Source organism: Parabacteroides sp. PF5-6, from assembly GCF_029504695.1.
GTDB lineage: Bacteria > Bacteroidota > Bacteroidia > Bacteroidales > Tannerellaceae > QVMG01.
In genome coordinates this window covers 461,370-519,040 of record NZ_JAQFIN010000001.1, presented here as the reverse complement: position 1 = coordinate 519,040, position 57,671 = coordinate 461,370, and the positions used below count along the sequence as shown (strand labels likewise).

General features: G+C 49.2%; 50 protein-coding genes (2 of these 50 cut by a window edge). 24 read left to right on the top strand and 26 right to left on the bottom strand.

What is annotated here, in order from left to right:
- From M2133_RS02060 to M2133_RS02040, 5 genes are all read left to right on the top strand, one after another.
- Positions 1–703, top strand: partial view of an MFS transporter gene (locus M2133_RS02060; RefSeq protein WP_277464296.1) — the 3' portion only. The gene continues 470 nt to the left of window position 1, outside the view; 703 of the gene's 1,173 nt are visible here — the last part of the coding sequence; the start codon falls outside the window, past its left edge; it ends in the stop codon at positions 701–703.
- A 47-nt stretch (positions 704–750) separates the two neighbouring features.
- The gene (locus tag M2133_RS02055) at positions 751–954 is read left to right on the top strand and encodes a type II toxin-antitoxin system HicA family toxin (RefSeq protein WP_346843222.1); all 204 of its coding nucleotides are present in this window, start codon (positions 751–753) and stop codon (positions 952–954) included.
- Between the two features lie 36 nt (positions 955–990).
- On the top strand, positions 991–1,395 hold the full coding sequence (locus M2133_RS02050; protein ID WP_277464294.1) for a helix-turn-helix transcriptional regulator: 405 nt from the start codon (positions 991–993) through the stop codon (positions 1,393–1,395).
- Positions 1,396–1,490: 95 nt separating this feature from the next.
- The gene (locus M2133_RS02045) at positions 1,491–2,753 is read left to right on the top strand and encodes a Gfo/Idh/MocA family oxidoreductase (protein WP_277464293.1); all 1,263 of its coding nucleotides are present in this window, start codon (positions 1,491–1,493) and stop codon (positions 2,751–2,753) included.
- A 75-nt stretch (positions 2,754–2,828) separates the two neighbouring features.
- Entirely contained in the window at positions 2,829–5,036 is a 2,208-nt protein-coding gene (locus M2133_RS02040) for an ATP-binding protein (protein WP_277464292.1), read from the top strand.
- Between the two features lie 41 nt (positions 5,037–5,077).
- Here M2133_RS02040 and M2133_RS02035 read toward each other — a convergent pair whose 3' ends face one another.
- Complete coding sequence (locus tag M2133_RS02035) at positions 5,078–5,866, bottom strand: EFR1 family ferrodoxin (protein ID WP_277464291.1); 789 nt, start codon at positions 5,864–5,866, stop codon at positions 5,078–5,080.
- Positions 5,867–5,964: 98 nt separating this feature from the next.
- Here M2133_RS02035 and M2133_RS02030 point away from each other — a divergent pair, with 98 nt between their 5' ends.
- Positions 5,965–7,524 (top strand): M20/M25/M40 family metallo-hydrolase, encoded by a 1,560-nt coding sequence (locus M2133_RS02030; protein ID WP_277464290.1) that lies wholly within the window; start codon positions 5,965–5,967, stop codon positions 7,522–7,524.
- Positions 7,525–7,778: 254 nt separating this feature from the next.
- Here M2133_RS02030 and M2133_RS02025 read toward each other — a convergent pair whose 3' ends face one another.
- Positions 7,779–8,630 (bottom strand): phospholipase A, encoded by an 852-nt coding sequence (locus tag M2133_RS02025; protein WP_277464289.1) that lies wholly within the window; start codon positions 8,628–8,630, stop codon positions 7,779–7,781.
- Positions 8,631–8,840: 210 nt separating this feature from the next.
- On the opposite strand from M2133_RS02025, the gene M2133_RS02020 reads away from it, so the two are divergent.
- Positions 8,841–9,869, top strand: a complete 1,029-nt coding sequence (locus M2133_RS02020; protein ID WP_346843221.1) for a PDDEXK nuclease domain-containing protein — start codon at positions 8,841–8,843, stop codon at positions 9,867–9,869.
- Between the two features lie 20 nt (positions 9,870–9,889).
- Entirely contained in the window at positions 9,890–11,686 is a 1,797-nt protein-coding gene (locus M2133_RS02015) for a MutS family DNA mismatch repair protein (RefSeq protein WP_277464288.1), read from the top strand.
- Position 11,687: 1 nt separating this feature from the next.
- Here the strand turns inward: M2133_RS02015 and M2133_RS02010 are convergent, their stop codons facing one another.
- Complete coding sequence (locus M2133_RS02010; protein WP_277464287.1) at positions 11,688–12,479, bottom strand: M48 family metallopeptidase; 792 nt, start codon at positions 12,477–12,479, stop codon at positions 11,688–11,690.
- A gap of 92 nt (positions 12,480–12,571) precedes the next feature.
- On the opposite strand from M2133_RS02010, the gene M2133_RS02005 reads away from it, so the two are divergent.
- Positions 12,572–13,822: a mechanosensitive ion channel domain-containing protein gene (locus M2133_RS02005; RefSeq protein ID WP_277464286.1), complete on the top strand. Its 1,251-nt coding sequence runs from the start codon at positions 12,572–12,574 to the stop codon at positions 13,820–13,822.
- A 384-nt stretch (positions 13,823–14,206) separates the two neighbouring features.
- Here M2133_RS02005 and M2133_RS02000 read toward each other — a convergent pair whose 3' ends face one another.
- Positions 14,207–15,157 (bottom strand): NAD-dependent epimerase/dehydratase family protein, encoded by a 951-nt coding sequence (locus tag M2133_RS02000; RefSeq protein ID WP_277464285.1) that lies wholly within the window; start codon positions 15,155–15,157, stop codon positions 14,207–14,209.
- 111 nt (positions 15,158–15,268) lie between these two features.
- Between M2133_RS02000 and kbl the strand changes: the two genes are divergently transcribed.
- The 3 genes from kbl (at position 15,269) to udk (ending at position 18,003) form a co-directional block, all read left to right on the top strand.
- Positions 15,269–16,465 (top strand): glycine C-acetyltransferase, encoded by a 1,197-nt coding sequence (kbl, locus tag M2133_RS01995; protein WP_277464284.1) that lies wholly within the window; start codon positions 15,269–15,271, stop codon positions 16,463–16,465.
- A 5-nt stretch (positions 16,466–16,470) separates the two neighbouring features.
- Entirely contained in the window at positions 16,471–17,319 is an 849-nt protein-coding gene (locus M2133_RS01990) for a histidinol-phosphatase (protein WP_277464283.1), read from the top strand.
- A gap of 75 nt (positions 17,320–17,394) precedes the next feature.
- The gene (gene udk, locus M2133_RS01985; protein WP_277464282.1) at positions 17,395–18,003 is read left to right on the top strand and encodes a uridine kinase; all 609 of its coding nucleotides are present in this window, start codon (positions 17,395–17,397) and stop codon (positions 18,001–18,003) included.
- Positions 18,004–18,032: 29 nt separating this feature from the next.
- On the opposite strand, the gene pgl is transcribed toward udk, so the two are convergent.
- Positions 18,033–18,734 (bottom strand): 6-phosphogluconolactonase, encoded by a 702-nt coding sequence (gene pgl / locus M2133_RS01980; protein WP_277464281.1) that lies wholly within the window; start codon positions 18,732–18,734, stop codon positions 18,033–18,035.
- A gap of 165 nt (positions 18,735–18,899) precedes the next feature.
- Here pgl and M2133_RS01975 point away from each other — a divergent pair, with 165 nt between their 5' ends.
- The 5 genes from M2133_RS01975 to M2133_RS01955 all read left to right on the top strand — a co-directional run bounded on the left by M2133_RS01975 (position 18,900) and on the right by M2133_RS01955 (position 23,532).
- Positions 18,900–20,759, top strand: coding sequence for an SLC13 family permease (locus tag M2133_RS01975; protein ID WP_277464280.1), 1,860 nt, complete (start codon positions 18,900–18,902; stop codon positions 20,757–20,759).
- A gap of 75 nt (positions 20,760–20,834) precedes the next feature.
- The gene (locus M2133_RS01970; protein ID WP_277464279.1) at positions 20,835–21,800 is read left to right on the top strand and encodes a phosphatidylglycerol lysyltransferase domain-containing protein; all 966 of its coding nucleotides are present in this window, start codon (positions 20,835–20,837) and stop codon (positions 21,798–21,800) included.
- Positions 21,745–22,695, top strand: coding sequence for a GNAT family N-acetyltransferase (locus tag M2133_RS01965; protein ID WP_277464278.1), 951 nt, complete (start codon positions 21,745–21,747; stop codon positions 22,693–22,695). Before M2133_RS01970 ends, M2133_RS01965 begins: the two co-directional genes overlap by 56 nt.
- A gap of 124 nt (positions 22,696–22,819) precedes the next feature.
- Positions 22,820–23,134: a nucleotidyltransferase domain-containing protein gene (locus tag M2133_RS01960; RefSeq protein WP_277464277.1), complete on the top strand. Its 315-nt coding sequence runs from the start codon at positions 22,820–22,822 to the stop codon at positions 23,132–23,134.
- Complete coding sequence (locus M2133_RS01955; RefSeq protein WP_277464276.1) at positions 23,131–23,532, top strand: HEPN domain-containing protein; 402 nt, start codon at positions 23,131–23,133, stop codon at positions 23,530–23,532. Before M2133_RS01960 ends, M2133_RS01955 begins: the two co-directional genes overlap by 4 nt.
- Here M2133_RS01955 and M2133_RS01950 read toward each other — a convergent pair.
- From M2133_RS01950 to ileS, 5 genes are all read right to left on the bottom strand, one after another.
- Positions 23,519–23,815, bottom strand: coding sequence for a hypothetical protein (locus M2133_RS01950; RefSeq protein ID WP_277464275.1), 297 nt, complete (start codon positions 23,813–23,815; stop codon positions 23,519–23,521). The genes M2133_RS01955 and M2133_RS01950 overlap by 14 nt on opposite strands.
- On the bottom strand, positions 23,815–24,606 hold the full coding sequence (locus tag M2133_RS01945; RefSeq protein WP_277464274.1) for a DUF4296 domain-containing protein: 792 nt from the start codon (positions 24,604–24,606) through the stop codon (positions 23,815–23,817). The genes M2133_RS01950 and M2133_RS01945 overlap by 1 nt, the downstream gene beginning before the upstream one ends.
- Positions 24,596–25,240 (bottom strand): lipoprotein signal peptidase, encoded by a 645-nt coding sequence (locus M2133_RS01940; protein WP_277464318.1) that lies wholly within the window; start codon positions 25,238–25,240, stop codon positions 24,596–24,598. The genes M2133_RS01945 and M2133_RS01940 overlap by 11 nt, the downstream gene beginning before the upstream one ends.
- A gap of 120 nt (positions 25,241–25,360) precedes the next feature.
- Complete coding sequence (locus M2133_RS01935) at positions 25,361–25,741, bottom strand: TraR/DksA C4-type zinc finger protein (protein ID WP_277464273.1); 381 nt, start codon at positions 25,739–25,741, stop codon at positions 25,361–25,363.
- Positions 25,742–25,831: 90 nt separating this feature from the next.
- Complete coding sequence (ileS, locus tag M2133_RS01930; protein WP_277464272.1) at positions 25,832–29,638, bottom strand: isoleucine--tRNA ligase; 3,807 nt, start codon at positions 29,636–29,638, stop codon at positions 25,832–25,834.
- Between the two features lie 444 nt (positions 29,639–30,082).
- On the opposite strand from ileS, the gene M2133_RS01925 reads away from it, so the two are divergent.
- Complete coding sequence (locus tag M2133_RS01925; protein WP_277464317.1) at positions 30,083–31,339, top strand: DUF1080 domain-containing protein; 1,257 nt, start codon at positions 30,083–30,085, stop codon at positions 31,337–31,339.
- Positions 31,340–31,503: 164 nt separating this feature from the next.
- Here the strand turns inward: M2133_RS01925 and metH are convergent, their stop codons facing one another.
- The 16 genes from metH to M2133_RS01845 all read right to left on the bottom strand — a co-directional run bounded on the left by metH (position 31,504) and on the right by M2133_RS01845 (position 51,332).
- On the bottom strand, positions 31,504–35,196 hold the full coding sequence (gene metH, locus M2133_RS01920) for a methionine synthase (protein WP_277464271.1): 3,693 nt from the start codon (positions 35,194–35,196) through the stop codon (positions 31,504–31,506).
- 65 nt (positions 35,197–35,261) lie between these two features.
- Positions 35,262–36,215, bottom strand: coding sequence for a nucleoside recognition domain-containing protein (locus tag M2133_RS01915; RefSeq protein WP_277464270.1), 954 nt, complete (start codon positions 36,213–36,215; stop codon positions 35,262–35,264).
- Between the two features lie 38 nt (positions 36,216–36,253).
- Positions 36,254–36,715, bottom strand: coding sequence for an SsrA-binding protein SmpB (smpB, locus tag M2133_RS01910; protein WP_277464269.1), 462 nt, complete (start codon positions 36,713–36,715; stop codon positions 36,254–36,256).
- A gap of 12 nt (positions 36,716–36,727) precedes the next feature.
- Positions 36,728–37,294 (bottom strand): YIP1 family protein, encoded by a 567-nt coding sequence (locus tag M2133_RS01905; protein ID WP_277464268.1) that lies wholly within the window; start codon positions 37,292–37,294, stop codon positions 36,728–36,730.
- 48 nt (positions 37,295–37,342) lie between these two features.
- Positions 37,343–38,113, bottom strand: a complete 771-nt coding sequence (locus tag M2133_RS01900) for a hypothetical protein (RefSeq protein ID WP_277464267.1) — start codon at positions 38,111–38,113, stop codon at positions 37,343–37,345.
- Positions 38,114–38,246: 133 nt separating this feature from the next.
- A complete protein-coding gene (locus tag M2133_RS01895; RefSeq protein WP_277464266.1) occupies positions 38,247–39,017 on the bottom strand; it encodes a hypothetical protein in 771 nt (256 codons plus the stop codon).
- Between the two features lie 43 nt (positions 39,018–39,060).
- Entirely contained in the window at positions 39,061–40,299 is a 1,239-nt protein-coding gene (locus tag M2133_RS01890; RefSeq protein WP_277464265.1) for a porin family protein, read from the bottom strand.
- An 11-nt stretch (positions 40,300–40,310) separates the two neighbouring features.
- A complete protein-coding gene (locus tag M2133_RS01885; RefSeq protein WP_277464264.1) occupies positions 40,311–40,841 on the bottom strand; it encodes a sigma-70 family RNA polymerase sigma factor in 531 nt (176 codons plus the stop codon).
- A gap of 325 nt (positions 40,842–41,166) precedes the next feature.
- A complete protein-coding gene (locus M2133_RS01880) occupies positions 41,167–41,520 on the bottom strand; it encodes a heavy-metal-associated domain-containing protein (protein WP_277464263.1) in 354 nt (117 codons plus the stop codon).
- Between the two features lie 36 nt (positions 41,521–41,556).
- Positions 41,557–43,773, bottom strand: coding sequence for a TonB-dependent receptor (locus M2133_RS01875; protein WP_277464262.1), 2,217 nt, complete (start codon positions 43,771–43,773; stop codon positions 41,557–41,559).
- Positions 43,774–43,994: 221 nt separating this feature from the next.
- Positions 43,995–44,438 carry a hypothetical protein gene (locus M2133_RS01870; protein ID WP_277464261.1) on the bottom strand — a complete coding sequence of 148 codons (444 nt, stop codon included), beginning with the start codon at positions 44,436–44,438 and terminating at the stop codon, positions 43,995–43,997.
- A 363-nt stretch (positions 44,439–44,801) separates the two neighbouring features.
- Positions 44,802–45,359 (bottom strand): four helix bundle suffix domain-containing protein, encoded by a 558-nt coding sequence (locus M2133_RS01865; RefSeq protein WP_277464260.1) that lies wholly within the window; start codon positions 45,357–45,359, stop codon positions 44,802–44,804.
- A 212-nt stretch (positions 45,360–45,571) separates the two neighbouring features.
- A complete protein-coding gene (locus tag M2133_RS01860) occupies positions 45,572–47,047 on the bottom strand; it encodes a family 10 glycosylhydrolase (protein ID WP_346843225.1) in 1,476 nt (491 codons plus the stop codon).
- A gap of 167 nt (positions 47,048–47,214) precedes the next feature.
- Positions 47,215–48,180 (bottom strand): thioredoxin-disulfide reductase, encoded by a 966-nt coding sequence (trxB, locus tag M2133_RS01855; RefSeq protein ID WP_277464258.1) that lies wholly within the window; start codon positions 48,178–48,180, stop codon positions 47,215–47,217.
- Positions 48,181–48,210: 30 nt separating this feature from the next.
- Positions 48,211–48,855: a LolA-like putative outer membrane lipoprotein chaperone gene (locus M2133_RS01850; protein WP_277464257.1), complete on the bottom strand. Its 645-nt coding sequence runs from the start codon at positions 48,853–48,855 to the stop codon at positions 48,211–48,213.
- Positions 48,856–48,902: 47 nt separating this feature from the next.
- Complete coding sequence (locus M2133_RS01845; protein WP_277464256.1) at positions 48,903–51,332, bottom strand: DNA translocase FtsK; 2,430 nt, start codon at positions 51,330–51,332, stop codon at positions 48,903–48,905.
- 440 nt (positions 51,333–51,772) lie between these two features.
- Here M2133_RS01845 and M2133_RS01840 point away from each other — a divergent pair, with 440 nt between their 5' ends.
- The 6 genes from M2133_RS01840 to M2133_RS01815 form a co-directional block, all read left to right on the top strand.
- Positions 51,773–51,949: a histone H1 gene (locus tag M2133_RS01840; RefSeq protein WP_277464255.1), complete on the top strand. Its 177-nt coding sequence runs from the start codon at positions 51,773–51,775 to the stop codon at positions 51,947–51,949.
- Between the two features lie 210 nt (positions 51,950–52,159).
- Positions 52,160–52,885, top strand: coding sequence for a ferredoxin family protein (locus M2133_RS01835; protein ID WP_277464254.1), 726 nt, complete (start codon positions 52,160–52,162; stop codon positions 52,883–52,885).
- The gene (locus M2133_RS01830; RefSeq protein WP_277464253.1) at positions 52,882–54,099 is read left to right on the top strand and encodes a radical SAM/SPASM domain-containing protein; all 1,218 of its coding nucleotides are present in this window, start codon (positions 52,882–52,884) and stop codon (positions 54,097–54,099) included. The genes M2133_RS01835 and M2133_RS01830 overlap by 4 nt, the downstream gene beginning before the upstream one ends.
- On the top strand, positions 54,092–55,507 hold the full coding sequence (locus M2133_RS01825; protein WP_277464252.1) for a polyprenyl synthetase family protein: 1,416 nt from the start codon (positions 54,092–54,094) through the stop codon (positions 55,505–55,507). Before M2133_RS01830 ends, M2133_RS01825 begins: the two co-directional genes overlap by 8 nt.
- A gap of 12 nt (positions 55,508–55,519) precedes the next feature.
- On the top strand, positions 55,520–56,383 hold the full coding sequence (locus M2133_RS01820; protein ID WP_277464251.1) for a prenyltransferase/squalene oxidase repeat-containing protein: 864 nt from the start codon (positions 55,520–55,522) through the stop codon (positions 56,381–56,383).
- A 49-nt stretch (positions 56,384–56,432) separates the two neighbouring features.
- Positions 56,433–57,671, top strand: the 5' portion of a protein-coding gene (locus M2133_RS01815) for a prenyltransferase/squalene oxidase repeat-containing protein (RefSeq protein WP_277464250.1). 504 nt of this gene lie beyond the right edge of the window; only the first 1,239 of its 1,743 coding nucleotides appear in the window; its start codon is at positions 56,433–56,435; its stop codon lies off the right edge, out of view.

Here is a 57,671-nt window from a genome sequence, read left to right as displayed (position 1 = left end):
GCGTTTCCCTTTCTACGGGCAGGTATTGATTGCTTTTACCGGTATCCCTGCCGCCCTGGCACTCACCGAATACAAAGGGATAAACAAGATACAAAGCCCCGTACACGAGATCATGCGTATTGTCAAATACTCATTGGTCACCAATAAGAAGCTCTGTTACAACATCTTTTACTCCGGCATTATCGGTGCCGCCACCCTGACGATGGCCTGGTTCGTGCAGCCCTACCTGATGCAGATGGATACGCCCACCAGCTATTACGGCATCATCTGGACGGTATTGAACCTCACGGTCGGCCTGGCCGCCCTCTACTCCGACCGCGTGGAACGTTTCTTCGGCATGAACCGCATGAATCTGATCATCCTGGTGATGATCGTCGGGGGTTATATCGCTTTGGCCTACAACCTCACGCCGGTAGGACTCTTGGTACTGCTGGTCTTTTACATCTTCCGCGGATTTGCCACACCGATCCTCAAAGGCTACATCAACCAAATGACCTTCTCCGAAATGCGCGCCACCGTGCTTTCGATCCGCAACTTCGTCATCCGCCTGATCTTCGCCGCCGTCACCCCATTTATCGGCTGGCTGAATGATATGTATTCATTGAAAATCGCCCTCTTGGTTTCCGCTCTGATTATTCTTATCCCCGGAACGCTGTTCCTTGTACTTCAAACCTTCCATAAGGAAGAGAAAAATAACACCTAAACACTTGCATATTGATAGCAATATTACTATCTTTGCTTGCCTGAAACATGAACCAAAACAATATGAAATACTCCGAAGTTGAACGAAAGCTAAAAAAAGCAGGATGCTATTTCCTCTCACACGGAACAAACCATGATTGGTGGTTTAGCCCGATTACAAACCGGCGGTTTCAAATCCCACGACACAAAAGCGAAGAAGCGAAACCGAAAACACTAAAAAGCATTCAGGAGCAATCCGGAGTTGAATTTTGAAGTTGGAGATTATAGATAAAGAAAAGAGGACAAAACATGAAAGTACAAGTAATTATAGAACGTGGAATGGACGGCACTTTTGACGCAAACATGGAATTTGTGAAGCGTGTTCCCTTCGGACTTTTAGGTCAGGGGAAAACCGTATCGGAAACGATTGCCGATTTCAACCATTCGTATGCCGAAATGAAAGCGATGTATGCCGAAGAAGGTAAAGAATGCCCGCAATTGGAATTCGAATTTAAGTACGACACCGCATCGTTCCTGCAATATTACGCCTATGCTTTCACGCTGGCTGGCCTGGAACGTATAACGGGCGTCAATCAAAAACAACTGGGACACTATATCAACGGGGTGCGCAAGCCCAGTGAAAAAACAGTCCGGAAAATAGAGGATCGCATACACGCCTTCGGTCAAGAGATCTCATCGGTCAGTTTTGTTTAGAGCTCTCAACACTTTATTTTAGAGCCATTCGGGTTGTCTTTCCTTTTTAACTCGTATATTTGGCGGTGGATTAACCTGATTTATTTGAATACGATATGGAAAAGAATCAAAAGAAGCCCGTTACCGCGATTGTACTTGGCGCCAGCGGACGGGGGAAGTTGTATGGCGATTATGCGTTGGAACATCCTGAAGACCTTCAGATTATTGGTATAGCGGAGTTGGTTGAACTTCGCCGCACGTTGTATGGAGACAAATACCAGGTACCCATGGAAAACCGGGTGGCCACCTGGGAGGAATTGCTTGCCCGCCCCAAATTTGCCGATACGGTGATCATTGCTACGCCCGACCACTTGCATTACGCCCCGTGTATGAAAGCGCTGGATCTGGGATACGATATCTTACTGGAGAAACCGATCGCCCAGACCGAAGAGGAATGCCGCCGCCTGGTGGCTTATGCCGAAGAGAAGGGAAATATCGTCTGCCTGACGCACGTCTTGCGCTACTCGCCTTACTTCCTGATGCTGAAGGAGCTGGTACAGAGCGGCGCCATCGGCGATCTGATCAGCATCCAGCACTTCGAGCCGGTCGACCATGTGCACATGGCCCATTCTTACGTCCGGGGAAGCTGGCGGCAAGCCGATAAGAGCACGCCGTTGGTGTTGGCCAAATCGAGCCACGACCTGGATATCCTGCATTGGATCATCGGATCGCGCTGCAAGCGCACGGTCGCTTTCGGCAGCCTATCGCATTTCAAAAAGGAGAACGCGCCGGAAGGTGCCCCTCTGCGCTGTACCGACGGATGCCCGGCGGAGTCGACCTGCCCCTACTCTGCCCTGAAGATTTACTATCGCGACCGCACCTGGCTCTACGTGTTCGATCTGCCGGAAGAAGCGGAGAAGCAAGGCGATGTGATCCTGGAGAACCTGAAAAGCGGACTTTACGGACGCTGCGTCTACCATTGCGACAACGATCAGCCCGATCATTATATGATGTTGATGGAGTTTGAGAAAGAGGTGACCGTCAATTTCTCGATCGAAGCTTTCACGTCTTATAGCGGCCGCCGCACCCGCATCATGGGCACCCGCGGAGATATCGTAGGCGATATGGAAGAATTCACCCATACCGACTTCGTCAGCGGAAAGCAGAAAGTGTACAACGCCAATGCCATGGACGCCCTCAACTATGAAGGTGTCGGACACGGAGGAGGCGATATGGGCATGATCCGCGACTGGATTGAAGCCGTACGTACCCAGAACTCCAAAGTGATGAGCACCCCATTAAATGAGTCCCTTGAAAGTCATCTGATAGCCTTTGCCGCCGAACGCAGCAGAAAAGAGAACAAAGTCATTGAAATCTGAAAGCCTTTTCTTAATTTTGCGCGATAGAGCAAGGCGTTAGACCTATTGACAAAAGGAATAAAAAGAAGTGTGCCAGTGAAAGAAGAAACGCATATCACATCCGATAAGTGGGTGATGGAGCTATTGAGTTCCATGCCTGATACAGCCTTTATATATGATTCTTCCAAGCGGTTGATCGATATCATCAACCCGAAAGATAATCTGTTGCTTGGTGTCGACATCGAAAAAGTGAAAGGAACGAAGATCTCCGAGCTCGGAGAGATCGATCCGGCCTTCGCCGACGCCGCACGGATCATCGAAGAACATATCCACAAGACTGCCCAAACAAAGGAAGTGTACACCTTTAATTATCAAGTCACCAAAGATAAAACCTACTACGCGCAAGCACGCACTGTGCCATTCCAGAAAGACCAGGTGATCTGCTTTGCCCACGACGAAACGCCGGAGCGGGAAAAAGAAAAAGAGATCACCCGGTTGAAAGACTTCTTCCAATCCATGGTCGACCACCTGCCGGTCGGGTTATTGGTGAAAGATATCGACAATGAGTTCCGTTTCGAGTTCTTCAACCATCAGCTTTTAGACTTCTTCGGCGACTCGGTTGTGTTCAAGCTGGGACAGAACGAACTCGAACTCGGAGGACCCCGGGCAGAGATCTATTATAAAGAAGACGAAGCGGTTGTGGCTCGGGGTGAACCGGTCATGTACGAACGCGTGTCGAACGATGAAAACGGAAACCCGTTCCGTTGGGAAGTCACCACCAAGAGTTGCTTTACCAATTCGGACGGCCGACGATACCTGATGGCTGTCACGGTAGAAACGACAGAGATCCGCAAAAGAGAGTTCGAGCTCGAGAAAACAAAGAACGCGCTCGCCTTAGCCCTCGAAGCGGGGAATATCTCTGCCTGGAATTACGATATTGAAAAAGAGACCTATTTCTCGCTCTACGGCGAAACCCTTTCGGGAAACGGCATCACGCAGCAAGAACTGCAGAAGATCATTCATCCGGATGATGTGAAGAAGCACAACCAAATGATGAAAGATATCCTCTCGGGCAAGTTCAATAAACGAAAGTTCATCTTTCGTTTCAAACAAGGCGATTCTTACCAATGGCTCGAAACCTATGTGAACAGCATCAAGGAAGATGGCAAACTGATGCAGGTGGTTGGGACCGAACGCAACATCACCGATGAGGTATTGAAGCAGCAAGAGTTGATCAACGCCAAATCCAACCTGGAGCTGGCGTTCAGCTCCGCCGATATCCTGCCCTGGGAGTTTGATACCCGGGCGAATCTATTCTCCTCGTCGAACAAAGAAGCGGCCGAATCGCAGAATATGTCGCTGAATGAATACCTTGATTATCTTCATCCTGACGACCAGCAGGCATTCCGTACCAGCTATGAGAACCTGATCAACGGGAAGAAGAAATCGATGTCGGTCGAAGTCCGCCTGGCTTTTCCCGGGCAGGATCTGCGCTGGTATGAGATCAACGCGACCGCTTCCAAGCGCAACCGCGATGGGAATATCATCCGCATCATCGGGATACGTAAAGATATTACGGCCACCAAGACCAAAGACGAACTGATCGAACTGAGGGAAAAGGCCGAGAAATCGAACCGGATGAAGACCGCCTTCCTGGCCAATATGAGTCATGAGATCCGTACGCCGTTGAACGCCATCGTCGGCTTCTCCCAATTGGTGATGCAGACCGACGACAAAGACGAACAGGAGAGTTATTTCGATATCATCGAGACCAATAACGACCTTTTGCTGCAATTGATCAGTGATATCCTGGATCTTTCGAAGATCGAAGCCGGAGAGCTCGACTTTATCTATTCGGGCTTCGAAGTGGCCGGAATCTTCAACAATATGGAGAAGGTGTATGGCGCCCGAGTCAAAGCCGGGGTCGAGCTCATTTCCGAACTGCCCGATCGCCTTTGCCTGATCTATTCGGATAAGAACCGCATCACGCAGGTCGTTTCCAACTTCGTCAGCAATGCCATCAAATTCACTTCTTCAGGATCAATCCGGATGGGCTATACCTATATCGACAACGGCCTGCGCTTCTTCGTAAAGGATACCGGTAAAGGCATCGAAGAGGACAACCTGCCGACGGTCTTCGACCGCTTCTCCAAGTTCGACAGCTTTATTCAGGGGAACGGGCTGGGCTTATCCATCTCTCAATCGATCGTAGAGAACCTGGGCGGACAAATCGGCGTGGAATCCACCTTGGGTGAAGGCTCCGAGTTCTGGTTCACGCTGCCTTGTGAGCCGGTGATGCTATAAAAGATTAAGATACGCCCGGAAGGACGGTTCATCGGGTGAGTTTACTTGATCGATCGGATATCGGGATGGTGGTAACGTCCTTTCTTTTTAGAGATATTCCCGTATTCGATGGCGCGCTCCGGACAGTAATGGATACAGGCGAGGCATTGCACACAACTGTCTTTTTCCCATTTCGGCAATTTGCCTTTCTCCATCGTGATGGTGCCTGTCGGACAGCCTTTCGCGCAGAGACCACAGGAGACACAGGCATCCGTTGCATAAAAAGAATTCCGCTTCAGCGCGTAACGCACAAACAAAGGATAGATCATGCGGCTTTTGAGAAACGGCAGGCTTCCGGTATGATATAGAGGCTGCCCGGTGGTTTCCCGGATCGCCTGAACGATGGCAGCCAGACGGCTGGGCACTTCCTGCAGTTTCTTCTCTTCCACCTCCTGAGGGTCGACATCGAATCCCGGTAGCAGGATATAATTATTCGGCATCTGCAAAGAGTAGCTGCCGGTCAGTGTGATGCCTTTCTGCCGGAGCCATTTCCCGATCCGGTTCTCCGTATATCCGCATTCATCCCCACAGGTACAGATGGAATAGACCGGTTGACCGGTATACGCCTTCAGTTCCAAATGACGAATGAACTCACCGACCAATACAGCCGGCCCCCAGGAATGTACCGGATAGACAAAAAAGATCTGTTCCGTCGGTTGAAGAAAATAGACTGTCGCATTGTTCCCTGACTTTGTCACTTCCGCTATAGAAATCAATGGCTCATTGAAAGCTTTGCTCAATTCCCTTGCGACCCACAAGGAGTTTCCTGTTCCGGAAAAGTAGAAAATCATAATTACCGCTCGATTGTTTAGACCGCAAAGGTAACGATATTCATTCAGATATGCTATCTTTGTGACTAACGAGTAACACAATTATATCTATTCTAAACATGAGAAGAGCACTTTTCGTTGGTTGTGTGTGCGCCATACTAACAACCATTCCACTCAGCGCCCAGGACGCGGCGACGAAAAAAATTATCGAGATCGGTCAGACCGACAATCAAACCATGCATCAGATCGACGTATTGACCAACCGTTTCGGCGGACGCCTGGTCGGTTCGGACGCCTACGAGAACGCGGCCGAATGGATGGTGCGCCAGTACAAAAGTTGGGGCTTGGACGTAGAGTTGCAGGAAGCCGGTTCCGTGCCCGTCGGATTCAACCGTGGCCCGTGGTTCGGCCGTCTTTTGGGCGACCAGCCCATGACGTTGCACTTCGCCACGCCATCTTATACCTCCGGAACGAAAGGGCTGCAACGCGGCCATGTCGTGATGGAACCCACGACACAAGAAGAGTTCGACCGGATGAGAACCCGATTGAACGGCGCCTGGGTATTGATCTCAGGTACGAACGAAGGCTGGCCTATCGACCGCTCGCCCGAAGGGGATTCGATCCGCGTGGTCGTCAAAGAAGAGAACCGGAAGATCGGGGAAGAAAACCGGCAGATCATGCGTCGGCGCTACGAAGGAGGGGAAGCAGGTACACCCCGGGCGTACCGCGAATTCCCCGGTTTGTTCTATCACGAGATGGTCGAAGCCGGTGTTTTGGGCTTTATCCAGTCGTCTGCCGTGCCTATCCGCGCGCTCTACGACCGGAAGATGCTCAAAGAAGGGCTGATGGACTTCGATAACCTGCCCGAAGTGCCGGATATCAAATTGGACGAACATCAATTCGCCGTGATCAAGCAGCTGGTGAAAGAAAGACGGGAGTTCCTGTTGGAGTTCGATATACGGAATCATTTCAAGCTCGGACCGGTGAAGTTTCATAACGTCGTAGCTTCGATCAAAGGCAGTAAATACCCCGATGAATATGTGATTATCAGCGGACACCTGGATGCGTTCGACGTAGCTACCGGTGGGATCGACTGTGCCACCGGCATCGGCCCCATGATGGAAGCCGCCCGCATGCTTGCCCTTTCCGGCGCCAAGCCTAAACGCACGATCCTCTTTGTCGCCTTCGCCGCCGAAGAGTTTGGCTTATGGGGCGCGCAAGCTTTCGTCAAAACCCATGCCAAGAAACTGCCGAAGATCGCCAACCTGTTCAACCGCGATGGCGGCCCTACCCCACCCGTGGGCATCACCGTGCCGCAAAGCTGGTATAAAGACTTCGAGAAAATCTGCGCGCCCATCGCAAAGATACGCCCCGACTACCCCTTTGAAGTGAAAATAAACGAACAACCCCGCCGACGCCCCACCCAAACGGGAGGCACCGACGCTTCGGTCTTTGCCGTCGAAGGGGTGCCGACAATTGGCTTCACCACCCAGGACTTCAAAGGCTACGACTTCAACTACGGAGAGATCTGGCATACCGAACGCGACCTCTACACCAAGAACATTCCCGAATACCAGGAACATACCGCTACGGTCACCGCCATCGTCGCCCTGGGCATCGCCAATCTCGAGAAGCTACTGCCACGCGAAGATGTGTATCTCAAAGAAGAAGAGAAATAAATCAAACATTACGGTCGTTTTCTGCCGACATCAGCCTTGCTTTCCGGTAACGCTGAGTCGCTTTTCCGGCAACACCTACCTGTAAAAAAATTTAGAGGTACGTCATAATCCGTTTTGAGGTACGTCATAATCAGTTTTGAGGTACGTCATAATTGTTTTTGACGTACCTCATACTGTTTTTTCTCCCCGGAACGACAAAAAAAAGGCCCTTATCCCGGAAGATAAAGACCTGTATGTTGCCCGGAAAAGACGGATCAGAAGAAACTGAAGTCCTGCGGTTTGATGACAAAGCCCAGCCGGATGATGTTTTTGTACTGGTTGTATTCCAACAGATTCTCGGCATAGCCGTTATAATACTGCAAGAAAAGGTATTGGTTCTCGCGGGCATTAAACTTATAACTGAGTTCCACCTGCGTGTTGAAGCTCATCTTCGAATTGCGCTTGGTAAAGAGGACACTGGCGTTGAAGCGCCGGTTATTGCTTCGGTACGTGCTGCCCAGCTGCACGATTCCGGCATATTTCAACAGGTCGCGGTTGTTATCGCTGTCGACAATCGGTGCCCAGATGCGGAACTGTGTCTCCCAGTTCTGGTTGATCATCACCGAAGCGCAGAGCGTCACCTTATTCCAGCTCCGGGAGAAGATACTGTCTTTGCCATTCGATTCGTGTTCGACCATCAGATAGCCCTTTCCGATATAATTATCCTTATAAACAATCAGATGTCCCAAACCGATGCCCGGATTAAAATTCATATCCCGCATCGGCATAGACTTCTGAAAGACATTCCAGAACGCTTTCTGCGTATATTGCACAAACAGATACGTATCGAAAGGCAACTGGCTCTTGGTAATCCGCTGAGAGATGCTGATCTGGAACTTGACGTCCGAATTCGTAGTCGTCGGCTCTTTGCCCAAAGGCACACCGCCGACGAAGTAATTATCGCGGAAGAGCGTAAAATAAGGCCGCTTATCCAACTCCGCCCGCACGCTGTCCGCATTATAATAACGAATGGCCGACAGGTGATCACTGAGTTGCTTCTTGTAATCCTGTCCGTAGACAAAAGCGGCGCATAAGAGCCCGAATAACATAAGACTATATCTTTTCATCACATACTTGTTCTACTGCTGCAAAGGTAAATCTTTCCTTTATCCCCGACTGTGCCAAATCAAGGAAATAGTGGCTTCATACGATATAACCCGGTTTGAGGGGGTTTTGTTATCTTCGATTCCATAAATGGAATCGAAGATAGGATGCGCCTCAACAGAGTCAAGCAAGCTTGCTTCTGTGTTCGGCTTTCACTATCTTTGGGAAAAAAAATGATGAACGTAGAAAAAACCAAGAACTTGAATCCAGAATATAAGGATTTGCTCGAACGCATTTCCCGTAGCTATGTCGACGGGCAAATGCAGGCCATTCATTCTGTCAACAAATCCTTAATCGACACGAACTGGAACATCGGGAAGTACATCATTGAATATGAACAGGGAGGAAGTACGAGAGCTGGCTATGGATTGAACCTATTGGAAAATCTTTCACGCGATCTGACTCTACTCCATGGAAAAGGCTTTAGTCGTTCTAACCTCAACTATATGCGATTGATGTACCTTCGTTATCCAATTTGTGAGACAGTGTCACACAAATTATCTTGGTCGCATATTTGCGAGCTATTAAAGATTGACGATGACCTGGAACGTTCGTTTTACTACCAACAAAATATATTAGAGAACTGGAGTGTCCGAGAATTAAGACGCCAAAAAGATTCAGGATTGTTTATGCGCCTTGCTTTATCGAAAGACAAAGAAGAGGTATTGAAACTATCCCAACAGGGTCAGATTGTTGAACGCCCAGAAGACATCGTGAAAGACTTTTACGTATTGGAATTTTTAAAAATCCCTGAGCCTTATAACTATTCTGAGACAGAATTGGAGACACGCTTGATTGACAATCTTGAAAAATTCTTACTGGAACTCGGCAAAGGATTTACTTTTGTAGGAAGGCAATACCGGATTACTCTAAACAATACTCCGCATCATGTCGATTTAGTGTTTTACCATCGCATTCTTCGCAGTTTTGTCTTGATTGATCTCAAGATCAATGACGTAAAGCATAAAGATATCGGACAAATGAACATGTATATGGGTTATTTCGCCAAAGAAGAAAACTACGAAGGAGATAATTCTCCTATTGGCATTATCCTTTCGAAAGAGAAAGATGAACTCTTGGTCGAATATGCCACTTATGGTATGAATAGCCAACTTTTCGTATCTAAATACCAATTATATCTACCAGACAGAGAAGAATTACGAGAGCTTATCAGTCGTCAGTTGGAAGCGGATGAAAGATAAAACGACTATCTTTGTCCCCCATGAAAAATATATACTCCTATTATAAAGAAAAGGTAAGGCTTCATCAGGAAAAGGCGGAACAGCTACGTAAAGTAATTCATCTTATTGGAACGGTACGGTTGGCGATTGTGGCGGCGACGGTGGCGACACTGTGGGTGTGCCGCGAGGAGAATTGGCCGTGGTGGCTGGCTATTCTGGTCTTGTACTGCATTCCGTTCGCGGCGTTGATGCTTTATCATAACCGGCTTTCCAAACAGAAAAATTACGCCGAAGCGATGATCAATCTGAATGTGAACGAACTGAAAGCGTTGGACTATGATTTCTCGGCGTTCGACGGGGCGGCAGAAAAGAGCTCGGCCGAGCATTCTTTCAGCCTGGATCTTGATTTATTCGGCGAACGCTCTCTTTTTCAATCCATCAACCGTACGGTTACCGAACAGGGGAAAGACACACTGGCGGATGGGTTCCGGATGCCGCTAACTCAGAAACCGGAGATTCTCAAGCGTCAGGAAGCCATCCGGGAGCTGGCCGGTATGACGGCATTGCGTCAGCATTTCTATGTCACCGGAACAAGAAAAACAAGCAATAAGAAAGACAGTGCCGACCTGAACGCATTGACCGAAGGACAATACTATTTCCTGAGAAGTCGCTTCTGGAAAGTGATGATGGTACTTATTCCCGTATTCTGGGTCGTGATCTTGGCTGGTTTTGCCTTCGATCGGATCAGTGGCGGCATGGTGGGTTTGTTCTTCGCCGTCAGCTTTGTATTGGCGAACGTGACCGGACGACAAGTCAACCAACTCTATCAAACGGTCAATAAGATGGAGAAGATCTTCGCCACCTATGCGGATCTGATGCGGATAATCGAAACCTCTTCTTTCCAAAGCGAAGCCTTACAAACGATTACCCATCAACTGACCGGCGAGAAAGGCATCACAGCCTCGCGGGCCATCAAACAGTTGTCGGGTTATATCGGTGGCTTGGATCAGCGTTATAGCGCTGCCGGTATCCTGTTGAATATCTTCTACCTGCGGGATACCCGTCACGCTTTTTGTCTCGAGCGATGGAAGGCGCAACACAAAGAACAGATCACCGGATGGATCGATGCCTTGGCGCGTTTCGATGCCTATAGCTCATTGGGCGGCTTTGCGTTCAATCATCCCGACTATATCTATCCGACAATTGCCGATGCCTATTTTAAGATGGAAGGTAAAGCCTTGGGGCATCCCCTATTGCACCGTGATAAATGTGTATGCAACGCTATCGATATTCGGAAGAGCCCGCGTTTCCTGGTGATCACCGGAGCCAATATGGCAGGCAAGAGCACGTACCTGCGAACGGTGGGTGTAAACTATATATTGGCGTGTATCGGTGCACCGGTCTTCGCCGAGTCATTGACCATCTATCCGGCGCATCTGGTCACCAGCCTGCGTACTTCCGACTCGCTGGTAAGCAACGAATCTTATTTCTTTGCCGAACTTAAACGGCTGAAGATGATTATCGACCGATTGAAAGACGGACAAGAACTCTTTATTATCCTCGATGAGATACTGAAAGGGACCAACTCGGTAGACAAACAGAAAGGTTCACTGGCGTTGATGAAGCAGCTGGTTCACTTCAATACCTGCGGCATCATCGCCACGCACGACCTGGTCTTGGGAAGCCTCGAAGAGGAGTTTCCCCACGAGATCAAGAACTTCCGCTTCGAAGCCGACATAAAAGAGAATGAGCTATCCTTCTCGTACACATTGCGAGAAGGGATAGCTCAGAATATGAATGCCTCCTTCCTAATGAAGAAGATGGGAATCACGGTGTAATTTACTTCTTGTATTTCTCCATCTCCGGCAAATACTGCTGAATATCGGAGATACGACGGGAGTCGCTGGGGTGTGTGCTGAGGAACTCAGGCGTTCCGCCAGCATTGCCGGCAGCCATCTTCTGCCAGAAACCGACAGCGGCATTCGGGTTATAACCCGCCATCGTCATCAATACCAATCCCATATAGTCGGCTTCCGTCTCATGCTTGCGGGAGAAAGGCAAGGTCACACCGATCTCCGACCCCAAGCCGTAGACCGTGCCGGCAACGTTCTGTATCGCGGCACTCTTATTGCTTACCGCCGTACTCAATATCGCCGCGCCATACTGCGTCAACACCTGCTGGCTCATACGTTCGTTGCTGTGTTTGGCTACCGCATGGGCTACCTCATGACCCATCACTACGGCCAGTTCATCGTCGGAAGCGACGATCTTCATCAGTCCTTCATACACCACGATCTTTCCGCCGGGCATACAGAAAGCATTCACCTGCGCATCGTTTACCAGGTTGAATTCCCAGGCGAAGTTCGCGATCTCATCGGCGAAACCATTGGCTTTCAGATACTCTTCGGTAGCGGCGGCAATCTTCTTCCCTACGCGGACTACCTGCGCGGTCTGTGTGGCGTTGGTCGACTTCTGCGCCGAACTGATAAATTCACTATACTGTGTCAGACTGGCCGACAATACCTCCTGTTCCGAAACCAACATCATTTGTTTACGGCCGGTTATGGGCACACTGGAACAACCGGTTAACAATAAAACAAGGGCAATCCCTACGCTCAACCTCTTTTGCATAACTTTTCTTTTTCAATACTTGTTAAATAATCAAGGACAAATATAGGGAATGTTTCCTTAACTTTGTCCGAATAATACAAAAACAAAAAGACATGGAAATAGTAAGAAGCTGGCTGGCAGCGTTGTTTGAGACAATGGGTATTCAGAGTGGAACCGGAGGATATCTGGATGAAATATTAATATGCGTAACGATCTTTCTCCTGGCTTTCCTGATCGATCTGGTTTGTAAGAAAGGTATTCTCGGCGCTTTCCGACAGGTGGCGAAGAAAACCGAAACGGATTGGGACGATCTGATTGTCGACCGGAAGATTATTGACAAGGCGATCCATGTGATCCCGGCCATCTTCCTGTATGTCACCTTGCCCCTGATGTTCGACGCCGAGAGCTGGTGGTTTGTCTTTACCAAGAAAGTGATCGTGGTCTATATCATCGCTATTGTGATCCGGTTCGTCAATTCTTTGTTGTCGCTGAGCAACGATATCTATCAACGACGCAAACAAGGGAAGTCGATCCGGGGTTTTATCCAGGTCATCCAGATCATCATCATCTTTATCGGATTGATCATTATTATCAGTATACTGATCAACCAATCACCCGTTGCCCTATTGACCGGACTGGGTGCCTCGGCTGCGATCCTTACCCTGGTATTCAAAGATACACTGATGGGCTTTGTGGCCGGCATACAGCTGACCGCCAACGATATGCTTCGTCCGGGCGACTGGATCACCATGCCTAAATACCAGGCCGACGGCGATGTGATCGATGTGACGCTGAACGCTGTCAAAGTAAGAAACTTCGACAATACGATCGTTACCATCCCGCCCTACGCCCTGGTGAGCGATTCGTTCCAGAACTGGCGAGGCATGAGCGACTCCCCCGGACGACGCATCAAACGTTCGATCAGTATCGATATGAACAGTGTGAAGTTCTGTACGCCCGAGATGCTGGATAAGTTCCGGAAGATCAGCCTGATCACTAAATACATCGACCACAAAGAGAGCGAGTTACATAAATATAACGAGAAGCACCAGATCGACAATACGATCCTGGTCAACGGTCGCCGGCAAACCAACCTGGGCATCTTCCGCGCCTATATCGAGAGCTACCTCAAACATCATCCGCAGATCAGCAAGGAACTGACTTGCATGGTGCGTCAGTTGCAACCCACGGATACGGGTATTCCTTTGGAGCTCTATGTTTTCTCTTCCGAGAAACGTTGGGTACTCTACGAGAACATCCAATCGGATATCTTCGACCATATCCTTGCCGTTATCCCGGAATTTGAGTTACAACCCTTCCAGGCAATCTCCGGGGCGGATATCCGGGCGCTCAAAGGATCTTAATCATCCGATTGTATTTTCACTCATCCCTCAACGCCTTCACCGGAACTTTTGTTTCTCCCAGGAGAAACTATTGTTTCAGGTAGGAGAAACCGTTGGAACGTTTAGGAGAAAATCGGACCGCCACAACCCCCTTTTTCAAACTACCGGTACTTTGCGCGCAAACTACTAATATTTTGTCGCCAAACTACCGGTAGTTTGTTCGCAAACTACCGGTAGTTTCTGAAGAGAATATTAACGCTTCATTTTCAATGGTTTAGAAATTAGAGGTTATTCGTCATTTCGCTAAGCGACCTTCGGGGTAATCCTACCTGAGCTACTGACAATTATAAAAGCAACAAAAAAAGCGCCTTTCGGGCGCTTTCTTTACAATATTATATTGTGCTCTTAAATTCCTTTCTCGCGGAGCTTTTCGATCATGTCGCGGGTCATACTGTCCAGGTCGTATTCCGGTTTCCATCCCCATTCCTGACGGGCACAGGTATCGTCCAATGAGTTGGGCCAGGAGTCGGCAATCGCCTGACGCAAGGGATCAACTTCGTATTCCATCTTAAAGTCAGGGATATACTTGCGGATGTTCGATGCGATAATCGCCGGATCGAAGCTCATGGCAGCGATATTGAAAGAGTTACGATGCACGAACTTCGCCGGATCGGCTTCCATAATCTCGATGGCCGCGCGCAGTCCGTCGGGCATATACATCATATCCATAAAAGTACCTTCGCTGATCGGGCATTTGAACGTTTCACCCTTTACCGCTGAATAATAAATATCAACGGCATAGTCGGTCGTTCCACCACCCGGAGGAGTGACATAAGAGATCAAGCCGGGGAAGCGTACCGAGCGGGTATCCACACCGAAGCGGGTAAAATAATAATCACTTAGGAGTTCACCGGATACTTTCGTTACGCCGTACATCGTTTTCGGGTTACGGATCGTATCCTGCGGCGTTTTGTCTTTGGGCGAGTTACTGCCGAAGACACCGATCGAGCTGGGGGTGAAGACCGCGCATTCTTTTTCGCGGGCGACTTCCAACACATTGAAAAGTCCGTCCATTCCGATTTTCCAGGCTAACTGCGGTTTGGCTTCAGCAACGGCCGAAAGCAAAGCGGCCAGGTTGTAGATCGTATCGATTTCGTATTTCGCTACGGTCTCGGCTATCTGCTGGGCATTGGTGATGTCGACAATCGCGGAAGGACCAGATTCTTTTAATTCTCCTTTAGGTTCTGCGCCGGCGATATATCCGGCTACGATGTTTCCACTGTAGAGACTTCTCAATTTCATTGTCAGTTCGGAGCCTATCTGTCCGGTGGAACCGATCACTAAGACATTTTTCATGCGTTTAAATTCACTTTAAGTTTTTTTCCGCGACAAAGGTAGAGAGTTTTCGGAAAAAAGCATGACCTTTGTCCGAATAAAACAACTAATATCTAAAAGAAAAAAACGATCATGTACGGAAAAATGAAAGAATTTCTGGCCGCTGAACTGGAAGGGATCCAGGCTGCCGGATTGTATAAGAACGAACGCGTCATCACCACTCCCCAGAAAGCCGATATTCAAGTAAACGGCGGGGAACAAGTTTTAAACTTCTGTGCCAACAACTACCTGGGTCTTTCGGACAACAAACAGTTGATCGAAGCAGCCAAAAAGACGATGGACGAACGGGGCTTCGGCATGTCGTCCGTACGTTTTATCTGCGGCACACAGGATTTGCACAAAGAGCTGGAAGCGGCGATCTCCGATTACTTCCAGACCGAAGACACCATTCTTTACGCGGCTTGCTTCGATGCCAACGGTGGATTGTTCGAACCTTTGTTCGGACCGGAAGACGCTATTATCTCCGATGCTCTGAACCATGCTTCGATCATCGACGGTGTGCGTTTGTGTAAAGCCAAACGTTATCGTTACGCCAATGCCGATATGGAAGACCTGGAACGTTGCCTGCAAGAAGCTCAGGAACAACGCTTCCGCGTGATTGCCACCGACGGGGTATTCTCGATGGACGGTAATGTGGCGCCAATGGATAAGATCTGCGCGTTGGCAGAGAAATACGACGCCCTGGTGATGGTCGACGAATCACATTCCGCCGGTGTGGTGGGCAAGACCGGACATGGTGTGGCCGAACAATTCGACTGTTATGGCCGTATCGATATCTTCACCGGCACACTGGGCAAAGCCTTCGGTGGGGCAATGGGTGGATTTACCACGGGTAAAAAAGAGATTATCGACCTCTTGCGTCAGCGTTCCCGTCCGTATTTGTTCTCCAACTCTGTCGCTCCGGCGATTGTGGGTGCCAGCCTGGAGATGTTCCGTATCCTGAAAGAAAGTGATGCCTTGCATACCAAACTGATGGATAACGTAAACTATTTCTGCGATAAGATGATCGCTGCCGGCTTTGATATCAAACCGACCCAATCGGCTATCTGTGCCGTGATGCTCTACGACGCCAAGCTGTCGCAGGACTTCGCTGCCCGCATGCAACAGGAAGGCATCTATGTCACCGGCTTCTACTACCCCGTCGTTCCGAAAGACCAGGCACGTATCCGCGTCCAGCTTTCCGCCGGCCACGAAAGAGAACACCTCGACAAAGCCATCCATGCATTTATTAAAGTAGGGAAAGAACTTAAAGTAATTGATAATGGATAATTGATATGCGTAGCAATTACCATAGTCATTCGACTTTCTGTGATGGGCGGAGCGCACCGGAGGATTTTCTGAAGTTCGCGCTCTCCAATAAGTTTCGGGCGTATGGGTTTTCATCCCATTCGCCCCTGCCTTTTGAGACGTTCTGGAATATGTCGGCGGTCGATCTGCCGGAGTATCTGGCGGAATGCAACCGCTTGAAAGAGAAATACGGGCATCTGATTGAGATCTATACTTCTCTGGAGATTGATTATCTGGATCAGACATACAATCCGGCTATCCCCTACTTCCAAGAAATGCCTTTGGACTACCGCCTGGCTTCCGTACATTTCCTGCCGCTCTCAGAAGAGCTGAAGGAAAAGAATATGGTCTGTGTCGACGGTCCTTATGAAGAGTTTGCCCAATCGGTCGAAGAACATTACAACGGGGAGATCCGCCAGATGGTGGAGCATTATTACCGTTCGGTATACGCCATGCTCGAGACCGGTGGTTTTGATATTGTCGGTCACCTGGATAAGATCTACCAGAACGGACATCTGTATCCCGGCTTCTCAATGGATGCCCACTGGTATACGGAACCGCTGATGGCTTGCCTCGAACTAATCGCCCGCAAAGGATATAGGGTAGAGATCAATACGAAGAACCTGACCAGCAAACAGCAGACCTTTCCGCATGCCCGGTATATCCCGTTATTGAAAGAATTGAAGATCCCGGTCATGGTCAATTCGGACTGTCATTATCCCCAACTCGTGAATGACGGACGCCCCGAAGCCTTCGAACTGCTCAAAGCGGCCGGCTTCACCCATACCTGCGAACTGATCAAGGGGAAATGGGAGGAAGTAAGGATTAATGGTTAATGATTAATGTTTAATTATTAATCCAAGAGACTCACCTCGTTCACAATTAATCATTAATCATTAAACATTAGATTCATGCTCGTCGTCGGAATAGCAGGAGGTACAGGCTCCGGAAAAACAACTGTAGTACGCAAACTGATAGAGAACCTGCCGGAAGGGATGGCGGTTCAATTGCCGTTGGACTCTTATTATCACGACAGCAGCCATGTGCCGCCCGAAGACCGGCAAAAGATCAACTTCGACCATCCCGATGCCTTCGACTGGCCGTTATTGTGTGAACATCTAAACCTACTGCAAGAAGGGAAAGCGATCGAACAGCCGGTCTATGACTTCCTGACCTGTACCCGTCAGCCGGAGACCACCCACCTCGAACCCAAAGAGATTATCCTGATCGAAGGTATCCTGGGTCTTTACCATAAGGAACTGCGCGAGCAAATGAATCTGAAAGTATTCGTGGATGCCGACTCCGACGAACGCTTGTTGCGGGTGATCAAAAGGGATATTGTCAAACGGGGACGCACGGTGGAAGCCGTGATGAAACGTTATACCGAAGTCTTAAAACCGATGCACCTCCAGTTTATCGAACCGACCAAAAGCTATGCCGACCTGATCATTCCCCGCGGGGGGAAAAACCAGGTCGCCATTGATATTCTTACGAAGTATATAATGGGGAAAGGGGTTTAAAGGGATTAAAGGGGTTTAAGGGTTAAGGGCTAATCTTCTATTTCGACATACAATGTAGCGTCTTGGGCACGCGACAAGAGGTAAGCCGCCGGGGCATCTTCATCGGAATAGCCTTCGTGCAGGCGTTTCTTTATCGCGTGTTTGCCTGTTCCCAGGATAGGCACTAAGAGCGGGGCATTGTTCAGGATCAACGGGCCGGTCATAGTGATGCGATACTCCTGGGTGACGGGATGCTGCGAAACGGTATAGCTCTTGCTGTCGTACAACAATTTGGGACTTTGCGGAAATATGGACGCGATATGTGAATCGGGGCCCACACCCAGAATGATACAGTCGAAGATCGGCAACTGATCGAAACGGGGAAGAAACTCTTTCACCTCCCAGGAATAACGCACAGCCTCCGCTCCCGGTTCCTCTTCGCCCCGGATCCGATGGATATGTTCTTCCGGGATTTGCAAAGGTTCGAACAGGTAACGCTTTGCATTCCCATAGTTACTGGCATCATCCGTTTCCGGCACACAACGTTCGTCGACCCAGAAGAAGCGAAGTCGCTGCCAATCGATCCGTTTTATATATTCTTCACGCCAAAGTACAAACATCTTCTTGGCAGTCTCCCCACCTGATAAAGCCAGATTAAACACCGGAGATTTTTTCTCTGCCATCAGTTCAAGCATCTTTTCGGTCATCGCCCGAAGTGCTTCTTTTCCTTCATTAAAATCTTCTATGCGCATAATACTCATGTTTTAGTTCAGGGTAAAGATATAAAAAGGAGTGAGTTTTCAAACACTTCTCTCAAAAAAGATTAAATAAATCAATGCCTCGGATAAACATTATCGCATAGTTTGTAGTTTTGTATACAGAGAGAAACAAAGCTCTGAAACAATAGAAATCTCCTTATGATAACAACACTTCTTATCCTGGCGCTTTCCGCTGTCTTTTTTGTCAATGGAAAGATCCGTTCGGACATTGTGGCCTTGTGCGCGTTGATTTTATTGATCGTTTTTGGTATCCTGACCCCCGACGAAGCTTTATCGGGCTTCTCGAACTCGACGGTGATTATGATGGTCGGACTCTTTGTGGTCGGCGGAGCGATCTTCAAGACCGGACTGGCCAAGATGCTGAGCAGTAAGATCCTGCAACTGGCGGGCAAAAGCGAGATGAAGTTGTTTGTATTGGTGATGCTGGTCACGGCTTTTATCGGGGCGTTCGTAAGTAATACGGGAACGGTTGCCTTGATGCTGCCTATCGTTGTCAGCATGGCAGTGAGCGCCGATATCAGTCCAAGTCGTTTCCTGATGCCGATGGCCTTTGCCAGCAGTATGGGCGGAATGATGACACTAATCGGTACGCCGCCGAATCTTGTGATCAACGATGCCTTGATCCATGGAGGGTACGAAGGATTAAACTTCTTCTCTTTCACCCCGGTGGGCATTGTCTGTCTCGCCGTCGGTCTGCTTGTACTGATCCCGCTGAGTAAACTGTTTCTGACCAAGAAAGAAGATAAAAAGAGTGCCGCGACAAATAGTAACCGCTCTCCCAAAGAGCTGGTTAATAAGTTTCAGTTGGCCGATAACCTCTACCGGGCACAGGTCAGTCCCCAATCGGATATCAAAAACAAGATCCTGCGCGAGCTGAATATCACGCAGCGTTATAATATCTCGGTGCTTGAGATCCGGCGTAAATCGACCTCCCAGGCACGTTTCCTGAAGACCGTCGATCAGAAACTCGCCGGCCCGACAACCGAACTGAAAGAAGGCGATATCATGTACCTGTTCGGCGAGTTCGAGAACGTAGAACGCTTCGCCACGGAGAATCACCTGGAACTGACGGAGACCAAAGTGTCTGAATTTGCCGAAAACAGTGCGGCGGAGAAACTGAGTGTGCGCGAGATCGGTATTGCCGAAGCCCTGTTGACTCCCGACTCCAAACTGATCGGACGGGCGATTAAAGACTCCGGCTTCCGCGACAAATACAATGTCAATATCCTGGGCATCGAACGCAACGGGAAATACATCCTGTCGAACATCAAAGATATGAAGATGCAAGCCGGTGATGTGTTGCTGATCCAGGGCACCTGGGATGCGATCACCCTGATGAGTCGGAAGCAAACCAACTGGGTTGTCTTGGGCCAACCAATTGAAGAAGCAGCCAAGGTGACGTTAGATTACAAAGCTCCGTTGGCGGCATTGATCATGATCGGTATGATCGTGGCGATGGTGTTCCAGCTCGTACCGACAGTAGCCGCCGTATTGATCGCTGCCGTATTGATGGTGTTGACGGGCTGTTTCCGCTCGGTGGAAGATGCTTATAAAACGATCAACTGGGAGAGTATCGTCTTGATTGCCGCCATGCTACCCATGTCGATGGCCTTGGAAAAGACCGGCACCTCGGCATTGATCTCCGAGCAGTTGGTAGGTGGTCTGGGCAACTATGGTCCGATGGTTCTGATGGCGGGTATCTATTTCACCACCTCGTTGATGACGATGTTTATCAGTAATACGGCCACCGCCGTACTGGTCGCGCCCATTGCCATGCAATCCGCCATTGCGATCGGCGTCAGCCCGTACCCGTTCCTGTTTGCCGTAACGGTAGCCGCCAGTATGTGTTTTGCCTCGCCATTCTCTACGCCGCCCAACGCGTTGGTGATGTCGGCAGGGAAATATACGTTTATGGATTATGTCAAGACCGGCTTGCCCTTGCAAATCATTATGGGGATAGTGATGATCTTTGTCTTGCCGTTGATTTTTCCGTTTTAGGGGCCCACCCCTCTCTTAAACAATTTAAGGTGCAAAAACGTTATATATAATGTGCAAACATAGTAAGAACCATTTATGAAGATCGATTTCAGACCGATTACCCTAAACGATAAAGAGGTGATCACATCCTATACGCTGCCGAGCGATTACCGCAATTGCGACTTTTCTTTTGCCAATATGTGCAGTTGGCGCTTCCTCTACGACAGCGAGTTTGCTATCGTCGAAGGCTTTCTGACGATTCGTTTTCGGATTGAAGATAAAAGCCGGTACGCCTATATGATGCCCGTCGGCCGGGGCGACCTACAGCAGATGATCGCCCTGCTCGAGGAAGATGCTTCCCGTCACGGACACCCGCTTTTGTTGCTCGGCATCACGCCCGATGCGCAGAAAGAACTGGAAGCAGCCCTGCCCGGTGAGTTTCGGTACATCCCCGAACGGGATTATTTCGATTATATCTACCTGCGCGAAGACCTGGTCAACCTCACCGGCAAGCGCTACCAGGCCAAGCGCAACCATATCAATAAGTTCAAGAAATCATATCCTTATATGTATATGCCGATCACGCCGGAATTGGTTCCCGAATGCCTCGAGTTGGAGTGCAAATGGTATAAAGCCAACCTGACGGAAGAAGATCAGGAGGAACTGAGCTTCGAGCGTCGCTCGATCACCTATGCGTTGAAGCATTTCAATGAGTTGGGACTCACTGGTGGAGCAATCTGCCAGAACCACCAGATCATCGCGTTCTCTTTCGGCATGCCGATCAATCACAATACGTTCGGCGTACATATCGAAAAAGCAGATACCCGCTTCGAAGGCATCTACGCTTTGATCAACCAGGAATTTGCCGCCCATCTGCCCGAGCAATATATTTACATCAACCGGGAAGAAGACCTGGGCATCCCCGGATTGCGCAAGGCCAAACTCTCCTATTATCCCTATGCGCTTTTGGAAAAGAATGCCGCTGTAAAGAAAACAACCGTACACCATGAACCCGCAGAAACGCAAAGAACAAATCAGGACCTTATGGCAGAAATGCTTTGACGACCGGGAAGACTTCGTCGCGTTCTACTTCGATAAGGTTTACAAGGATGAAAACGCTATGAGCCTGGAGAAAGAAGGACGGGTGGTTTCCGCCTTGCAAATGATCCCCTATACGATGAATTGGTGCGGAACGGAGATCACCGTAGCCTATATCTCCGGTGCCTGTACCGACCCGGAGCAGCGGGGCAAAGGGCTGATGGGTGAGTTGTTGCGACAGTCCTTCCGAGAGATGCGCCGGCGCAAGTACGATATCACCGCCTTGATCCCTGCAACAGCTTCGTTGTTTGATTATTACCGTGCCTATGGCTATACCGAAGTGTTCGATTATTCCCTGCGGACATTCGAATGCCCCGAAATCTCTTCCGGGATAAAAGAAATGCCATTCCTTTCCCTGGATAAAGACGTGGGAAAAGAATGGTTTATTTATTTTGACCAGCAGATAAAGAAACGCCCTTCCTGTATATGGCATACCGAAGAAGATTTCCGAAACAATATCCAAGACTTCACGATGGCTGAGGGATTGGTTCTCGGCATGCGGGGAGCCGACGGGCAGCCTGCCGGCATGGCGTTTATCACAGCGACCGAAGAAGAGGCGCTCATCAAAGAAATGGTTTACGATAACGAGAAGATAAAAGAACAGTTGTTGCGTAAAGCCGCAGCGTCTTTCCATACCGGCAAAGTGATCTATAAAACCCCTGCCCTGCCCCCGGCGGCACAACGTTACGGTATGGCGATGATCTTGAATAAAGAAAAAATGATCCCCCAATGGCTCCACGCCCATCCCGACAGCACACGCACTGCCGAAACACTGAACCGGATGGATCAAACATCCCTTACCCAGCTTCTTTTCAACTACGAACAAAGAGAAGCCTATATGAGCCTGATGATGGATTGAATCAGCGTAAAACGATCTGGAAAAACATCTAAATCAAATGCTAAAGTCTCTTAGATGTTTTACTCGTTTGTTTTACAGATAATTATTCGTATATTTGTGATAGGTAAATGCTTTATTTCTGTTTATGACACGTACGTCTATCATACAATCCTTGAAGAGTGCCTTACAGGAAGTTATCCCAGAGGCAACGATCATTTTATATGGAAGTGAGGCACGAGGTGAAGCGCGTCCCGATTCGGATATCGATCTTTTGATATTAGTGAACAAAGACACCCTTACTTTTCAGGAAGAGTTAGATATCACGGAACCTATCTATCATATTGAAATGGAAGCGGGTGTTGATATCAGTTCTATCATTATGCCCCGCAAAAAATGGGAAGAAAGAACTTTCAAAACACCGTTTTATGTAAATGTAATGAAAGAAGGAATTGTATTATGACATTAACCAATGAAGACAGGGAAGCTATTGTTTCTTACAGAATAGAGAACGCCCATAAAGAATTGAAAGCATTGCAAATTCTTATTGATAATGAATTATGGAACAATGCAATGTCCAGATTATACTATGCTTGCTTTTATGCCGTATCCGCACTCCTCATAAGCTATGGAATAGAAACACAAACTCATCGTGGCGTACGTAGCATGCTTGCTTTACATTTTATTAAAGACGGGAAAATAGCTGTAGAATGGAATATCTTCTATACTCGATTACTGGAGAACAGACATATTGGTGACTATGAAGATTTTTTCGACTTCGACAAATCAACTGTTATGGAAGCTTATCAAAAAGCCATAGAGTTCATAGAGATCATTGAACCACTTATCAAAAAAAATTAACAATCAACTTCTTAATCATTTCGCCCTCCAGATGATAAAGCTTAATCAGACTGCCGGGTACGACCTTGGAGGCTAAGGCTTGCCAGTCTTTTTCTGACATCGTATTGCCAGGGAGATCCGTTGAAAGAATGGGTACGAGCGTTCCGTTATAAAAAGCAACGCCGGCAATTTCTTCTTCCAAAGGATAAATGCCGGACAGCCGTCCGTGATGGTCCCATTCGAGATAATGCAAGCGATAAGTCTGGCCGGAACACCAGATAAAATGTGAAGCAGCCTTACCCATTATTCCTCCGGTGCACTTTTCACTTCGTACACGTCAAAGTCGGTTCCGTAATTATACCGCGTCAGGGTGATATTGTCGATATAGATCTTATGGTAGGTCGAGTCCGTATTATTCATCCATACCGATCCGTAAACCCGGCGGACCTGTCGCGTGGGCATCGTGCGCAGGATCGTTTGGTAATAGCCGTCTTTGGTGATTTTGTTTTCCATCCGGAGAACCGTATCGCGCTGTTCGGCATTGACATGGATTTCCGGATAAAACGCCATGCCTTCTTTCAATCCCCAAACGCGCATACCCAGCACGAACGTACTTCCGGAAGAATAATTGCTTTCCGGTTTGATATCAAAAGTAACTCCGCTGAACACCGCCTGGGGAGAAAGCGTCAGATAAGGCCGGCGCGGCCAGATCTCCACCGAGTCTTTCTTCGAGGTAGAGACTGCCACAGTCTGCACATCGCCTAAATCATGGATATCCCTTCCCAGATCGGCAATGATGCGTTCATACACCTTCATATAGATATCCAGGTTCTTGGCATACCAAACCAGTGAGCTATCGTATTTCTCCTGTGTAATCTTATGTTTGCGAAAGACCGATTCGTATAAGGCCACTTTCGTCGTATCGTTTCCGTATTCTTTCGGGTTGACTCCCACGAGTGCATCAGCCAATAACATATCCGTCTGGACACGTTGCATTTCTTTTTCCGACAAAACACCTTTGGGTACTTTGCTACAGGCGACTGCCAAAAAGAACATGCCCAAACAGATACCGACTATATGCCCTCTATTTCGCATTCTCTACTTCTTGTTTCTTATCTTCTTTGGAAAGACTTTCCGACAATGTGCGGCGATAAAACAGTAACAACAGGAAAACACCTACGCAAATGGCCGAGTCGGCCAGGTTGAAGATCGGTCGGAAAAAGATAAATTCATCTCCGCCCCAGATGGGCAACCAATCGGGAAAGGTCGTTTCGATCAACGGGAAATAAAACATATCGACTACCTTCCCATGCAGCCAGGTAGCGTATCCGCCGCCTTCCGGCATAAATGTAGCCACCTGTCCATAGCTATGATCAAAGATCACGCCGTAGAATACGGAATCAATAATATTCCCCACCGCACCGGCGAAGATCAACGCGATACAGGCGATATAGCCCATCTTGAAATTCTTTTTCACCAGTGTGAAGAGATAGTAACCGATCACTATCACGGCAACGATGCGGAAAAGGGTCAAGAACAATTTACTCATCACCTCCATGCCGAATGCCATGCCCGGATTTTCCGTAAAATAAATATAGAACCAGGAGGTTATTTCTATACTCTCATGCAACTGCATATGTGTCTTGATCCAGATCTTTAATAGCTGGTCAAGCAGAAGGAGCAGTATTATGATTAACACTGCTCCCCAACCTTTATTTGAATTGACAATTGGCAATTGACAATTGACAATTTTCCCTTCACTCTCTTTCAACTTTCAGTTCTAAATTCGTTCTTATTCCTATTACTCAAGGCATCGCCAATCGTTTAATTATCAATCAGCAATTATCAATTACTTCGCTCCTCCCTGTTTGGCTTCAATACTCAGCGTCGCATGAGGAACAGCACGTAACCGTTCTTTCGGGATCAGCTTGCCGGTTTCACGGCAAATGCCGTACGTTTTATTCTCAATGCGGACCAGTGCAGCCTGAAGGCTTTGTATAAACTTCATCTGGCGTTGGGCCAAACGACCGGCTTCTTCTTTCGATAAGGTGGCCGCTCCTTCTTCCAACACTTTGAATGTTGGGGAAGTATCGGAAACATCATTCCCATCCGAATTCGTTATACCTGATCTCAACAACTCATAATCTTTTTTCGCTTTATCAAGCTTTTCCAGTATGATGGCGCGGAACTCCTCAAGTTCGGCATCCGAATATCTCGTCTTTTCAGCCATGGTTTTACAGCTTTAAGTTCAACAATTGTTCTACTCTATGTTACAAATATAATTCTATTTTCCAAACTCCCTATCATCAGACAGGATTTATTACGCCTTTTCGACCTTTACGGATAATTTGAAATCTTCAAAGTCGAGTTCGGTAGCATCGCTGATCACATCGGTCAAATCAATCGATTCGGCCAATACCTGATTGGCGATATACTCCCGGTAGTCGTTAATGGCCTCATCCATATCGTCATGCGACAGGATCGTGATCTGCACCTTATCCGTAATATCGAAACCGCTATTCTTGCGCAGGTTCTGAATGCGGTTGACCAGTTCGCGGGCCAATCCTTCCTTGCGCAATTCTTCGGTGATAGTGATATCTAAAGCGACCGTCAAGCGTCCTTCGTTGGCCACCAGCCAGCCGGGGATATCTTCGGAGATGATCTCTACGTCGGCCAATTCCACGACGGCATCTTGTCCTTCGACATTCAAGGTATACGTACCGGCCGCTTCGAAGGCATTGATTGCCTCCTGATCCATCGTTTGGATAGCCGCCGCCAACGCTTTCATGATCTTACCGTAGCGCGGACCCAGCTTCTTGAAGTCGGGCTTGATGCGCTTCACCAGGATACCGGCGGTATTGTCGACAAACTTCATCTCCTTCACATTCACCTCGTTCAGGATCAGGTTCTTTACCGCTTCGATATTCTCTTGTTGCGTGGCATCCAAAACAGGCACCATAAGGGTCTGCAGTGGTTGACGTACCTTGATATTCACCTTCCGGCGGAGAGCCAGAATCATCGATGAGATATCCTGTGCGATCTGCATCCGTTCTTCCAGGCTCTTATCGATATATTTTTCGTTGAATGTCGGGAAGTCAGCTAAGTGAACCGATTCGACTGTTTCGCGTCCGGTGACAGCAATCAGGTCGGTAAACAGCTGATCGCCATAGAAAGGCGCGATCGGCGCCATCAGTTTGGCGACAGTTTCCAGACAGGTATAAAGTGTCTGATAGGCCGACAGTTTATCTTCCGTCATGCCCCCACCCCAGAAACGGCGGCGGTTCAGGCGTACATACCAGTTACTCAGGTTATCGTTTACGAAGGTGGAAATTGCCCGTCCCGCACGCGTCGGTTCGTAGGTATCATAGTAACCGTCGACATCTTTCACCAGCGAGTTCAACAAAGAAAGGATCCACCGGTCGATTTCCGGACGTTTCTCCCAGGCCACATCCGCCTGGCTGTAATCGAAGCCATCCACATTCGCATACAAGGCAAAGAACGAGTACGTATTATATAATGTACCGAAGAACTTCCGGCGTACCTCATCCATGCCTTCAAAGTCGAACTTGATATTATCCCAGGGCGACGCATTGGTGATCATATACCAGCGCAACGGGTCCGAGCCATATTGCTCGATCGTGGTAAACGGATCGATCGCGTTGCCGAGGCGTTTAGACATCTTATTGCCGTTCTTATCCAGTACCAAACCATTCGAAACAACTGACTTAAAGGCCACACTGTCAAAAATCATTGTTCCTATAGCATGCAAAGTAAAAAACCACCCACGGGTTTGATCGACTCCTTCGGCGATAAAGTCTGCGGGGTAAAGGCCCCCTAAATCCCCCGAAGGGGGACTTTGGAGAGCCTCCAATATACGATTATGGACAGTGTCAATGTCCGCTATGACTTCTTCGTTGGTAAAACGGAGGACTCTATAACCTTTATTGCTTAAGATATTTGTTTTTAATCTATCTAATTCTTTTGCTTCTGGTTCATTGTGATAGCCTCCATCTACTTCTACAACTAACTTATTGGAGAGACAGACAAAGTCAACAATTATATCTTCAATAATATGCTCTCTACGGAACTTATATCCTTCCAGTTGTTTCCCTTTCAGTGTATCCCAAAGTATCCTCTCCGCCTCTGTCGGATTTTGTCTATGTGCTCTCGCCTTCTCTATCAAAGCACCATACAACATCGGATCCGCTGTCTTAAAGTCCCCCTTCGGGGGATTTAGGGGGCCTTCAAACGGATAATGGATCTGCGCATAAGGCATAGCGCCTGAGTCGAACCAAACGTCGATCAGGTCGGTCTCCCGTTTCATCGGTTCGCCTTTGGCGGATACCAGGATGATCTCATCGACATAGGGACGATGCAAATCAACCTTTTCGTAATTCTCTTTCGAATAATCGCCCGGCACAAAGCCTTCGAACGGATTCTTCTCCATCAAGCCTGCCCGGATCGCTTTCTTGATCTCCTGGCATAATTCTTCGACCGAACCGATACATTTCTCTTCCGTTCCGTCTTCCGTGCGCCAGATAGGCAGCGGGGTTCCCCAGTAACGGCTGCGGCTCAGGTTCCAGTCCTGCAGGTTCTCGAGCCATTTACCGAAACGGCCGGTTCCGGTGCTCTGCGGTTTCCAGTTGATCGTATTATTCAGTTCGATCATCCGGTCGCGGCAGGCGGTCGTCTTCACAAACCAGCTATCCAACGGATAATAAAGCACCGGCTTGTCTGTACGCCAGCAATGCGGGTAGTTATGGGTATGTTTCTCGATTTTAAAGACACGGTTTTGCACCTTCAGCATCATGCAAAGACGCACATCCAGGGTCTCGTCTTTATCGGTCAATGCCGGGTCGTATGCGTTCTTCACGAAGTTGCCGGCAAACGGATCATAATCCGCGGCGTTCATCTGTTTTTGTACAAACAGCGGATCCAGATCTTCCAGGCGGAAAAATTTACCGGTCTGATCCACCATCGGACGCATCGCGCCTTCTTTGTCCATCATCATCAACGGAGGAACGCCATTGGCTTTCGCCACCCGGTCGTCGTCGGCACCGAAGGTCGGTGCGATATGTACGATACCCGTACCGTCTTCCGTTGTCACGAAATCACCGGTGATCACACGGAAAGCCCCTTCTCCCGGATTCACCCAAGGGATCAGTTGTTCGTAATGCATACCGGCCAGTTCCGATCCTTTCCATTCACCAACGACTTTGAACGGGATCAGTTTATCGCCTTGTTTATAGTCTTCCAACGCCAGCTCGGCTGCTTTGGGATTGAAATAAGCCGGCATCAGGTCTTTCGCCAATACGGCTGTCATCGGTATTCCGGTGTACGGATTATAGGATTGAACGGCAACGTACGTGATATTCGGCCCCACACATAAAGCGGTATTCGAAGGCAAGGTCCAGGGCGTAGTCGTCCACGCCAGGAAATACGGATCACCAAAGCCGGTCATCTCCGGTTTGGGCTCGCGGATAAAGAACTGAGCCGTGCAGGTTGTGTCTTTCACATCCCGGTAACATCCCGGCTGGTTCAATTCGTGTGTGCTCAAACCCGTACCGGCAGCCGGGGAATACGGTTGAATAGTATATCCTTTGTAGAGTAATCCTTTGGCATACAATTGCTTCAAAAGATACCACAGGGTCTCGATATATTTGCTTTCATAGGTGATATACGGCTCATCCATATCCACCCAATAGCCCATCTGCACCGTCAGGTCTTCCCACTCCTTGGTGTATTTCATTACGTCCTTCCGGCAGGCAGCGTTATAATCAGCCACAGAAATCTTCTTGCCGATATCTTCTTTGGTTATACCCAAAGCCTTCTCTACACTCAGTTCCACCGGCAGCCCATGGGTATCCCATCCCGCCTTACGCTTCACTTCAAACCCTTTCATGGTCCGGTAGCGACAGAAAATATCCTTAATCGAACGGGCAATCACGTGGTGAATACCCGGCATACCGTTTGCAGAAGGCGGACCTTCATAAAACACAAACGAGGGATGCCCTTCACGCATCTGAAGACTCTTGCGGAAGATATCGCCTTCCTGCCACTTCTTCAGTACCTCTTTGTTGACGTTCGATAAGTCAAATTTCGAATACTCGGCAAATTTCTTACTCATTTTAACAGTAGGTTATATGTCTCACATTTTTTTAGTGCGCAAAGTTACTTATATAATTCCAAATAGACAATATTTTTCCGGCAATGGAGAAGCGCACGAATCATTAAGCTTCGGAGATCATATCACAATGAACCGCTATAAATATATAGCCTGCATTATTTATCACTGAATAAGGCGTTTTATTTCAAAAACTGCCAAGAATTCATTGTTTGACAGCTGTGAAACAGCTGTTTGATAGCTGTCAAACAGCTGTTCGATAGCTGTCAAACAACTGTTTCACGGCCATCAAACAAAGAAAAGCTGCCTATTGCATGCGTTTATGAATCATACCGGCACTTTTCTTAGGCTGTTTTCTTGTATTAATTTGCGGAATAGTTGTATATCTTTGCAGTGATAAAAATCTAAAATACATGTATGATGACAAGCAAGAGACTTTTTTCCGGAATGATAGCCGGTTGCCTGGCGACGGGCTTATTCTTTAGTTCTTGTGCTCAGACCGAGCACAATGTATTGACCGAAGCCGAGAAGGCTGCGGGCTGGGAACTCCTGTTCGACGGACAAACGATGAACGGCTGGAGGGATTATAACGGAACGGCATTGACCGAACCCTGGCATGCGGTAGACGGTTGCATCCAGGCCAAAGGCACGGGGAGCGACGGCACGGGTTATATCGTGACCGAGAAGATGTATGAGAACTTTGAACTTTCGTGGGACTGGAAACTGACCAAAGGCGGAAACAGCGGTATGTTGTATCATGTCGTGGAGCGTCCGCAATACAAGGTTCCCTATGTTACGGGACCGGAATATCAGCTGCTCGACGTGCCTAACTTCCCCGGCGAGCTGGAAGAATGGCAGAAGCTGGGTGTGGACTACGCCATGTACCTGCCCGATCAGGCCAAGATGAAAGTGAATCCTTACGGCAAATGGAACAACTCCAAGATTGTGTTCGACAACGGGCATGTGGAACATTGGCTCAACGGTGAGAAGATCCTTGAGTTCGAAGCCTGGACCGACGACTGGCATGCCCGTAAGAACAGCGGCAAATGGGCGGATGCACCCGAGTACGGCCTGGCTAAGAAAGGGGTGATCTGCCTGCAAGACCATGGCGATCCGGCCTCTTTCCGTAACATTAAGATCAAAGAATTACCGCGTAAGGCGGGTAACGAAGTCGTTCTTTTCAACGGCAAAGACCTGACGGGTTGGGAAGCCTACGGCACGGAACTCTGGTATGTCAAAGACGGTCTGCTCTATTGCGAAAGTGGCCCGGACAAACAATACGGTTACCTGGCGACGCGCGATTACTATGACAATTACGACCTGACGGTAGAGTTCAAACAGGAAGCCGACGGCAACTCCGGTGTATTCGTTCGCTCGTTTATCGAAGCAGGAGTGAAAGTAAACGGCTGGCAGGTGGAAGTAGCGCCCAAAGGTCATGGCACCGGCGGCATCTACGAATCGTACGGCCGCGGCTGGATCGCCCAGATCAATAAAGAACAGGAAGAATACCTGAAGGTAGGCGATTGGAACACGCTGCGCATCAAGGTGGAAGGCGACAACGTCACCTCCTGGCTGAACGGCAACGAGATGGTGAACCTGACCGATCAGAAGATCGGAGCCGGACAAGGCCGCATCGCCCTGCAGATCCATGATGGCGGCGGTATCAAGGTGGCTTGGCGGAATCTGAGGCTGAAAACGCTTTAGGAATTCATAGGAACTCATAGGAGCATAGGAGCTCATAAGAGCTCATAGGAATTCATAGGAATTCATAAGAGAGCGATTCCTATGAGTTCTTATGAGTTCTTATTTCTTATGAGTTCCTATGAGCTCTTATGAATTCTTATGAGTTCCTATGCTCTTATGAGTTCCTATGAGTTCCTACGAGCTCTGGCGGCATAGTCCTGATTTTGCTCTTCATCGATCGCGCCAATCATAAAATAAACAGATGCCGGATGAGCCAGGTAAAGGCCGCTGACGGTAGCCGTTGGCCACATCGCGCCGTTCTCCGTCAGGCTGACATCGATACGGGAGAAGTCGAGTAGCTGGTCCAGCGTAAAGTTCAGTCTCTGGTCCGGGATCGACGGATAACCGATAGCCGGACGGATACCTTGGTACTTCACCTTAAAGAGTTCTTCCATGGACAACATTTCTTCCGGCGCATAGCCCCAGTATTCGGTGCGTACTTTCCGGTGCAGGTATTCCGCAGTGGCTTCTGCCAACCGATCGGTCAGGGTCTGCAACAGAAGAGCTTTATAGGGATCACCTTCTTTTTCGTATTTCTCTTTCAGGTAGTTCGCACCGGAACCGCCCGTCACAACAAAGGCACCCACGTAATCGGTCCGGCCTTCGGACGCCGGCATCACGTAGTCGGCAAGCGATTTATACACGCCATCTTCACGTTCGGTCTGTTGCCGCAACAAAGGAAACTGCTGATCCCCGACACAAAGGTTATCCCCGTCGCTATTTGCCGGGAACAAACCATACAGGGCACGGCAGTATTCCGCATTCAAGTCCACCAGATAGTCCAACATCCGGACAGCATCTTTATACAACTGCATGGCTTCGGAGGCTTTCGCACGTTCCTCTTCCGAGAAGGCCGACAGCCACGAGGCACGGCAGACATCACAACCGTGGATCTGGGTGATGGCAGCGTAGCGCGCACTCAGCTTCCAGGCGGTAAAGAAATAACTCCAGTTGATATACGGAATGACCTCGGCCAAAGGCACGGGCGAGTATGCATTGACACCCAACTGCCGGGGCACAACCGGCTGATAGGCCGACCAATCCAATATCAGCCGGTGTTCACGGGCATAAGAGAGAGAAACCTTTTTCTCTTCTTTCCGATCCATGCCGGCACGCAAGCTTTCGTATTCCCGGTTGAGCTGTGCGATATACGCTTCACGGCTCTCCGGATGCAGAAGCTTGGAGGCGATGATCGGATTCTGCGAGGCATCCAGCACATGAATGACCGGATAGTCATAGTGCGGAGCGATCTTTACGGCGGTATGCAGTTTAGAGGTCGTTGCCCCGCCGACCATAATCGGAATGGTCAAACCGGCTTTTTGCATTTCATCGGCTACATGCGCCATCTCTTCCAAAGAAGGGGTGATCAGTCCGGAAAGACACAAGAGATCCGGTTGCTCTTCCATCGCTTTCTGCACGATGGTTTCGGCCGGAACCATTACACCTAGGTCGATCACCTCGTAATTATTACACGCCAACACGATCGAAACGATATTCTTGCCGATATCATGCACATCGCCTTTAACGGTGGCAAACAATACCTTGCCTGCCTTGGCCGAATCGGATGCCTGCTTCTCTGCCTCAATAGCCGGTTGCAGGATCGTTACGGCCTTTTTCATCGTGCGGGCGGTCTTGACGACTTGCGGCAGAAACATCTTTCCGGCACCGAACAGTTCGCCCACTTTATTCATGCCCGACATCAGGGGACCATCGATAAGTTGTACGGCACGGGCATACTGCTGAAGGGCTTCCTGCAGGTCAACTTCCAGGTACTCTCCCACTCCTTTGATCAACGCATATTCCAGGCGTTCTTCTACGGTGCCGTCGCGCCACGCTTCTTTCCGTTCGCCATCAGTCGAAGCCGACTGAGGCGTCTGCAACTGTTGGGCATAAGCGATCAATTCGTCTGCCGCTTCCGGCCGACGAGCCAATACAACATCTTCCAGGAGTTGGCGGAAAGAGGGTTCGATATCCTCATACAAGACAGCGGTCGAAGGATTGACAATGCCCATATCCATGCCTGCTTTGATCGCGTGATAAAGGAAAACGGCATGCATGGCTTCCCGCACATAGTTGTTTCCGCGGAAGGAGAACGAGAGGTTACTCACTCCCCCACTGACCTTGGCGCCGGGCAGGTTTTGTTTGATCCATGCGGCAGCCTGAATAAAGGCCAGGCCGTAGCCGTTATGCTCGTCCATGCCCGTGGCAATAGCCAGTACATTCGGGTCGAAGATTATATCCTGAGGGTCAAAGCCGGCCTCTTCGACCAACAACCGATAGGCGCGGCTGCAGATCTCTATCCGGCGTTCGAAGGTATCCGCCTGCCCTTTCTCATCGAAAGCCATCACCACGGTGGCAGCGCCTAACTGCCGGATCCGCCGGGCACGCTGCAGGAAGACTTCCTCGCCCTCTTTCAACGAGATGGAATTGACAATGCTTTTGCCCTGCGCATTCATTAGTCCCTGTTCGATCACCTCCCATTTGGAAGAGTCGATCATCACCGGCACTCGGGCGATATCCGGCTCGGAGGCAATCAGGCGCAGGAAGACCGTCATCTCTTTTACGGCATCGAGCATGCCGTCGTCCATATTGATATCGATCACCTGCGCGCCGTCTTCTACCTGCCGCCGGGCGATCACCAATGCTTCTTCGTAGTTTTGTTCTTTGATCAGACGCAGGAACTTACGCGATCCGGCGACATTACAACGTTCGCCGATATTGACAAAATTGTTCTCGGGTTTAACTTCGAGCAGTTCCAGTCCGGAAAGCCAGAGGTTTGGCGTCCGGGCAACGGGCTGATGGGGTTTTGCTCCTTCGATCAAAGCAGGGAAAAGGGCAATATGTTCAGGTGTCGTGCCGCAGCATCCGCCCAGGATATTGATTAATCCTTCTTCAACGAAAGGACGGACGTGCTCAGCCATCAATTCCGGCGTCTCATCGTAGGTACCGAAGCTATTGGGCAAACCGGCATTGGGGTAGACACTGATATAATAGGGTGCGATCCGGGCCAGTTCCCGTAGGTAAGGCAACATATCGGTCGCGCCGAAAGAACAGTTCAGTCCGATACTCATCAATGGAACATGTTGCACGGAAGCGAGGAAGGCCGTGAGCGTCTGCCCCGAGAAGGTGCGCCCACCCTGGGCGGAAAGCGTGAGGGAGAGCATCACCGGCAGGGTTTTCCCGCATGCGCGCATCACGGCTTCGGCGGCATCCAAGCCGGCTTTCACGTTCAAGGTATCAAAGACGGTCTCAAACAAAAGGATATCGACACCACCTTCGATCAAGGCTTCGATCTGTTCCCGGTAAGCCTCATATATATCTTCGTAACGAATCGCCCGGAAGGCCGGATCATTCACGTCTGGACTCATCGAAGTCGTCTTATTGGTCGGTCCCAGGGAGCCGGCGACAAAGACCGGGCGTTCGGGATGTGCTTCCATAAACTCCCGGACAACGCTTTGGGTCAGGCGTGCCGCGGCGAGGTTCATCTCCCGGACCAATGCCTGCATGCCGTAATCTTCCATCGAGATCCGGTTGGCATTGAATGTATTGGTGGTTATGATATGCGAGCCGGCATCGAGGTATTGCCGGTGAATGGCCTGGATAATCTCCGGCTGAGTCAGGCACAACAGGTCGTTATTGCCCTTCTGCTGCCCGGGGAAGTCGGCGAAACGTTCGCCCCGGTAATCGGCTTCCGTCAGGTTATAACGCTGGATCATGGTGCCCATGCCGCCGTCGAGCAGGAGGATTCGCTCTTTCAGGAGCGAATCTAATTGACAATTGACAATTGACAATTGACAATTGATAGTTTTAGTTATCATAATCGTTACTTATTAATCTATATATCTTATCCTAAAGCTCTCCTCCTTTGAAAAGGAGGAGAGCTTTAGGATACTTTTGGGTCAACCCCAGCTTTCGATATACTTTCATAGCCTCGCACCACCCAGACCACCACCATCGCAAAGAAGAGGCGGGTCAAGACGATCCACAGTACGGGGATACCGATGGCCACAAAGATAAGCGTATCTTCCAATAGGGAATGGCTCATCGCCAGGTGGTAATTCAACCGGTTACCGTTGGCGCGAGAGAGTTTATTATCTTCGATCTGCTCCATCATGATCGCTCCGCCATACGCCAGGCCGACCACATTGCCCACCAACCACAGGAATGCCGTATCCTCGGGCAAGCCGAACAGCTTCATCAACGGAGAGAGCCCACGGGAAAATCCGCGCATCAGGTTGAACTCATCCAATAGATAATGCAGGATCATCAATGCCGTCACAATCAACAGGATCGTGAGGATCACTTCCATGGAACTGACAAACCAAAGCTGGAACACTTCCCAAAGACTGTTGCAATCGTCTATATTATGCGTCGCATTGATCGTTCCCCAGCCTTCGGTGGGCATCACTTTGTTGAGTGCGAAAGCAATTACAAAAGCCATACCGATGCGAAGAATCGTCATACGCCAGAACGAAGAGCCGGTCTTTGCCTGTACCGACGACTCAACAATCAGGTTATGTGCCGTCAGACACATGATCGACAGGATCGTCGCTTCCCTTAGTCCCAACGACATCGTCGCAATCAAAGCGATCGGTGCGTAGAGCGGACAAAAGATGCTGGTGATAAAGATAATCGCCGTCTCCCCCGGAAGTCCGATCAAAGAAAAAGCCGGTTCCATATACCCCGCCAGGATCGTCAGCCAACCGGAGTACTGCAACAGGCGTACCAACAAAGAAATCGGAAGAATGATCTTGAATAACCACAAACAGGTCCTCACCGCCTTGGGCAAAGCCTGCTTCACACATTTCCAGATCCTGCTCCAAACCTCTGTTTCCATCCGTACTATGTCTTCGTGCCTTCTGTTTTTAATCGCTATTACCGCTTAAAGGCCCGGTCCATTTCCCGACGGTCGTCGCGTTCTTTGATCGAGTCGCGCTTGTCGTATTCTTTCTTTCCTTTGGCAATGGCGATGACCACCTTGGCCAGCCCTTTATCGGTCAGAAACAGGCGGGTGGGGACGATCGTAAAACCACTATTCGTCGCTGCCGTAGTGAGCTTGCGGATCTCCTTCTTATTGAGCAGGAGCTTGCGGTCGCGCCGGGCAACGTGGTTGTTGTACGTGCCGTAGAAATACTCGGCGATATACATATTCTTCACCCACACCTCGCCGCGTTCCACAATGCAGTAGGTATCCACCAGGCTGGCTTTTCCCAGTCGGATGGATTTGATCTCCGTTCCCGTCAGCACAATGCCGGCGGTAAACGTTTCGAGCAACTCATAGTCGAACGTTGCCCGTTTATTCTTGATCTGTATATTATTCTGAATCTTTTCTTTCATTATTCATAACGTTTAAAAACGCAATCCCGGCATCAACAGATATAAAACAAATCCGATGACGGTAGGGATCAGGATCACCAGAGCGGTAGAGATCACGGAGAACTTCAACCGCTCGTTTTCTTCGACCTGCATATACACCGGTGCTCCCTCCCACACGATATAAAAAGTATAGAGGATAAAGATCTGCAAAAAGAAGAACTCCGGGATCAACATCAACACGGCTCCCAATGCATACATCAGGGAAGAGGAATAACCGACAAAGCGCTGACACAAGGGATTGTTCTTCTCCCGCTTGAAGAATCCGCTCCATATCTCATTCAACAAATAAGTGCTCAGGAAGAATCCCCCGAAATAGATTAATAACGTACGCACCGATGCTTTCAATGCCAGTTCGACATCAAATTCTTTGCGGGTAAATAAGATACCTAAGAAAGCAACGATAGTCAATAACCCGATCAAGGGGTAAATAAAACGGGAAAGGAACTCATCCCCCTTTTCTTCCTTCTCATTCAAGGCTTCCCACGCTTTGCCCGGCTGGGAAATGATCATAACGACCCATTTAAAAATATCTTTATACATAGTGCCACATCACTTTAGGATACAAAAATAGTGAAATAAACCAATAGTTCACAACACAATAGAGTATACGTTTGCCGAAGCCCACCGTACCAGCGTAGAGTCCAGGCTAAAGCCCGTCGGGTAGTTCAACCGGATATGCAACGAATCGTTACCGATCTGCTTTTCCGCCTCACCGGCCTCGCGGATAAGCTGATCCAGGACAAGCGCCTCGGTCTGAATCCATTTGCCGATCAAACTATCGTTCGCTTCCCGGCGTTCGGCCCGGAGATAAAGATCGTAGATCCGACGTCCGTTCTGTTCGGCTACAACCGCCGGGTTGTATTGAAAGATATAGTTCTCCTGTTGCGTCTCCCGCCGATCGTTTAGTGTCAGTTGCAGGAACAGGCGGTTGCGGATCAGTTGAGACTTGGCGATGGCCGGACTAAAAAACTGCACGGTCCGGATCAATGCCGTATCTTCGGCCACATTGACAAACGTCGTATCCGGCAATTGGGCTTCCGTTCCTTCCAGTGTCCAGGCGGCAATCGGTTCGATCGAATGGATATCGGCATCAACAGCTTCTCCTTCTGCGTAGTTGAACAGGTTGGCCCGAAACTGCAACAGGAAACAATCGCCGTCTTTCAGATCCGCCAAGGTATCCATGGCCGAAGAGGTGATGATATGTTCCATCTCCCCGTCTGTCGTATAGAGAGCGGGGGCAGGCTGAAGCGCAGCAACCCCATAGCGCTGATAGTTCGTCTTTTCTTCGCTCTCGCCCATGCAGGAAACCCATCCTATAGCGATCAACAGAAACAGTACACCGATGCTATCTTTTTTCATTCTTCCCATATTTCCGCACAAAGATAGTTCCTATCTTCGATTAAAGAAACAAAGGCCATAAAAAAAGAAGAGGCGCAAGCGTACGGTTCTTTCGTATGCTTGCGCCTCTTTATGATTGTTACTTCAATTATCCTTAGTTTTCTGTGTTTACCAGGAAGCGAATCGGATCCTGCGTAGTCCAGGTAAATTCTTCTTTTTCCGTGTCGATCTTATTGATATATCGGAAGGCGATATTGTACTCCGTCTTTCCGGCAGCCTGCTCTTTCACGTCAATCGATTTCAGGATACTCTCCACTTCGTAGTAGTTAGGCACCATATATTCGATTTCCGGACTCTTTCCTTCGAGTGTGCGGATCGCCCGGATGTAGAACGTGTACGTATTCCGGCTATCGTGTTGATACGGCTCCTGATTGTTATCATAATAGATCTCGAAATTGTACCGGATATCGGTTTGTTCCTTGAAAACCGAATTCATCAACAAATCACCATTCAACATGAAATACTGGGGATAGCCTACATTTACGGCAGCATAGGTCAAAGCAATCTCATTCGGCGCCAATTGGGTTGTATCCCGATAACTGATATCTGCTCTTTGCACCGTAACCGGATTAGCCAACAGGGTGATGTAGATATAACCGTTTGCTTCTGCATTCGCATTCTCTTCGGAATCCATATCATAGGATAGATCGATATATACCCAATCGCCCTCATTGTATTCATAGGGTGAAAGTTGCGTGGTATAGAACGTGCCTGAATAGGTTTCGATCAACAACTTCCCACTCTCGAAACGAATTTTCCCCGGTATGTGATACAATTCCCCGGAATTACTGGATTCGCCCAGACATGAGGTCAACAACATCAAAACGGCAACCAAAGTTGCACCTACGAACTTAATCTGTTTCATCTTCATTTAGTAATTTAATATGTTTGTTAATAGTTTTACTGTGTCAAAAGCCTAAGCGGAAACCGGCTTGCAAGGTTAGGTTCAGCGGTTTCTCGGAATAGATCGTCGGCATCGTACTCATCTTATCGAACAAGGCGCTTCCGTTGTCAAAATAGTAACCGGCTCCGGCTTCCGCGTATGCACTGAGGAAGCGCAAGACCGGATAGCTGACTCCTACCTTGGCATTGGCCGAAAGTAATACTTTTTTCTCACGTACCGAACGTACTTCGCTATCAATGACCACATCACTTATCAAAGCGTCGCGCACCAATTCTCCTTTTTGCCGTCCGGCGACATTCAGATCCATCTGAACTCCGGCATAAGCGTATAGATTAAAGCGTTGCCATTCCGCTATCTTGTAAGTAACCCCCAAAGGTATGCCAATAAAATGAAGTTTCTGCGTCGTTTTGACTTTATATTCGTCATTGGTTTGCCAGTCGGAGGACAAATAGGTGTATGCTACCCCACTTTGCAAGGCAAAGCGGCTATTGAGATAATAGCTGATACCTACTCCGAAGGACAAAGGTTTATTATGGTGCACGTCTGTCTTGGGAAGGGCTCTTCCTCCGGAGGGGGCATTCATGAGTAGGAGGTCTTCGCCGCGCAATCCCATGGTGGAAACCAGATAGCTGGGCACCACATTGCTGGCGCCGACCGAGACGCCTCCGGCTCCCATACCGAATCCCCACCGCCGTGGCTTGGCTTTTTCGGAAGAAACGGTGTTTGTCGGCGTTACTTCCGCCTGACCGGCGTTCGATTTTGTAACCGCAGCTTGCTCGGGCATTTCATCATCGCCTGCGGTTACAGAAATCGGCTGTTCATCTTCAACGGCCTGATAGGGCTGATCAACTTCTTCATCTTCACGCTCCTTCAAGGGGAGTTCCTCTTTTTTCTTATGTATTGGGGCTGCCTGCATCGCTTTAGCGATAACGGGCTGCTCGGTTGTAACCGATGGTGCAGTATATACGGGCGGTTTGAGTGCTTCAGTGTGGCGTTCGATTTCCTGAACGATGGCTTCACCGACGGGTTGTTGTTCAAAGAAGTAGATACCACTCATCACCATCAGCAGAGCGGCCACCGCTGCGGCCGCCCAATAGGTGGCTTTGCGATAGAACGGGATAGACGTGGCCCGCGGCAGACGATCGGCGATCCTCTCCCAATCCTGTGGCATCACATCGATCTCCCACTCGCTGAGCTTCGACTGAAACAGGTCATCAATATTATCTCTTTCTTTCTCTTTCATTTATTTTCTTTCTACTCATACAATGTGTTAATCTTGCGTTGCAACAACTGCTTGGCACGGGTGTATTGCGAGCGGGAGGTGCTTTCGGTGATCTGCAACATTTCCCCGATCTCCTTGTGCGAATAGCCTTCGATGGCAAACAGGTTGAATACCGTCCGGAAGCCTGTGGGCAGTTCATTGACGACTTGCATCAATTCGGCGGCCGACATCCGGGAAATCACCGAGCTGTCTGCCCCGGCCAGTTCAGCCGTATGATCCAGATCGGCCGCATCCCGGAGGATATCCGTCCGGCGCAGGTATTCTAACGCACTATTAACAAAGATCTTCCGCATCCAACCTTCGAACGAGCCTGTGCCCGAATAAGAGTCCAACGAAGTGAATACTCTGACGAAACCATCCTGAAGCAAATCACGAGCCGTCTCCCTGTCGTTGACGTAGCGCAGGCAAACTCCCATCATCTTGCGGGAATATGTTTCGTACAGCTCTTTCTGAGCTTTTCTATTTCCCTTCCGACAACCCTCTATCAGTTGTTGCTCATCCATTCAGTCATGCCGTGACTGCCCCGGTTAGGAGGCTGTACACCTATAATGATGTTACTCTTTTACTAAACGCTGCATTCGGCGAAAAAAATAGTGGGATAAACAGCCTTTCTTATTTCTACCCCATGCAGAACAGCGTACAAAGATAGAACGTTCAGCGTAATAACTGTGTTAATGAGATTGAAATTAAAACGGTTATTCGTTTGTTCGAATCAAACTTAGCTGTTCTACCGGTTGTTTTAACGCATTTTCGCCGTAAAATTAATATGCTCCCAATTAGGGAATAAAAATTCTACGGCGAAAGGACTAAATATACGGTAGGAAAGTCTTAATGCGCGTGCTTGTGTTCTTTTGTTTCCCCCGAAGATGCGGGCGTCTCTCCTTCTTTGACGGCAACGGCGTCCATCCCGATCTTTTTGAAGGCGGCAACCAATTTGTCTTCCGTCGTTTTATCCGCACGATAGGTCACGGCTGCCGTACGGGTAGGCAGGTCGCATTTCAGGTCGGTCACGCCTTTTTCGAAAGCGATGTTTTTCTCTACTTTCTTGACGCAGTTGGCACAGTCCATACCGTCGATCAGGAAGGTGACGGTTTCTTTCTTGTCCTTCTTTTTCGTTTCCTGGGCATACGCCAGGGAGAAGGTGAACAAAGCACACATTAAAACTACAATAACTCGTTTCATAACTGATAGATATTAAAAGGTGAATATTGATTTGATTTATAATCGTTCGAGATTAAAGCGCATACCGATATAGATCTTCCGGCCGTGCACCGGTCCCCAGATCATTGTGCCGTCGAAATTATCTCCCCGGGGATTGGCGGCGTCGACAATCGGGTTCGACTGCGTATAATCGAAAATATTTTCAGAGCCGACATAGACCGACCATTGGCGGAAATACTTCGTGATCTGGGCATTCCATACTTGGTGCGACTTGAAGGTCTTATCCCACAGGGGATTGGTCGGATCCGGATCGGGCATTCGGCCGCCCCCGCTGAACTGACCCGTGAGGTCGAACTGCCATTTCTTCAAAGGGGTCTGATACGAAGCGGTCACCAGTCCTTTGTAATCGCTCACCAACGGTTTCTTCATCCGCGTGGTGAGGCCTTCGGCGTTGCGGTAATCGGTCTTTGCATCGGTATAACGGTAAGCTGCCGTCAGCGTAAAGCCGCGGAAGAAGGGATAGGTCGCTTCGATCTGGTAGCTGTTCGAATACGACCGGCCATCCAGGTTGTAAAAGCGTACGGCATGCGGATTGCTATTCATATCGACCACGACCTGCTTGAGGAAGTCCGTATAATACCATTCTCCGTTCAATGTCAATTCTTTGCCAAACAGCGGGATATAGAACGACAGGTTCAAGCCCGTGTTCCAGGCTTCTTCCTGATCCAGGTTGTCGGCGATCTCCATCCGGCGGCTGCTGGAAAGCAGGAAATTGTTTTCGGCCAATACATTCGCCGTACGGAAACCTTTTCCGGCCGAAGCACGGATATGGAACCATTCCGTCGGGTTGTATTTCAAGTGAACACGGGGAGTGACAAAGAAGTCGTACAACGAGCTGTAATCCGCCCGCAGTCCGGCAAGCATGATCAGTTTATCGTTCAGATTCAACGTGTATTGCACATAAGCACCGGGAACGACTTCCGTACGGTCGTAGAGTTGGCGCTGTCCTGCCTGGGTCAGGTTCTCGTTGAAGCCGTCGTAGTTCAGGCTCAAGCCGGTGCTCAGGCTGTGCATGGGTGAGAATTCTTTCTCGTAGAGCAGACTGGCATAGATATTATTCTGATAGATATTATAAGGCGTGCGGTCGTACATCGCTTGCTGCTCGTGATACGAGCCGGAAAGGATCAACGCGGCGCTTTCCACCTTTTCGTGGTCGAAGACATACGCCTGTTTGGTATATCCTTCCACCCGGTTGGTACGCAACTTGATCTGATACGGATCGGGGAAATGGCCGTGTTTGGTCGTTTGCCCGCCTGTACGGTTTTCATGCAGGTACTTCACGCCATACTGCGCGATGTATTTATCGGTCTTGTGGTACCAACGGTTCATCAGGTTCACCTGTTCTTTCAAAGGCATATCCAGGAAACCGTCGTCGTTGCCATCGTGCTGCTTGCTGTCGTTCGAATAATGTACCAGAAGGCCGGTAGAGACCTTATCGTTGATATGCCAGGAGGCGTCGGCATTGCCTTCGTAACGGCCGGCATCACTCAGGAAAGCATTCGCCGAGAAGATATCCGCCGTGGGCGGTTTCTTGAACTCGACGTTGATCTGTCCGGCCAAAGCTTCATAACCGTTCTTCACCGACGACGTTCCTTTCGACACCTGGATACTCTCCATCCAGGCACCGGGCACGTAGTCGAGACCATAAAGCGAAGCGGCGCCACGGAAGTTCGGGTAGTTCTCGGTCAGCATCTGCACGTAAGTACCCGACAAACCCAGGAGTTTGATCTGGCGCGCCCCTGTGGCGGCATCGGCATAGGAGACATCCACCGAAGGATTCGTCTCGAAGCTCTCTGCCAGGTTACAACAAGCCGCACGGCAGATCTCGTCGTACGTGATCTTCTGGGTCTGTAACACACTGCTCCGGGATGCAATCAGACCTATGCGGCGTTCACTGACCACCACCTCTTCCAATTCGATCTCTCCTTTCAATACAATCCGCAACGGGGCATTCAGATTGGTCACCGTAGTCGTCGACGTCACATAACCGATGTAACTAACCACCAACTGACGGCTGTCTCCTTTTTGCTCCAGTTCAAAATAACCATTGATATCGGTAGTCGTGCCTTTCTGGGTTCCTTCCCAATACACATTCGCCCCGATAACCGGCTGCTCGCTCTCATCAAACACATATCCTTTCGCTATGCCTTCTGCCCATACCGACGACGAGCAAAGGACACAGCCAACTATCCATAAATATAATTGTTTCAACATTTCTTTCTCTTCTGATTTAACTTTTTTACTTATCGGGAAGCCTTTGATCACACCTATATACAGGCGAGTCAGCGCCCCCACCACACAAAACAGCTGAGGCTTTAGAAGGGGTCAGATACGAGGCACTTGATTAAAGATATGAAGGAGCATACTGAAGCATGTGACTGAATATCTTTAAGAAAGTAACGACGTAGCTGGCCCCTTATAAAGCCTCAGCTCCGCTAAATCAGGAGAGTGGTAAGAAGAGAAAGATAAACCCTGGGCGGGAGTGGCGGCCCATTGGGCATCACCGAAGTCCTCTCTTCGACAAAAGGAAGTGGAATAACTGAAATATCGAATGATCCGTCGGTCAACAGATCGAAAGTAACAGGTTGCGGGCTGTCGATAGACACCTTTTCCGATCCCCAATCGAAAGAGATCCGGCTCATGTGACAGCATTTTTCATGGGAATGATCGAATGAATCGTTGGTATGTTCTACGGTTTCATGTTCCAGATGATGTGTATGCCCATGTACCTCACAGCATCTGTCGCCGGCCAAGATCTCCACACCTTCCGCCCGGCAGTCCTGGCAACAGAAAGAAGCCACGTTCACCCCGGCCCCTCCGTAAAACACCAAAGCAGCCATCAAGAGAACAAACAGATATGTAGGTATCTTCCTCATCATTTGCAAAGATAAAAGGTTTCCGGGTGGGCGGAGGGGATTTTAGTTTAATTAACTAAATCATAGGAACTCATAAGAACTCATAAGAACTCATAGGAATTCATAGGAGAGTTAGGAGCTCATAAGAATTCATAAGAACTCATAGGAATTCATAGGAATATAGGAAAAGGGTTATCCTCCTTTTCCTAGCTCTTATGAGTTCCTATGAGTTCTTATGAGCTCTTATGAGTTCTTATGAGTTCCTATGAGTTCTTATGAGCTCTTATGAGTTCTTATAAGTTCCTATGAGTTCTTATGAGTTCTTATGAGTTCCTATGAGCTCTTATGAGTTCTTATGAGCTCTTATGAGTTCTTAATTACTCTCTCCTAAATCCCTCTCCTATTCTTCCTTTCCTCCACTCGGCATTTCATCATATTCTCGCGAAGCCCGCCATCCTGCAAAAAGCTTTCCTCAAGCCGCTTAAGCAAGCGGAACAATAAGACATCCGTTTGCCAGATCAGGCAGATTGCTATATTCGCAATGGTTTCAGGAGGCCGTGTACTTATCAGGCTCATGTAATACGCAGAATCATTATGCACTCTTCCTAATTCACACATTTTCAGTTGCTCGACAGAGCCCTTCTCCCAGATTCTCAATCCATGCGTGCGCAAATAGTCTTCATAATCAATCAAGAGTTCCTGCAAGCTGGCTTTAGCCACATTGATCAGTTTGATTTCCGTTTCTTTGGAAGTAATAGAGGCGGCCGTTCCTTCAACAATATTCTGTTTGCCGGAGCGGGCAGCTTGTTTCATTTGATCGACTGTGCGATCACGGTAATTCAAATACTTATCACAGAAATAACAGGTGATGTCGTAGATGGCTTCTGCTTTTTGATAGCAGAATAGCTGACGATAGTTTTTTTCTCTGGGGATGAAGTGTTTCATAGTGTTGATTTTATTGAGGTTGATACTTAAGAATTCATAAGAACTCATAGGAATTCATAGGAATTCGTAAGAATAAGGAATTCATCTTGCTTCCTATGAGTTCTTATGAGTTCTTATGAGCTCTTATGAGTTCTATAAGTTCCTATGAGTTCTTATGAGCTCTTATGAATTCCTACGAGTTCTTACGCCCCTAAAGATAAGCTTTTTTTTAATCACTTAACATACTCCGTCAGAAAATAATAACTCTCCCGTGAAGGTTGGCTTTCGATATGGTAGCGGGTGGAAGAGGTGATGCTGAAGAGGTAGCCTTGTTGTTGGTTTGCGGAGATGGGCAGGTAGAGTTCAGTCGAACGGATACCGGTGGCTAAGATCTGTTTGGCGGAAGAATAGTCGATGCTGTCCGATAAGGAATAATATAAGGTATAGGTCAGCTCCTCCTCTTCGGTGGCGGGTTTCTGCCAGGAGATTCGCAGTTGGTCTTCCACTTTTTCGACCTTCACTTCTTCGGGGGCGTCCGGCACGCGGTCGTTCAGCCAGGTCAAAGGAGGAAGCTGAGCGGGATAGGTATAATACGCGTCTTTCAGGTCTTTGTATAATTTTGGATTATTCATCACATGTTCGCACCGGAAGAAGGCACAGCCGGCTCCGCCGTAGTAACGGCTGTAATCGATCTGGTCGGTGATATCATTGACGGTCCATCCTCCCTCTTTTTCCTCCATCCGGTAGGCGCCGAGGCCGGGCACGACCAAGCGGCCGTTACAATTATCCGCCCAATTATCGACAAAAGGGAAAAAGTTATCATGCAAGTAATACATCATCGGCACAATCATATCCTGCTTGCCTTCCGCCATCCATTGCTTGGGATCCTGGAACACACTCTCGTAGGCCGTCCACCCGGCATTGGGCACCCGCTCGATCCGGTTATACTTTCCCAAAGGGGAGCTGCTCACCTGCACCCAAGGCTTCATTCGTTTCACTTCATCATATACCCGGGTGACCAATCGGTTGATATTCGCCCGCCTCCAATCGGCCAGGTCCATTCCTTTTCCATAGCGATTGTATAATGCTTTGTCGGCAAAGGTTTTTGCCTGATCCGGATAACGCACATAGTCCAGATGCAGCCCGTCGATATCGTACGAAGCGACCAGTTCGCGCACCAGGGACAAGATATAATCCGTCGTCTCAGGCATTCCCGGATCCAGGTACCATTCGCCCTGGTGTTTCTTGACTAATTTAGCGTGTTTCTTGACCACCGAATGGTTGCCTTGCAGACGAACCCCTTGCTCCGTTCCCAACGGATAGGTCACAAACCAGGCATGACATTCCATACCCCGCTTATGGCATTCGTCGAGGACAAACTGCAACGGATCATACCCGGGCTTCTGATTCGTCTTGCCGGTAAACACCCGGCTGAACGGTTCGATCTTCGAAGGATAGATCAAATCGCCCCGAAGCCTGACCTGCATAAAGACCATATTGAAGTGGGCCTCTTCCAGGCGATCCAGGATATGTAAGAGTTCTTTCTTTTGATCTTCCGTTTCCTGGGCGGTGGTGGCTGTCTTCTTCGGCCAATCCAGGCCATAGACCGTCGTCAACCAGACCGCGCGGATCTCGGTTTTCGGAGGTTCTACGGCATAAAGGGAGAGAGAACAAAAGAATAGGAATCCAACCCACCCACCATAATGCATAACGGTGTTCAGCGGATTCCTCAAAAACAATTTAATACACAGATGACACAGATCAGACAGATGATCGCAGATTTGAGTAGATCTAAACTTCTTATCTGCGGTCATCTGCTTAATCTGTGTCATCAGCGTGCGAATTATAATCTTTAGAGTCGGCACCCAACCGGATATTATCCGTTACACCGGATACCATTCTCCAATAAATAACGCTCGGCTTCAATCGCGGCTTTACATCCTGAGGCGGCTGCGGTGATGGCCTGGCGGTAGACCGGGTCGGCCACGTCTCCTGCCGCAAAAACGCCCGGCACATTCGTACGGGGGGTTCCCGGAACCGTATTGATATAACCCGTTTCGTCTGTTTCGAGCCAGTCGGCAAAGATCTTCGAATTAGGCGTATGCCCGATAGCCAGGAAGAAGCCATCGATTTCTATTTCGACAATCTCCTCATCCGGTTCACCTTTGCGTTTGACCAGGCGAGCACCTTCCACTCCATGTTCGCCAAAGAGCCCGAGGGTATTGTGTTCGAACAAGACTTCGATATTGGGGGTTTCTGCCACCCGTTGCTGCATGATATTGGACGCACGCAGATGATCTTTCCGCACGATCATATACACTTTCTCGGCCAGAGAGGCTAAGTAGAGCGCTTCTTCGCAGGCGGTATCGCCCCCTCCGACAACGGCCACTTTCTTCTTGCGGTAGAAGAATCCATCGCAAGTCGCACAGGCGGAAACGCCCATCCCGGCATATTGGGCTTCATCCGGAAGACCCAGATATTTCGCCGTAGCTCCTGTAGCGATAATCACCGTATCCGCTTCGATCACCTTTTCATCTTCAATCACCACTTTCAACAGCGTATCGGAAAAGTCCGTCGATGTGGCAATCCCGATCCGGATATCCGCTCCGAAACGAAGGGCTTGCTTCTTGAAGTCTTCCATCATATCAAAGCCGGAAATACCTTCCGGATAACCGGGGAAGTTCTCAATATCGGTGGTGGTGGTCAGTTGACCTCCCGGTTGAATACCTTCATAGAGTACCGGGTTCATATTGGCACGGGCGGCATAGATCGCCGCGGTATATCCTGCTGGTCCTGAACCAATAATCAGGCAGCGTACTTTTTCTGTTGATTTGTGTTCCATGTTTATTCTAAAATCTATTATTTAACTATACTAAGGCAAGCCTATAATATCCGCTTCGGGATAGTTCTCCTTATTAAAAACAAATGAGTGATCCGATTGGTTGACGCCGAAAGTCAGCTTATCGATCTGGATCATTGTGCGCGTAGCGTTCTTATCTTCAATAACAATGCGCACAGGGAATGAAGATATTTTTTCGATCTGCAAACTCACGCGAACGATATCTCCTTTCTTCCGGGGCGTCAGTTCGACATCATAAGCCGTTTTGCCGCTTGCCGAGGTGCTTTCGCCTATATATTTGGCCTCATAGCCCTTCTTATACGTACGAAGCAATACGGCCGGATTGGTCAACTGCAGTTCATCACCGGTCGGTTCGGTCACATAGACTTCTTCATTGCGTTCGACATACGTCCATTGGGTCTTACCGTCGTACCAGACCTGCATATCCGGAGTGGCAAAGGCAAACTTATCGCCCCGCATCTGGATAATTCCTTCAAAGCTTTCGGAGATATGTTGCGCGTCATTCCGCGTATGAAAAGCAAACGAAGCGGAAATCCCGTTGGACTTCTCATACGTCTCCGCCGCCTTATCCAGAATATCTCCCCCCTTTTGCGCCCATACCGGGAAAACACTTCCCCAACACAATATTATACATATTATATATAAGTACCTTTTCATCTTCTCCTTCAATTAATCATTAACCATTCATCATTAACCATTAACCTTTACTTCAAGTTATTCAGTAACTGCTCCAGCGAATACTCATCCTGAATCAACACCTGCCGGGCTTTGCTTCCTTCGAAAGGCCCGACAATTCCGGCAGCTTCCAACTGGTCCATCAAACGTCCGGCACGGTTATATCCGATCGCGAACTTCCGTTGGATCAGCGAAGTCGATCCCTGTTGTTGCATCACAATCAGACGGGCCGCTTCGTCGAATAGCGGATCCCGGTCGGAAAGGTCTACCGCTCCGATCTTATCGCTATCGCCTTCGCCGATAAATTCAGGCAGCATATGAGCCGTCGGATAACCCACCTGGCTACCGATATATTCGGATATTTGTTCTACCTCCGGCGTATCGACAAAAGCACATTGCACACGAATCATATCACTTCCCTGCGAGAATAATAAATCACCCCGCCCGATCAACTGGTTCGCTCCCGGTGCATCGAGGATCGTTCGCGAGTCGATCATAGACGATACGCGGAACGCCATACGTGCCGGGAAGTTCGCTTTGATCGTTCCGGTAATGATATTCGTCGTCGGCCGCTGTGTGGCGATCACCATGTGGATACCTACCGCACGCGCTTTCTGGGCGATACGGGCAATCGGCATCTCGATCTCTTTACCGGCGGTCATGATCAGATCGCCAAACTCATCGATGATCACAACGATATAAGGCATAAACTTATGTCCCTTCTCCGGATTGAGGCGGCGGCTGATAAACTTCGCGTTATATTCTTTGATATTCCGGGTATGCGCTTTCATCAACAGGTCGTAACGGTCGTCCATCTCTTTACAGAGGGAGTTCAGGGTCTGGATCACTTTCGTAAAGTCGGTAATGATCGCTTTATCGTCGCCCGGCAGTTTGGCCAGGTAGTGTCGTTCGATCTCGGCATAGATACTAAACTCAACCATCTTCGGGTCGACCATCACAAACTTCAGTTCCGACGGATGTTTTTTATAGAGCAAGGAGGTGATCAAGGCATTCAGACCGACCGATTTCCCTTGCCCCGTGGCACCGGCCACCAATAAGTGCGGCATCTTAGCCAGATCGAACATAAAGATCTCGTTGGTAATGGTTTTGCCCAAGGCTACCGGCAGGTCATATTTACACTCCTGAAACTTGCGGGAGGCAATCACCGATTGCATGGAAACGATCTGCGGATCCTTATTCGGCACCTCGATACCAATCGTGCCTTTCCCCGGCATCGGCGCAATGATACGTATGCCCAAAGCAGAAAGGCTCAAAGCAATATCATCTTCCAGGTTACGGATCTTAGCGATACGCACGCCCACATCGGGTATGACTTCATACAAGGTGATCGTTGGGCCAACGGTCGCTTTGATGGAAGAGATATTAATGCCGAAATTCTCCAAGGTCTGTTTGATCCGGCGTTGATTCGCCGTCTGTTCCTCCATATCGACCTGATGATCTCCCGATTCATATTTCTTCAGGAGGTCGACAGTCGGATTACTAAACTTCGACAGATCCAGTTTCGGATCATAGTCACCCATAGTCGAACCGTCGTACACTTCATCATCCCCCTCAGGCACTTCCACCGTGAAGTTCAAATCCTCATTCGGATCTTCTTCTTCGTCGGAATCGTTATTATTCGGACTGACAAACATTTCTTCATCTTCCGGAACGGTGATCACAAAACCTTCATCGTCCGATATGAAGGAGGTTTTTTCTTCCGATTTCGGATCTTCATCGTCTTCCTCGGCTTCATCCGAGATATAGTTATCTTCATCCGGCATCTCTCCGGCTTCTGTTTTTTCTTTCTTCGCCCGCTTGGTGATCCAGCCGAAAGAGAAGATCCGTTGCAGGAAAGGTATGGTTCGTTTGCTGGTAAAGATGGCAATGATCAGGAAAGAGCCCAATAATAAGAGAACCGTTCCGGGAATGCCGATATTACTGATCAGCCATTCCGAAATGAAATAACCGTGTTGCCCACCCAGATAGATAAAAGTATCTTCATAACCGGCTACAAAAACAAAGGCGCAGAATACAGAGCCCCAGATCAAGGTCGCCCCACAGAAAAGAAATCGTTTGAACAGGAATATCCGCGCCAGATTCATCATCCGCATACCTACGGATCCCAGGAAAACAAGGATCATAAAAGAAGAGACCCCAAACCAACGGTTCATCAACAGATCCGCCAGATAGGCCCCGCGCACGCCCGTCCAGTTCTCTACCGATCTTTTACTCGACACCAGATCCGACAAAGGCACATTCTCGATCTTGCTTTGATCCACTCCCCCTGTAAAAAAGAAGGAGATCAAAGCCAATCCGATATAAATGGTGAACAGACAAATGATCAGGCCGGTGATATACCTTGTTCGCTCATTGGTAAAAAAAGCCTTAATCGCGGCCCAGGTACTTCCGTTGTTTTCTTTCTTCTTCGCACTTGTAGTGTTCTTTTTCTTTGCCATTCTGCTTTGTCTCTATATTATGGATAGCGGATTTACAGAAGCAAAGGTAAATAGAATTCTTCAAAGAATGATTTTATAAGGTTGATTTTGCCCCTGATTTAGCGAAGATTATAAAAGGCAGTAAATGAACGCATTGTAAGGAGCACTCATTTGTTGATAATTATCAACAAGTTTGTTGACAATTGTCAACAGATCTGTTGATAACTATCAACAAATGTGTTGACGGTTATCAACAAACAAATAATCCCGCCAAAAAGAGAAAATACGCCATCGATCCGAAAGAAATACCCGGGACGATCCTATTCTTTTTTAATTGTCCGTGATTTTTTTCTCTAAAACATGAAAATTATGCGTTAGAGCGGCGAACAAAAACTGCGCTTACTTGTTATAGACCATATAATCTCTGAAATTTTTATACATCAGTAACAAATTAGAACAAAATGGAAAATTTAGTAAGCAAGATCAAGGAAAACTTCGCTGCTTTCGAAAAAGATGCAGCGCTACAAGTAGAAAAAGCAAACAAAGCTGCCGGCACACGCGCTCGTAAAGCTTCTTTAGAATTGGAGAAAATGTTGAAAGAGTTCAGAAAAACTTCATTGGAACATTCTAAAAAATAAAAGATTCCAGATCCTGCCGACTTCCGGCAGGATTTTTTTTTCTTCCGCTCGGCTGAATTCACTTTCAGCTCTTGAATTTTCTTTTCATATTCTGTCCAATTCGCTTTTAGCCCTTGATTTTTCTTTTTTACGCTGTTTTTACTTTCCGAAATACTATAATGCTTACATTAGCATCATTAATCAGGATTATACAACGATAGTAAAAACCAAATGCAGAGCCAATCATTACATCAAAGGGTTACGGTATGCGCCTGTGCTTCCCGTTCGTTCATCGACAAGGATAAAGTCGCGGAGATAGCAGCCCTACTCAAAAGAGAGGGATACGCGGTTTCGGTAGAAGCCGACCTATGTAAAAAAGTAATCACTCATGCGCCGGAGATGGCGGAGATTGCTTCGGGTATTATCCTGGCCTGCCACACGCGGGCTGTCCGTTCCCACCTCGAATGGCTCGGCTTGGAAGCCGGGAAACTCATTGATATGCGCCAAATGAATCGGGAAGAGATCCTTTCCCATTTCTCTATTTCTCCTTCAGAAAGACAGGTTCTTCCGGACTTCACGGTGATCCGGCAGGAGATTGACGCGTTTCCGGTGGAAAACGGAACGGATGCCTGGTATCCGGTGATCGACAAATCCAAATGTATCGAGTGTGGGAAGTGCCATGACTTCTGCTTGTTCGGGGTGTATACCGTCGAAGACAAACGGGTCAGGGTGGTGCAACCCCAAAACTGCAAGAACAACTGTCCGGCCTGCGCGCGCATGTGTCCCAGTAAAGCGATTATCTTTCCCAAATACGAGAAATCCCCCATCAATGGTGGGACGGCGGAGGAAGAGACCTTCAATCCGGAAGAGATGGACCGGATGTATCGGGAGCGACTACGGATGCGCCTGCAACAACGTCGGGCCAGTGTTTCTTTATTTAAAGAGAACGACAAATGACATTCAGGGAATATAATGCTACGGCAAAAGCGGCATTCCGGGTGCCGCGGGAATGTTCTCCCCGCCTGGTGTGGAAGTTTATGTATAACTTCGGATGGAAGAGCATGCGCAACATCAGCCGGTTTGAGAAAAGGCAGGCGGAAGGCAAACCTTTTTTCCCTGCTTTTGTGATGATCTCCGTAACGGAAAGCTGCAACCTGGCCTGTAGCGGTTGCTGGGTCTCGGCAGGCGGCCGGAAAGCGCTTACGGCGGAACAGCTGGACGGCATCATTAGCGGCAGCAAACAGAAAGGCTCTTATTTCTTCGGCATACTGGGAGGAGAACCTTTGATGTATAATGGATTATTGGATATCATGGAAAAACATTCCGATTGTTATTTCCAGTTATTCACCAACGGGATCCTCTTGACCGAAGAAGTCGCCATGCGCCTGAAACGGATGGGCAACGTTACCCCATTGATCAGCATCGAAGGGCTCAAAGCGGAGAGCGATGCCCGCCGGGGACGGAACGACGTGTTTGAACGGACGCTGGCGGGAGTACGTGCCTGCCGGAAAGCCCGGTTGATCTTCGGGGCGGCAGCGAGTATCTGCAAGAGCAATTACAACGACCTGGTGAACCGCCAGTATATTGAGTGGATTGCCAAAGAAGGAGCACATTACCTCTGGTATTACCTCTACCGCCCCGCGGGAGCCGATCCGAACCCTTCGAACGCATTGGACAAAGAGGAGGTATTGGCCTTCCGCCGCTTCATTGTGGAGCAACGCAAAGACGCGCCTCTCTTTATTATCGAGACCTACTGGGACGCCCAGGGCAATGCCCTTTGTCCCGCCGCGACAGGTATGAGCCATCATATCTCGCCTTCGGGTGCGTTGGAGTTTTGTCCGCCGATCCAGATGGCGAAAGACTATCTCAACGCGGACGGTTCGAACCTGGCGGAGTTGTTCGAACACTCAGACTTCCTCGCCGCGTTCCGAAAGATGACGGCGGAAAGCTCGCGCGGCTGTATCCTGTTGGAAGATCCGCAGATGATGGCGGATTTCCTGGAAAAACATCAGGCGACAGACACCACAAGCCGGGGAAGCGTACGGGAAGAGTACAAAAAAATGGTGCCTACCGCCGGGCATAACCAGCAGGGGCAGGAGATCCCGGAAGAAAATGTATTTTATAAAATGGTAAAGAAGAAATATTTCTTTGGCTTTGGCGCGTATGGATAACAAACACATATATCATATACCGCAACCGTACGCGGAAAGGACACGTTTGCGCGGATTGATCGATCACTTCGTGCACAGCGAGTCGTTGGCTCTTCCATTGTCGATGGACGACCTTTCCACCTTGTCCGACCGATTGATTCGTGAACATCAACTGGATCCGGCGACGAAAGGTTGGATCATGGTCGAGATCAATAACGGCGTGTGGCGGGAGACGGTGGCCTCCATTCCGTACGACAAGCGTATCCTCTTATTGCCGAAGTGCCTGAGTAACTCGGCACATTGCCAAGCGGAGGTGGATGAACTCGGTTTATTGTGCCACCGCTGCCAACATTGTTCGATCCCTAACCTGCAGGACAAAGCGGATGAACTGGGCATGATGAGCCTGGTGGCCGAAGGCTTTACCTCGGTGATCGGCTTGATCGAAAACCGGGTGGTGGATACGGTGATCGGGGTGAGTTGCCTCGATTCGCTGGAGAAGGCGTTTCCTTTACTGATCAATAATGCGGTTCCCGGACTGGCGATTCCGCTGAACGTGGCAGGATGTAAAGATACGGAGGTGGACTACGGCTATGTGGAAGAAATGATCGGCATGCGCTCGGAGAAAGAAGTCTATCTCTTGGACTACGACCACCTGAAATCGACGCTGGACAGTTGGTTCTCCATGGAAAACCTGAACAACCTCCTGTCGCCCGCCGACGACCTCACCTCGCGGGTCGCCCGGGAGTGGCTCGGCGGAGAGGGCAAACGCTGGCGGCCTTACCTCTTGGCAGCCACGTATATGGCGTTGAATGGCAAGAGAGAGATACCGAAAGAGGTGGAATGGGCGGCCGTTGCGGTCGAGTGCTTCCATAAGGCTTCTCTCGTGCACGACGATATACAAGACAACGACTCCACACGCTACGGCAAACAAACGGTACATGCCCTGCACGGGGAGGCCATTGCCATCAATGTGGGGGATTTACTATTGGGCTACGGCTATCAGTTATTGGCGCGTTGCGGCAATATGGCGCTTATCGAAGTAGCCGCCAAGGCCCATGCCGACCTCTGCCGCGGACAAGGGATGGAACTGGAATGGACCGCCGCACAGGGGCCGCTGACAACCGACTTCGTTCTCGAGGTATTCCGCCTGAAGACCGTGCCTGCCTTCGATGTTTCCTTGGCAATGGGCGTACATTGCGCCGGAGGCGATCAATCCCTGATCGATAGCCTGCATGACTATGCCGAAGCCCTGGGCATTGCCTATCAGTTATTCGATGATTTGGAAGATAACGGCATGGCCACCGCCATCGACCGCCCCCGCGAGCTGGCGGAGCAGTATCATCGCCAGGCATTGGAGACCCTGCACCGGATCCCGAACACCGAACTGAGGCGTTTGCTCTTCCGCGTGACCCAACGTATTCTGAAATAAAGACAAAGGCAGATGAAGAAGACGATATCCATGCAACTATTCAACCTTTTGCGGAAAGGCAAAGAGCAGCTGAGCCGGGAAGCCCTGCAAAGGGTAGTCGGTTTTGTGGAGTCGCAACGCACCGGGGAGCATTCATTTATGGATAAAGGCGGGAAGGCGGATCTCTATTACACCCTGTTCGGCTGGACGCTTTCTATTGTCCTGGACATAAAATTGCATACCGGCCGGATGAAGGCCTACTTGGAAAAGCAAGATGTCGAGTCATTCGACCTGATCCATTACGCTGCTTACCGGCGCTTGCAGATGATCCGGCAATTGACGGTCGGAGGAAAGATCGGTTTGTTCGCGAACGCTCTACTTCCCAAAGAGATAAAAGAATTACAAGCCTTTGCAGAGGTTCCCCATAACGACAGGCAATCGCCTTATTCGCAGTTTCTCTGGTTGTCGTTATTAGAAGATGCCGGACGCAAGCCTGTCGCGGCAGCCTTCGACCTCTCGCCCTATCGGGTGCAGAGCGGCGGATACCGGAATACAGTTGACGGCCTGACCGCCACCACCAACGCGACGGTTGCCGCTTTGGCCATCAAAGGCCAACTCGAAGGATACAAAATGAACCCGGATGTAGAATTCCTGCGCGAGCGGCAAGACCCTTCCGGAGGCTTTGCCGCGGCAGAGGCCTCTCCCCTGCCCGATCTGTTATCTACGGCGACTTCGCTCTTTGTCTTAAACAGTTATGGCCTGAAGCTGAAGTATCCCGCGAAGGCGTTTATCGAAGCGCATTGGTTGGATTCGGGCGGCTTCTCGGCAACCCTGTTGGAAGAAAAGAGTGATGTGGAATATACGTTCTATGGGCTATTGGCATTGGGGAATTGTTAATTATTAATTGTTAATTATTAATTATTAATTGAAAGGCAGTAGAAAGGAGATGAGTACAGAGACCGATAAGTCCACTATGAATTGTCAATTGAAGGAAGTCATCGACTTCCTGCGCAAGGAGCTATTGAGCAAGCGGACGCCCGGGAAGATCTGGCGGGGCAAGCTCTCGTCGAGCGCGATCTCGACGGCTGTAGCTGTCTTTGCATTGCATACGGTGGATCGGGAGAAGTATGCCATTTATATCCAAAAAGGAACGGAATGGCTGATTGATACGATGAAAGCGGATGGTTCCTGGGGCGATACGGTTGAAAGTCCGTCGAATATGACCGCGACCTTACTGACCTACGCCGCCCTTACTGCCGTCGGACAAGCGCCACCCGCAGCCAAAGACTACCTGACCGCCCGGTTTGGCGGGGATACCGATCAACAGCTCATCAATGGCGTATTGGCTTACTACGGAACGGACCTGACCTTCTCGGCTCCGATCCTGGTGATGTGCGCGTTGGCCGGCATCATCTCAAGTTGGGAGAAGATTCCGCAACTGCCTTTCGAACTGGCGGTGGTGCCGCAACGGTTCTTCCGCTTTTTGCAGCTGCCCGTAGTCAGTTATGCCATTCCCGCCCTGATTGCCGTGGGTATTCTGCGCCATCGCCGAGGAAAAAAGAATCTATTCTCCCCGATCCGCGAATCCTTTATCCCGAAAGCATTACAGGTGCTCGAACGCCTGCAGCCTGTCAACGGCGGTTTCCTCGAAGCGGCTCCGCTGACCGCCTTTGTGGCGATGTGCATGAGCGGTGCCGGTTATCGCGAACATCGAGCGACACAAAAAGGCGTGGGTTTCCTGACCGATACGGTGCGCGAAGACGGATCATGGCCGATCGATACGGATCTGGCCGGTTGGATGACGGCATTAAGCGTGCGTGCCCTGGGTGATGACCTGCCGGAGAAAGAGGAATTGGCGACATTGATCCGCCAGAATGCTTTTACGCACAAACATCCGTTCACCGGAGCCAAAGAAGGGGGTTGGGGCTGGACCGATCTGCCCGGAGCGGCGCCTGATGCCGACGATACTTCCGGCGCGTTGGTGGCTTTATATACCCTACTCGATGGCACGTACTGTCCGGAAGTCGGCAAAGGCATCGAATGGCTTTTGGCTCTGCAAAACAAAGACGGCGGTATGCCTACCTTCTGCAAAGGCTGGGGGAAACTGCCTTTCGACCGGAGCAGTCCCGACATCTCCGCCCATACACTTCTGGCGTTTCAGTTGTGGATGGACGCCTTGCCTGCC

Bases quoted from the DNA above. Each gene is read 5' to 3' on its own strand.
- M2133_RS02055 (WP_346843222.1), top strand. From the start codon at position 751: ATGAACCAAAACAATATGAAATACTCCGAAGTTGAACGAAAGCTAAAA.
- M2133_RS02050 (WP_277464294.1), top strand. From the start codon at position 991: ATGAAAGTACAAGTAATTATAGAACGTGGAATGGACGGCACTTTTGAC.
- M2133_RS02045 (WP_277464293.1), top strand. From the start codon at position 1,491: ATGGAAAAGAATCAAAAGAAGCCCGTTACCGCGATTGTACTTGGCGCC.
- M2133_RS02035 (WP_277464291.1), bottom strand. From the start codon at position 5,866: ATGATTTTCTACTTTTCCGGAACAGGAAACTCCTTGTGGGTCGCAAGG.
- M2133_RS02030 (WP_277464290.1), top strand. From the start codon at position 5,965: ATGAGAAGAGCACTTTTCGTTGGTTGTGTGTGCGCCATACTAACAACC.
- M2133_RS02025 (WP_277464289.1), bottom strand. From the start codon at position 8,630: ATGAAAAGATATAGTCTTATGTTATTCGGGCTCTTATGCGCCGCTTTT.
- M2133_RS02020 (WP_346843221.1), top strand. From the start codon at position 8,841: ATGATGAACGTAGAAAAAACCAAGAACTTGAATCCAGAATATAAGGAT.
- M2133_RS02015 (WP_277464288.1), top strand. From the start codon at position 9,890: ATGAAAAATATATACTCCTATTATAAAGAAAAGGTAAGGCTTCATCAG.
- M2133_RS02010 (WP_277464287.1), bottom strand. From the start codon at position 12,479: ATGCAAAAGAGGTTGAGCGTAGGGATTGCCCTTGTTTTATTGTTAACC.
- M2133_RS02005 (WP_277464286.1), top strand. From the start codon at position 12,572: ATGGAAATAGTAAGAAGCTGGCTGGCAGCGTTGTTTGAGACAATGGGT.
- M2133_RS02000 (WP_277464285.1), bottom strand. From the start codon at position 15,157: ATGAAAAATGTCTTAGTGATCGGTTCCACCGGACAGATAGGCTCCGAA.
- kbl (WP_277464284.1), top strand. From the start codon at position 15,269: ATGTACGGAAAAATGAAAGAATTTCTGGCCGCTGAACTGGAAGGGATC.
- M2133_RS01990 (WP_277464283.1), top strand. From the start codon at position 16,471: ATGCGTAGCAATTACCATAGTCATTCGACTTTCTGTGATGGGCGGAGC.
- udk (WP_277464282.1), top strand. From the start codon at position 17,395: ATGCTCGTCGTCGGAATAGCAGGAGGTACAGGCTCCGGAAAAACAACT.
- pgl (WP_277464281.1), bottom strand. From the start codon at position 18,734: ATGCGCATAGAAGATTTTAATGAAGGAAAAGAAGCACTTCGGGCGATG.
- M2133_RS01975 (WP_277464280.1), top strand. From the start codon at position 18,900: ATGATAACAACACTTCTTATCCTGGCGCTTTCCGCTGTCTTTTTTGTC.
- M2133_RS01970 (WP_277464279.1), top strand. From the start codon at position 20,835: ATGAAGATCGATTTCAGACCGATTACCCTAAACGATAAAGAGGTGATC.
- M2133_RS01965 (WP_277464278.1), top strand. From the start codon at position 21,745: ATGAACCCGCAGAAACGCAAAGAACAAATCAGGACCTTATGGCAGAAA.
- M2133_RS01960 (WP_277464277.1), top strand. From the start codon at position 22,820: ATGACACGTACGTCTATCATACAATCCTTGAAGAGTGCCTTACAGGAA.
- M2133_RS01955 (WP_277464276.1), top strand. From the start codon at position 23,131: ATGACATTAACCAATGAAGACAGGGAAGCTATTGTTTCTTACAGAATA.
- M2133_RS01950 (WP_277464275.1), bottom strand. From the start codon at position 23,815: ATGGGTAAGGCTGCTTCACATTTTATCTGGTGTTCCGGCCAGACTTAT.
- M2133_RS01945 (WP_277464274.1), bottom strand. From the start codon at position 24,606: ATGCGAAATAGAGGGCATATAGTCGGTATCTGTTTGGGCATGTTCTTT.
- M2133_RS01935 (WP_277464273.1), bottom strand. From the start codon at position 25,741: ATGGCTGAAAAGACGAGATATTCGGATGCCGAACTTGAGGAGTTCCGC.
- ileS (WP_277464272.1), bottom strand. From the start codon at position 29,638: ATGAGTAAGAAATTTGCCGAGTATTCGAAATTTGACTTATCGAACGTC.
- M2133_RS01925 (WP_277464317.1), top strand. From the start codon at position 30,083: ATGATAGCCGGTTGCCTGGCGACGGGCTTATTCTTTAGTTCTTGTGCT.
- metH (WP_277464271.1), bottom strand. From the start codon at position 35,196: ATGATAACTAAAACTATCAATTGTCAATTGTCAATTGTCAATTGTCAA.
- M2133_RS01915 (WP_277464270.1), bottom strand. From the start codon at position 36,215: ATGGAAACAGAGGTTTGGAGCAGGATCTGGAAATGTGTGAAGCAGGCT.
- smpB (WP_277464269.1), bottom strand. From the start codon at position 36,715: ATGAAAGAAAAGATTCAGAATAATATACAGATCAAGAATAAACGGGCA.
- M2133_RS01905 (WP_277464268.1), bottom strand. From the start codon at position 37,294: ATGTATAAAGATATTTTTAAATGGGTCGTTATGATCATTTCCCAGCCG.
- M2133_RS01900 (WP_277464267.1), bottom strand. From the start codon at position 38,113: ATGAAAAAAGATAGCATCGGTGTACTGTTTCTGTTGATCGCTATAGGA.
- M2133_RS01895 (WP_277464266.1), bottom strand. From the start codon at position 39,017: ATGAAACAGATTAAGTTCGTAGGTGCAACTTTGGTTGCCGTTTTGATG.
- M2133_RS01890 (WP_277464265.1), bottom strand. From the start codon at position 40,299: ATGAAAGAGAAAGAAAGAGATAATATTGATGACCTGTTTCAGTCGAAG.
- M2133_RS01885 (WP_277464264.1), bottom strand. From the start codon at position 40,841: ATGGATGAGCAACAACTGATAGAGGGTTGTCGGAAGGGAAATAGAAAA.
- M2133_RS01880 (WP_277464263.1), bottom strand. From the start codon at position 41,520: ATGAAACGAGTTATTGTAGTTTTAATGTGTGCTTTGTTCACCTTCTCC.
- M2133_RS01875 (WP_277464262.1), bottom strand. From the start codon at position 43,773: ATGTTGAAACAATTATATTTATGGATAGTTGGCTGTGTCCTTTGCTCG.
- M2133_RS01870 (WP_277464261.1), bottom strand. From the start codon at position 44,438: ATGATGAGGAAGATACCTACATATCTGTTTGTTCTCTTGATGGCTGCT.
- M2133_RS01865 (WP_277464260.1), bottom strand. From the start codon at position 45,359: ATGAAACACTTCATCCCCAGAGAAAAAAACTATCGTCAGCTATTCTGC.
- M2133_RS01860 (WP_346843225.1), bottom strand. From the start codon at position 47,047: ATGCATTATGGTGGGTGGGTTGGATTCCTATTCTTTTGTTCTCTCTCC.
- trxB (WP_277464258.1), bottom strand. From the start codon at position 48,180: ATGGAACACAAATCAACAGAAAAAGTACGCTGCCTGATTATTGGTTCA.
- M2133_RS01850 (WP_277464257.1), bottom strand. From the start codon at position 48,855: ATGAAAAGGTACTTATATATAATATGTATAATATTGTGTTGGGGAAGT.
- M2133_RS01845 (WP_277464256.1), bottom strand. From the start codon at position 51,332: ATGGCAAAGAAAAAGAACACTACAAGTGCGAAGAAGAAAGAAAACAAC.
- M2133_RS01840 (WP_277464255.1), top strand. From the start codon at position 51,773: ATGGAAAATTTAGTAAGCAAGATCAAGGAAAACTTCGCTGCTTTCGAA.
- M2133_RS01835 (WP_277464254.1), top strand. From the start codon at position 52,160: ATGCAGAGCCAATCATTACATCAAAGGGTTACGGTATGCGCCTGTGCT.
- M2133_RS01830 (WP_277464253.1), top strand. From the start codon at position 52,882: ATGACATTCAGGGAATATAATGCTACGGCAAAAGCGGCATTCCGGGTG.
- M2133_RS01825 (WP_277464252.1), top strand. From the start codon at position 54,092: ATGGATAACAAACACATATATCATATACCGCAACCGTACGCGGAAAGG.
- M2133_RS01820 (WP_277464251.1), top strand. From the start codon at position 55,520: ATGAAGAAGACGATATCCATGCAACTATTCAACCTTTTGCGGAAAGGC.